The sequence below is a fragment of the Stieleria tagensis genome (genome assembly GCF_024129865.1).
Lineage (GTDB): Bacteria > Planctomycetota > Planctomycetia > Pirellulales > Pirellulaceae > Stieleria > Stieleria tagensis.
In genome coordinates, this window is the sequence record NZ_JAMYFE010000119.1 from 1 (window position 1) to 57,671 (window position 57,671).

The following is a 57,671-nucleotide window of genomic DNA, read 5'->3' on the forward strand; positions in this document are numbered from 1 at the left end:
AGATGTGTATAAAGAGACAGCGTTTTGAGCTAGCACGAGCAGGCCTGTCTCCGCAGCGGCACGCCAGCGGCCACAACCGTAGAACACCGTGTGGCGAAGATCTTGATTCGGGTTGGGGTCTCTTTACGCCAACGGCGTTAGACACACCTAACCTAGGGTCAGGTCTTGCCAGCGCAGCGAGCAAACCGCCACCCTAGGTTGCGAGCACCGGGAACACGCGCTCCCACGGCGGGTAGGGATCGAGCTTGAAAAACTTCTTTTGATAATTGGTGAAACAGTTGCCGGAGACTCCCGCTTAGCGAGGACGAGGCCGCTATTCACCAACCTGGGAGTTTCAACGACGAACCATGTCTGCCAACCAACGACTTTCCTCGCAAGAACGCAATCAGCTAGTCGAACTTCGCAACGCCTACGAAACCCACTACTTGGGCGATCGATGGCCAGGACTTTTGACCCATCGTGGTTTTAACGGCAGCCCTAATATGTTTTCAGCGGCTTGCTGGAATTGGGCGCTCCAGGCCAGTGAAGGAAACATTAATGCTGCGACATCCGCCCCGCAGTTGTACACGCACGTCGGCGACATCATTGTTCAAGGGGCGAAGTTCGGCCAGGAACGCACGGAACTGCGGCGTGCTGACCTGCCCGGAACGTACTACCTTGAATTTCGACGAATCAACCTTGCTTGGAAGGCCGCCAAGAGCGGAACCGACCAGCACGGTCGGGCGGTCAGTGCACAGCGACTTCGCGAGCGACGACAAGCTTTTCTCAACGCAATGATGCGCTACACGCTTCGCAAGAATGGATTCTCGGTTGCAAACCGAGCCGTTCGCGGTGGTGACAAGTACGTGATCGCGATGGTGACCAAAGAAGACACCTGGCAAAGCTGGGATCACTGGGCCCTTAAAATCTTCAACGACGCCGGCCGACACGTCTACATACAGAAAGAACCCAACCTGCCACTCAGCATTGGTTTTGACCGTCTTTGGGAAGCTGACCGAGACGGTCGAATCGTGGGCGAAGTCCCCGTGTCTGGGCTTCACCCCGCTCACGTCGAAGTCCTTCGCTACGAGTTGGCACATCGCGACGACGAATAGCTACGATCTGGTCGCGCCCCTTCATTGAAGCCTTGGCAAACTCCAATCCACCCGAAGAACACCGAGGGTTTTCGAGTTTTTCATATCAATCTCAACCAGGCTCTCGCTTAGTCGAGGACTAGCTGAGTGCTAGACGTCCGCTGCTGTCGCCGATCGATTCGGCGGGGGTGCCCATCAGGTCCAGCATGCTGAGGAACAGATTCGCCATCGGACATTCTTCACCGGCATCGATGTAGCGTCCGGTTTTGACTTGACCGCTTGCTCCACCGGCCAGGACGATCGGCAGGTCTTCGTGACGGTGACGATTTCCGTCGCTGATTCCACTTCCATAGAGAACCATCGACTGGTCCAGTAGCGAACCGCCGGCGTCACTGGTGGATTCCAACTTCTGCAAGAAATAGGCGTATTGCTCGACCAGGTAGTGATCGATCTTGCGCAGGTTCTCGACCAATTCCGGCTTGTCCCGGTGGTGACTCATCCCGTGGTGGCCATCGCTAATTCCCAGATCGGTGTAACGTCGATTGCCGCCAGCCATGTCCAACATCAATGTGGCAATTCGCGTCGTATCGGTTTGAAACGCGACGACCATTAGATCGAACATCAATCGGGCATGTTCGCGGAACCCATCGACGCGTCCGTAGGGAACATCGATATCAGGCAATGCGGCAGCATCCTGTTGCTCGGTGCGTTCGATCCGCTGCTCGATTTCGCGGACACCGGTGAAATACTCGTCCATCTTGCGCAGGTCCGACTTGCCCAGGTCTTTCATCAAGCGGTTGGCATCGGATCGAACCACATCCAGAATGCTGCGCCGGACCCGATTGGTTTCACGGCGTGCGGCCGAGTTGCCTGTACCAAACATTCGCTCGAATGCCAGTCGTGGAATGGTTTCCTTGGGCATCGGCTGGGTCTCATTGCGCCAGGAGATATTGCTGCTGTAGGCGCAGCTATACCCCGAATCACAACTGCCGGCATTACGGCTGCCGGAAAGTCCCAATTCGATCGACGGCAGGCGTGTCTGGCCAGCCAACTGGGATGCGGCAACCTGGTCCACCGAGACGCCCAGGCGGATGCTGCCACTGGTTTTCAGCGGCCGTGCGGCGGTTAAGAACGTGGAACAGCAACGGGCGTGGTCACCGGCACCGTCTTTGTGCGCGCGGCCGTTGTCATGCGCCAAGTTGGAGATAACGTTGATCTTCTGCTTGACAGAGGCCAGGGGCTGCAGTGTTGGCGACAACTCCCAATCGGTATCTTCCCCCGATTCACCTCGCGTCGGTTTCCACTGCGGCATGATGACACCGTTGGGAACAAAGATGCATGCCATCCGTACCGGGCGGGAGACGGCTTCGGCAGACGCGAAAGCGCTCTTGGCCATCGGCGTCATTGCTTCCAACAGCGGTAATCCCAGAACCGCGGCAGAGCCGCGCAATAGGGTTCGGCGTTCAATCAAGGTGCGTGAATAATTCATCATCCATCTCCTCTCCAGTGGTTTCCCTAACGTGACAGCGAATGGGTGTCAGCGGTACGGAATCGAAATTGGCGGCTGGCCACAACGGCGGTGACAACATCAGCCAATCGGTAGTCGTTCGGTTTGGTTTGGGCAGCGATTTCATCGAGCGTGCAACGATCATCCGGGGTCAATTCACGCCCGATGGCGAAGGTCAACAGACGTTCGATGAGGGTCCGTGCCAGAGCATCGGTTTCGGTTTCGCCAAGCATCCGCGTCAGTTCAACTCCGCCGTTGAACGAACGCCCATCCGGCAAGGCACCGCTGGCGTCAATCGGTTTCCCAGCATCTTCGCTGCGAAACTTGCCGACCGCGTCAAAATCATCGAGACCAAATCCCAACTGATCCATCACACGGTGACAGGAGGCACAGGACGGGCTGGCGCGGTGCAGTTCCAATTGCTCTCGAAGCGTGGCGTTGTCCGCGGCAGCTTGCGTGTCTTTCAGCTCGGGCACTCCGGCAGGTGGGTCCGGCGGTCGCGTGCCCAGCATGTTTTCCAAGATCCATTTGCCACGCAGAACAGGACTGGTCCGGTTCGGCGTGCTGGTCAGTGTCAAAATACTGGCATGGGCCAACAAACCACGGCGCGGCGTATCGGCCAGTGAGACTTTGGCAAATCCGTCGCCTTTGAAATCAACGTCGTAGTGTTTGGCCAGGGAAGCGTTGAGGAACGAGTAGTCGGCGGTCAGAAATTCGCTGACCGACAGATTGTTTCGCAGGACATGCAGAAACAGCATTTCGGTTTCTCGGCGCATCGCCGTTTTTAGTGAATCGTTGAACTCCGGAAACCGGTCCCCGTCGGCATCGTGTCCGTCCAAGTTTCGCAGTCCCAACCACTGGGCGGCAAACTCACTGGCCAAGGCATCGGCGCGGTCGTCTTTCAACATCCGCTGGACGTTTTGCTTCAATCGTTTTTCGTCCAATTCATTTCGATTCGCTTGGTCGAGCAATGTCTTGTCCGGCGTGCTGCTCCACAAAAAGTAGGACAAACGCGTGGTCAATTGATGCTGCGACAACGGATAGTCGCCGAATTCGTTGGGCTCGGTACCGTCGACTGGCGTTTCGACACGAAACAGGAATTGAGGGCTGACCAACACGGCCGACAGAGCGATCTGCATCCCTCGGTGAAACGACTTGTCCTCGTCCGTGGCTTGCTTCACCAGCGCCGCGTAGGGAGCGATGTGTTCGTCCGCAACCGGGCGACGAAACACAATCGGCATGAACTCCCGCAGGTTCTTCATCGCCGTCTCCTCGACCTTTTTATAGCGGTCGCGTTCTTTGGGAGCGACGTGACGCACGATCTCGAACTGCTTTGGCGGGAACGCATCGCGGGGGTGTTTGCCCGGGCCATCGATGCTGAACGAACGGAACATGAACGGATAGTCGTCCTCGTCGATTCGCCGTGTCGGTTCGACCGGTTTACCGATCGCGGCAAGGATCTGTTTGACGCGTTCGGGATCCATCGACTCGACCGCGTTCAACTTGGTTTCACCGACGACCAATTCACGATCGTCCAGAACCGGGGCAATCAATAGACGTTGCTTGCCCCGCGGTAGTTTGACCGTCTCGCTCATCGAGTCTGCACTACCACTTCCACCAAAATACTTGAGTTCGTCGTGGGCAATCAAAATCCCGTCGGCATCGTAGATCCCGACTTGAACCGGATCATGCTGTTTGGACGTGGTGCCACCACGCACGCCAATTCGATACTCGCCTTCGAAGGGAACATCCAAGTCGATCCAGGCGAAACTATCGGGGTCGACAAATCGTCCGCCAAAGCTACCGATTTTAGGCTCGCCATAAATCGGAATCTGGTCGCCCGGTATCTCACGATCAATTTCCTCCAATGAATCCGGATCGATCACGACTTGGGTCGACACCGTCTCGGCGGCTTCGATGTACTTCTCGATCAACATCGGGCTAAGCGAAAGCACGTCGCCGTTATTATCAAACCCCGCGCCGACTTCATCTGATGGGAAACGATCGGCCGGACGCAAATCCATGCCGAACAAATCGCGGATGGAATGGTTGTACTCGCTGCGGTTCAAGCGGCGGACGGTGACATTGCCGGCGTACGGGCGCAGGTCACAGGTCGACGAATGCAGGGTCGCTTCCAAAGCCGACACCAACTGTTTGCGTTCCTCAATTTCCGGCACCCCGTAATCTTCTGGTGGCATCGCACCAAAACGCACCATTTCCAATACACGTTCGACTTCCGAAGTGCTCAGATCGGTCAGCGTTTCAAAGGGGCTGAGATCGAGTCCGCCTTCCTGCAAATCTGCGTTGTGACAATCGGTGCAGTAGGACTGCATCAACGGCAATCCCTCGGTGGTCCAAGTTTCCAGTTGCTTGGCCGCAGCGCTGCTTTGGCTTGCGGTTTGGGCGGGGCTGTCGCCTTCGCTGGAATCAGGCTGCGGAGATTCAGCCGACGCGGTGGACAGCGCAGCGGGTTGCGTCAGCAGGCCGACGAGGGCGCAGCAAAAAACGGTCGTTCGAAACGCGATCGACGAAGCACACGAGGTGTGCGAGACGATCTGGCGTATTGCGATCCATTGATCGAACACGGACAAACCATGGAAGTGGGTAGGCGGGACCAGCACGATGCCGGCGAAGGTGGGCGTTTGTCATTGTATGAAATTAGGCAAACGTTTCCAGCCAAATCGGGCAATCAGCGGTGAATAGTCCAGCCAAACCGCTCGATTGAGCGATTTTCCGGGGGGGTACGATTGCTCTCTGCTTGGTCAAACCTTCGATTTCGCGGTCATTGTTTGATCGGCGAAGGCTAAAAACTCGCTGGGCAACCGTTTGGGACGCCCCTCAGGCCCCACGCAGGCGATCACCGATTCGCCCCGTGCGATCAAGGTGTCGTCACGCAGGACGTGATAGAGATGTCGCAGACGGACTTTGCGGACCTCCGTCAACTCGACTTCGACCCGCAACTGGTCGTCAAACTCGGCCGCCACGAAATACTGGACGTTCATTTCGGTGACCACCAGCAAGCGCCCGGAGTCCTCGATCTGCTTGTAGCTGAGTCCGCCGGCACGCAGCATTTCGACGCGGGAGTCCTCAAAGAAATTCAGATAGTTCGAGTGGTGGACGCGCCGTTGGCCGTCTGTTTGGTGGTAGGCGACCCGAAAATGGTACGTGTATCGAAGAAGTGACTCGTCTGGCATCGAATCTAGCTGGTGCTCGCGTCAAAAATCGGTCAATGTTACCATCGACAATTGCCGAGTCACTCTCCGCGCCTGCCTGTGCAGGCCAGCTGGACCGCTCGGATGCGCGAATCGTACACACTCACGCCTGACTGAACAGGCGGGGCCACAAGCACCACGAGGCTGTGATGGAATCCGACGAAGGAAGTGGAGCGGGGACAAAATTTGACACCATGCGCGGCCGGAATTATCCGGCACTTCGCCAATTCACAATCTTTCTCGAAAATCGAGTCGGCCAACTGCTAGAGGTGGTTCGTCGATTCGAGGGAACGGGAATCCGGATCTGTGCGCTATCGATCAACGATGCCGCTGAGTGCGCGTTCGTCCGATTCCTAGTCAACGATGCAGATCGTGGACGAGAAATCTTGGAACGCAGCGGTTTAGCGCTGATTGAGACCGATTTGATCGGTGTTCAATTGCCCGAAGGCCCCCAACCGCTACTGCGTGTCTGTACCGCGTTGTTACAGGCGGAACTGAACATCATTCAGACGTATCCGCTGATCGTTCGGCCACTGGGTAAACCGGCGGTTGCGATCATGGTCGAAAACATCGAAATGGCGATGGAGACATTGAACGAGAAGGGATTTACGATCATCACCGAAGGTGACTTGGACGACAATCCATCCATCGAACAGTGACGTTTCAACGTTGACGTTCAATCACCGAATCTTATTCACTCGGCGGTTTGATGTCTTTCGCTGCCGCGGCACTGGTGCGTGACGAACGGCGGTTTTCACGCTGGATGGCGTCGTAAACTTCTTGACGGTGTACCGGGATCGACTGGGGGGCTTCGATACCCAAGCGGACTTTGTCGCCGCGGATATCGACAATCGTGACAACGACGTCGTCGCCAATCATGATGCTTTCGTCGCGGTGTCGGGATAGGACCAGCATATTGGCCTCGACATCATTGAATTCTAGAAGGAACTGGGAGAGGTGACAGCTACAAATTGATCATCCTCGATAGTGGGATCGGGAAGGATGATCAAAATGCCAGACGTTTCCAGCGAACGAATTCACCAGTCGCCTGACAACCTGTTCATCGGCCTGACACTGCCAGCATTTGATATCGTTCTTTAGAAGTAGGCGCATGCCGGTCGTGCCGATTCATCGCGCACAGCGGATTGGAACGGAAGTCCCAATCTGGAGGTTGATCGAACCCCTCCAAGACATGATACCACCGTAAAAATCGCCACTGCGAGAGCTCATTCTACCCCGCAGTGCAAACGAAAACTGCGAAAATTCAGGCGGCGCGATGAAGTTGCTTGACCAGACTGGCCGAATTTTCGGCGGTCAACTGCGTCGTGGCTGCAGACAGATTTTCGCTGGCCGACAATGCGCCTGCCGAATCAATCGATGGCAATGCATACTGCAAGGGCTGGTCATTGTCGGTAATCACCTGGCATCCCAAACGACGCGACAGATTCAAGACCAACGGCGAACGCAGGTTCGTGGTCAATTTGCCACTGTGCCCCGACAACGTCGTCAGCACGTACAACTCGGCACCCGGTTTTAAATGCAGTCCGCTCAACTCGCGGCGGGACACTTCAACGCGGTAGCCGTCAATGAACGCGCGCGGACTGATCACGGGCAATGCCCGATCCCCACGCGTGGCGCTCTGCAACCATGCCACAGTGGGATTCTCCAAATCCGGCAGCAACGCCCAGTCACGCAGCGTTTCCATTCCGATCAAACCAGCCGGGAACAGAAAAAGCTGATCTTGATCCAAGGCTAGGGTGCCAAATCGTTGAGTATCGATCCGCATCGGTATGGCTCGGTCGCGCTGAGTAATTGAAGTTGCCTACACTATCCCTATCGGCGGTATGACTTCCGAAATCGACAAAATCGGACGAGAACCCCCATATCGATACGACACCACCACCCCAGTTCACGTCCCACAGGCATACCGCGCCGGACCAGCCGGCGAGCGTTTCATGATCTTAATCGGCACGATGAATCTGACTCGGACGCGCGAGCAAGGCCAATACTACTGCCCCACCTGTCACAGCACCCAAGAGTACCGGCTGCGCGCCAGGCGGCCTTTTTTGACGCTGTACTTCATCCCGGTTGTTCCCATCGGTGATGCCGAGCTGTTCGTCCAATGCAGCGGTTGTCGCGACAAATGGGATCCGACGGTGTTGGAAATGAACAAACAGGAACACGAATCGATTCAGGTCGAACAGTTCCGTGACGAAGCCATGCGGTCGGCTCTGCTGATCGTGCTAGAAGACGGCACCACCAGCCGACGAGAAATCAAGACGCTGCAGGCCATCGCCAATCAATTGCTCGATCGCCGGATGGATCGCGAGGAACTCGGTGAACTGTGTTCGATCGCACAGCAAAATGGGATCCGTGCCCACAACTATGTGCTCACGGTTTCCCGACGCTGGACGCAATCGCAGAAGGCTGAAGCGCTGGGCGCGATGTTCTTGGCGGCCACCGCAGAAGGTAAACTACAAAAACCACAGTCCAAAGCACTGGCCGGCATGCGAGACGTGCTGGAGATGACCGAGAAGGAATACGAAACTGCAATCGAAGCGGCATTGCACTGGGAACCCATCGAATGATCCATTCAAAGCAGTCCACTCATACCATCGCGGCCACGGTGATCGTTGTCAGCTTGACGTCGCTGTTTGCCGGGGGTTGCCGCCGCAGCCACCGCAACGACTTGGATTACGACTACCACATCGTGCAAACGATCACCATTGACGAACTGTCCGAGCAACCGCTGTTGCAATTTGAAAGTGTGTTTTGGGAACCCGACGACTCGCTGGCACTACGCAAGCTGATCAGTGAAGACGGCATCGCCGAAGGCCGAAAGGTGTTGGAGATCGGCACCGGAACAGGATTGATCTCGCTGGTGTGTGCGGGCAACGGCGCCGACGCGGTGGTCGCCACAGACATCAATCCGGCAGCGGTGGCCAACGCCCGGTACAATGCAGCGATGCTAGAATTGGATTCGCGATTGGACGTTCGCCAAGTCGACGCTCAATCACCGGATGCGTTTTCCGTGATCCGACCGGATGAGCGATTTGACCTGATCCTTTCCAACCCACCCTGGGAAGACGGCCAAATCGAGAAACCGGCCGACCACGCGTTTTACGATCCTCAATTTGCTCTGATGGACAGCCTGTTGGCCGGGTTGCCAACACACCTCAATCCGGGCGGTCGCTGCTTGCTGGCATACGGACATGTGCCGGCAATCTCGCGTTTATTAAAGGAGGCGGAACGAATGGGTTACCAGACGAAAGTGCTGGACGACCGAAAACTGGATGAACTGGCAACGAATTTCCTGCCAGGCATGCTGGTCGAAATTCGCTTGGGGAAAAATCAGATCCCCAGCGATCCTGTAAGTGCCGAATCTGATCAACCATGAATTGCAGTCTTGAAATCTGCGACAGGGCGGCTCAAAAAATAGACGTCTGAGGTTGCAGATCGCGTTATCATGAACTGCACCCCTGCGATGCACCGGCGACCCCCAGTGGTCCGCCAACAACACCGCAAACAAAAAACTTGCGACCGGCCAACCAATCTCATTAACATGGGGTGAGCGGCGGGTTTGATTTCTTTTTCATTTTCTATTCGATGAATGCTCTTTGAAAAGAGCTGCCGCTTTCTTCGAACGAATCGCGAGTCGGAATCGCCCATGATCCACTACACCTGTGATCGCTGCAAACGCACGATCGATCCGGAAACGGAAGCAAGGTTTGTCGTCGAGATCGACGTTCGCTTGGCAAACACTGTCGAGCCCAAGGATGAAGATATCGAAGACCGAGACCAACTGGCCGAACTGAACGATCAATTGCAACGCGAACTCAATGCCGAACTGGGAGTGCACGGCGATCCAGGATTAGCTCTCGAGATAGACCAGGGTATCGGCAGCGAATCCGACGAAGGCCACGAACAGTACGACCTGTGCGAACAATGCCACGAAGCATTCGCGGTGAATCCCCTGGGCCGTGAAATCGCTGTGGGCTACGGGTTCAGTAATAACTAGCACTGATCACGACGGATCTCTTACACGATCCACTACCGCACCCGCGTTTACAGGGATGGAATCCATCCGGCTTCGTTGAATAACAGGACATAGGCGATCGCACCGGCGACCTGAATCAACATGATCAGTCCGCCGATCTTCAGGAAGGTGCCCCAACCGACGTGCACGCCGACTTCTTTCTTGAGCGCATAGATTGCAATCACACAAGAAATTGATCCGATCGGCGTGCCGTTGCCGCCCAAATTGCAACAGATGATCAGCGTCCACCACAGCGGTTCGATGGCGACGCTACCGTCACCGGCAATGTCCTGAACGATCGGGATCAACGTCGCTGCGACGGGAATGTTGTCGACAATACTGCTAGCGACCGCCGAAAAAACACCTAGCAACGGAACCAGCAACATCAACTCGTTGCCCGAGAGCGCCACGACTTGCTGGGCGACCCAGGCGAGCGCACCGGTTTGCTTGACGCAGCCGATGATCACGAACAGCCCCATGAAGAACAGAATCACCGTCCAATTGACTTTGGCGATCGCGTCCTCCACGCCTTTGCCCGCGAATAGCAACGCCGCCGTGGCACCGACCATGGCGATGAAATCCATGCCCACGCCCAATTGCTGGGCCATCACAAACCCGACCACAGTCATCATTAAAATGCTGCCGCTGCGGATCAGCACCCGCTTGTCTTCGACCATCGCCCAAGGATCAAACGTTTCAATCTGGGCTCGTAATTCGGCCTGTTGCTCGGCGGTCTGTTTCCAGGGCAGATCGTTACGAAAAAAGAATCGCAACAACACGATCGCGACAACCAGACTGACCACCGCGTAGGGCAAACTGACAAACAAGAATTGGCTGTAGGGGATCCCCGCAGCAGTCCCGATCATGATATTGGGCAATCCACTGGCAAACGTGGCAATTGCACCACTATTGGCACAGATCGCGACGCTCAGCAACAACGGCATCGGTTTGTAGTTCAACGAGCGGCAAATCACCAGCACCAACGAGGACAGGATCAACATCGCGGGGACGATCGTCAGCACAGCGACGAACAGAAACGTGACGATGCACAGCGTCAGAAAGAGTTTGGATGCCGATCCACCGGTGAAGCGAACGATGTACATCGACAGAAAATGAAACAGCCCGCTCTTGCCGACCACATCGACCAGTATCCCGGTCCCGATGATCACACCAAAGATGTTCAGGTCTTCTTTGATGAATTCATAGATCGTTGGATATTCGAACAGGTGCAGCACTAAACCGAGCGTGACCAACACGGCGGCACCGCAAAGCGCAGCCACGGTCTTGTGAAAACGCTCGACCGCCACACCCACATAGGTGGCGACCATGACTGCGGCGAACAACAGCATCACGCCAGCAGAGGCCGGTTCGATCGGTGCCTGATCGAGCGAACTGGCGACCAGAAACGGATAGGCAGACCCCGACAGCGACAGATCAACGCAAATCATCAACAAACCTATCCGTGGGAAGGATCAATTCCACAAGCCCTCTTTGCCGGTCAAATGATGCTGCAAAAAACTTGCCCGGCGGGCATGCCGTTCGGCAGTCCCAAGAATCCGGCCTTGCAGTTTTTGCAGGTGCGCCGACTGGGATTGCAGGAACAATTGGTTGATGACTTTGACATCCAACTGGTCGATCAACCCCATGCTGATGCCCAAACGAATTTTGGACAGGTGGTGCATGGTTTCTTCGCTGCTGATCTTCCGCGCGGTACTTAAGATGCCCATCGCCCGACTGACTTCATCATGCAAATCATCGCGATTGTTTTTCAACAGTGCCTCGCGGGCCTTGCGTTCGTATTCGATGATTTTGGGCGCGACTTCGTCACCGACCAACGCCAGCAAGTCCGCTTCGGTGTGCCCCAACGTGACCTGGTTGCTGACCTGGTAAAAATCGCCGGTGTACTGCGACCCTTCGCCATAGAGTCCGCGAACCGTCACGTTGATCCGCTGCATGGAGCGAAACACACGGTCCATTTGTTCGGTGATCACCAGCGCCGGTAAGTGCAGCATCACGCTGACCCGCAGTCCCGTGCCGACATTGGTCGGACAGGCGGTCAAGTAGCCGTAACGTGGGTGGAAGGCATACAGGATGACTTCCTCCAGCATGTTGTCGATGCGATTGACTTGCTCCCACGTGTTCTTCACGTCCAATCCGCTTTTCATCACTTGAATCCGCAAGTGATCCTCTTCGTTGACCATCACGCTGTAACCTTCGGCGGCGTCAAAGGCGACGGCACGCGAGCCGTTGGATTCGGCGATCTCGCGACTGATCAACTGGCGTTCGACCAGCAATTGGCGATCGATTTCCGACAGTGGTTCCAAGTCGACGTACTGGGCCGCTTCCCAGTGCTGGTCGGTCAAGCTTTCCATCCGCGCACGCACGGTCCGCTCGATACTCAGTCGGTCTTCATCACTGCAGCGGCGGATGAAGGGAAAATCGGCTAGGTTGCGAGCCAAGCGAATCCGCGTGCTGATCACGATATCGGATTCAGGCCCCTCGCCACGCATCCATTCACCGGTATAGCGGGCCAGTTCATCAAAATCAGCTTCGCGTTTCACGATGTTTCGTCCGAGTCATTGGCTGGGGGGGCGATCGGATCTTCCATCGCTTTGAGTTCATCACGGATTTCCGAAGCGCGTTCATAGTCCTCGCGCTCGATCGCCTCTTCCATCTCGCGTCGCATTCCGATCATTCGTGCGAGCGAATCGGCGGTCCCGGCCGATCGGGTCGGCTTCTTGCCGATGTGTTCGGTTTTGTCGTGCACGTTGATCAACAACGGCCGCAGGTCGGCTTCGAAATGGGTGTAATCATAAGGACACCCGAGACGCCCACTATTGCGGAATTCAAAAAAACTGATCCCGCAAACCGGACACTCTTTTTGATCAAGTTCCTCTAAATCGTCACTGCCCTGGCTGAGTTGCTTGGCCAAGGCACTGGCGATCGCCGTCATCGGGGGACTGGCTTCTTTGTGCAAAAACCCTTTGGCGTGTTCTTCGCACAGGTGCATGACCTGTGGCCCGGCCGGCTCGGTCAATTCCGTGATGTGGAAGGTGGCCGGTTTTTCACAAAATTGGCACTTCATGGTCAATCCGTTTTGTGAGTGGTTCGGCCGGGTCCGGCAGGAAGAGGTTTCGAGGGCAGTCTGCAAACAAGATTCTATCGCTGGGAGGTGGCAAAACCAACCCGGTCCCCTACACGATCGGCGTTCCGATGACGACACTGGAGGCGAAAGTCCGATTGCCCGTTCCATCTTGTACCTGCCTTGGCGATGCACCACCCGACCCCCGACGAATTCACGTCGCTTGCCATCGAGCATGACTTTGTCCCCGTCTATCGGCGCCTTTTGAGCGATGCGTTGACTCCCGTCACGGCATTTCGCCTGCTGGATCGATCCGCCGACGGAACCGCGCCGGCGCCCGGCGGCGCCTGCCTGTTCGAAAGTGTGATCGGGGGCGAAAAAGTGGGCCGCTACAGCTTTCTGGCCGCCCAACCGACCCTGCGTTTCGCAGCCACCCGCAACGAAGTCACCGTGACCGATCTGACCGGCCAAACGCCGCCGCAGACGTTCACCGATCCCGATCCGCTGAACGCGTTTCGCACCCATTTCCAAAAATCAGTCGCCCAGCTGGATGAACTTCCGCCATTCGTCGGCGGCGCGATTGGCTATGCCGGGTACGACGTGGTCCGCTATGTCGAACACCTGCCCAACGCCCCCGAAGACGATCGCGGGCTGCCGGATCTGGATTTTGCGTTCTACCACACGCTGTGCGTTTTCGATCACGTCGACAAAACCATCGCCGTCGTCTCGCTGGCCGATTGCCGTGACGTGGACAGTCCCGCCGGGGCCGACGAAGCATTGCAACTGGCCACGCAAAATGTCGAGGCCACGATCGCCAAGTTGACCGTCGGCGCCGGCAGCACGGCGATCACCCCCGATGTCTGGGACGAAGCGGTGTGGCGGGCCGACGCGCAGAAACAGCCGCTGGAAGTGAAATCCAACTTCACCCGCAGTGCGTTCTGCCAAGCGGTGCTGGACTGTGTCGAATACATTCGCGCCGGCGATATTTTCCAAGTCGTTCCCAGCCAGCGGCTGACGGTCGAAACCGACGTCGATCCGCTGGAAATCTATCGCTCGCTGCGAGTGGTCAACCCCAGCCCGTTCATGTTCTACCTGCGGACCCCCGACGGTGTGCTGGTCGGTTGTTCGCCCGAGATCATGTGCCGGGTCCAGAATTCGATCGTGACCGTTCGTCCCTTGGCCGGCACCCGCAAACGCGGCCAGAGCGACAAAGAAGACAAGGCCCTGGAACAAGAACTGCTGGCCGACCCCAAAGAGCGCGCCGAACACGTGATGTTGGTCGATCTGGGACGCAACGACATTGGCCGAGTGGCTGAGTTCGGCAGCATCGAACTGACCGAAATCATGGTCGTCGAACGCTACAGCCATGTGATGCACATCAGCAGCGAAGTCCAAGGCAAATTGCGCCCCGGACTGGATGCCTTTGACGCGCTCAAAGCCGCGCTACCGGCCGGAACCGTTTCCGGCGCTCCCAAAGTCCGCGCGATGGAAATTATCGACTCGATCGAACCGCACCGCCGCGGCCCCTATGCCGGCGCCGTCGGCTGGATCGATTACCGCGGCAACATGGATACCTGCATCGCGCTACGAACGATGGTCATTAAAGATGGCTTGGTACACGTGCAAGCCGGTTGTGGCGTGGTCGCCGATAGCGACCCCGACGCGGAGTACGAGGAAACACTCAACAAAGCGAGGGCGTTGATCACCGCGATCGAATTGACGGTGCAACGTCTGTCAAAGTGATTGCGGACGTTTGTACGGCTGGTAGCTGCTTTCGCAGGTGCGACCCGATCCCTGCTGGTACTTCAGATCCCACTTACAAGGAAAGCTGGGGGGCGGAACCACCTCCGGCGGCATCAGACGCCCAAGGATGCAGTGAAACAGGTAGCGAGAGACGATCAAGATCGGAATCAGCATACTGCCCCCGGCATCCATCCAAAATGCTAACAAATACAAACTGAGAGCGCCGGAAATCGCGGTCACATTGTCAGCCCAGTTGCACCACGATTCCGAAATGTTGTCTCGTCTGAATGGATCAAACAGTTTCTCCATGGAACTCCCCACTTTTCGGCCGATACTGCGAAAGCTGAACTCCAAACCGCTCGAATCGAAATGGGTCGTCTGAAATCCGAACACCGATTCGACAGGCGGTCACTAAATCTATTCCAGCTTGTCGTCTAAAGCCAGCACCTAAACCCGTAACCACTCGCCGATCCGCAGGTGGCTCTTCTCACACCGACTCTGACTGGGGGTGGACAGTGCCCAGTGGTGACCAGTTGCTGCCTCTCAATCAGCTATCATGAAGATTCTGCCGACGGCTCGTCCCTCCTCCCTTTCTCGCTCGTCTCTTATCGATGCAGATCCAATGTCCCTACTGTGCCGCCAAACTTCAGTTGGGACATCCCCGGGCGGGACGCTACAAACCCCGCTGCAAGCAGTGTGAGAAGCCGTTCCTGGTCCTGGTCAGTGAAGACGCCCCGCCACGAGTACGGGTTGGCAAACCGCGAACTCAAAACGAAAGCTCGGCGAATCAACCGTCTGCCAACCGGCCGTCGACACGGCCCGGTGGTCCCAATCCGGCCGCCCAGACACGTGTCGACGCCGGACAGAGCGTCGATCAGGTCACCCAGACACTGCCGCCCACCGCGGCGCCGTCGACCGATGGAACGAACGCGCCCGCCGCTGGCATCCTCGATCCAAACCTGGCCGACCGCCAGGATCAAGGCGACCGCGACTTGGCGCCGGCCCCGACGCGATTGGGCGGCTACAAAATCGTGCGGATGCTCGGCCGCGGAGCGATGGGCGCTGTCTATCAAGCCAAACAGATTTCACTCGATCGCGACGTCGCGCTCAAAACCATCCGCGGGCGGTTGGCCGATAACCCGGCATCGCTGGCGCGATTCACTCGCGAAGCCTACGCGGCGGCGCAGCTGTCGCATCACAACGTGGTGCAGATTTATGATTTTGGCGAAGACGAAGGGCAACGTTTCTTCAGCATGGAATGGGTCCGCGGCGGATCGCTGAGCGACTTGGTGCGCGAGAAGGGGTCGATTGATCCCAAACTGGCTGCGACCTATGCGTTGCAAGCCGCGCGTGGATTGCAATTCGCGCACCGCAGCGGGATGGTGCATCGCGACGTCAAACCGAGCAACTTGCTACTAAGCGACGACGGAGTGGTCAAAGTCGCAGACCTGGGACTGGTGAAGGTTCCCGAGCAGGGCGATCCCGATGCATCGGACCAACCGATTCCACACAGCGGACTGCAAAGCGGGACCCAGGTGACGATGCAGGGCACGGCGGTGGGAACGCCCGCCTACATGGCACCGGAACAGAGCGCCGATGCATCCACGGTCGACCACCGCGCGGACATCTATTCGCTAGGCTGCAGTTTGTTTTTCATGCTGGCCGGCCGATCACCCTACGAAGGCAGCGTGGTGTCGGAAGTGATTGACCAACACGCGCATTCGGCACTGCCAGACCTCGCGGCGATCAACCCCCGCGTCCCCGCGCCGCTGGCCAAGATCGTCAATCGAGCGATGGCCAAACGCCCCAGCGATCGCTACGCATCGCTGGCCGAGATGATCGATCAATTGCAATCGTTCTTGGGTGTGACGTCGCTGACCGGATTTTCCCCTAGCAGTGATCAAGCGGATCGCTGGGAAACCCTGGCAGCGGCCTATGCCAAAACACAGTTGCTGAAACGTTGGTCGGAACCCTTGACCGTTGCTCTGGTCGCGACGGCGATTGCAATCACCCTCGCGTCGCCATGGATCTCATTGGCATGGGTGCTGTTCGGCCCCATGATGTTGTTGACCAGTTGTGCCGTTGCCGTCGCACTGGCCGCGATCAGTGGTCCGAGCGCAATCGCGGACCATGTCCGTCGCTGGTTGGGCACGCTGTCTTGGTTTGGCATCGGCGTCGGCGTTTTCTCGGCCTGCGTTCTGATCGTCGCGGTCCTGGCCAGCGGCGGTTGGATCGGTGCCTTGGCCGGAGCCGTTGTGGGAACGCTCATTGCCGTCGCCTACCACTATGCCGTCACCGTCGCCTCAGCCAAACTCGGCCAGGCACCGCTGCAGGAAGCAAAACGCTTCGTGCGTGATCTGCGAATCGGTGGCGCGGAGGAATCTGGGCTCCGCGATTTCCTGGCTCGTTATGCCGGCAAGAACTGGCAAACGATTTACGAATCTCTGTTCGGCTACGACGCACTGATCAAAACACGGCGACGACTTGCCGCCGACAAGTCACTTGATGACGCGACCGAAGGACCATCGCTGCGTGATCGATTGTGCGCGATGTTGGCCGTCAAGACAGAAAAGAACCGGAGACTCAACGACCGCGAAAAACTAGCCCAGGTCGAACAGGCATCGTTGATCAGCCAAGGCGTTAGCGCAGCCGAGGCACGCGAGCAGAGTTGGCAAATGGCGTCGGCGATCATGGAAACGGCCCAGTTGGCGGTCGACCAATCGGCCAACAACGAACAGGTCCTGGCGGAAGCCAAACGGATGCGCATCAAAGCAATGCTGGAGGATGCCCGCAGTGGAAAGTACAAACGACCAAGAGACCGTTACGCCGGTCTGAAGTTTGCCTTCTCGGGATACACACGGATGTTGGCCGGATGTCTGTTGTTGGCCGCGTTTTCATTTGCCGTGCAAACGACCGGGTTGGACGGAGCGGACATCGTGCACAGCATCCGCAGCGGCCAAATTGATCTCGACGCGCTGTCCGCCGATACCCAAACCGACGCGTTTGGCGGATCGACCAGTGTGTGGTCGATCGGGGTTGCCGGTCTGTTGCTGTGTCTGTCGGCATTCGTATCGGGTTGGCGGATGACACCCTTCGCCGTGGTCGCAACACTCGTGATCCTGTTCGGCGCCGCGTTGGGGATTCCAGCGATCGGCCCCGCAGCGGCCTGGATGGTCGCTGCGGTGATCGGATTGCTGATTTATTTGCCCGGCGTGCTGTACGGCGAAGTGAACCCTACGGCGCCTTAACGTCGTGCAGTGTGGCGCCCTTTTCATCACTCAACACCAGGATCGCGTAGCGACTGGCGCCTTTGGCATCGTCCGCGCTGACACTGGTGTAATCGAACCGGCCACGGCCGTCGGTGTATCCGTCTTTAAAGAAGCGGACATCACCATCGGGGTAACGGGCATAGACCTTGACATAAGCCCCCGTCACCGGTTGGTGCGTGGCGGCGTCGGTGGTTTGCAATTGCCCGAAACCTTCGCTGACATAGGTCGTCAGCTCGCCGCCATAGTACAGCGCCGTGTTACGAGACGATCCTACATTGGCCTCAGCCAGCAACGTCTTGGAACGCAATTCAGTTGGGATCGGATAACGCATCGTACCGGTCTTGGTTTGCATGGTTAGCGTTTGTGTCGCGGTCGGGCGGACCATCGCGATCCGTTCCAAATCCTCGCGAGCAAACGGAGCCTTGCTGAACAGCAACTCCAAATCCACGCCATACAGATTCAGTTCGACCTGATCGGTGTTGCGATGATCGACTCGGATCGCATCGCCCTCGATACGAATGATGACTTCCGGGACTGCCGCCGAAGCCTGGCTGTTGGCCTGCTCGCGATCCGCGATTGCCAGATCAGCCGCTTTGGGGGACACGCCGACATCATCAATTGCCTTTTCACCATCAACAGAAACCAGTTGGCGTGAATCCATCAGCTCGAAACGCTGGCGAACCTGCAATGCCATCTCCGCAAATCGAGTCTTCCAGCGGGGCACCGGATGATCTTCGTAGCGGCCCGCGATCTCGGCGGCCGATTGGTAATCACCACGATGCAGTGCCAGGTAACCGGCCAGGTAGTCGTATTGCAGATTGCTGGGCACCGAATCACGATCCAGGCGTGCAAAGAAGCCCATCGCCTGTTCAATTCGATTTTGCAGCAACAGGTAATACGTCAGCGGCATCATTTCGCTGGGTTCGATTTCGGCTGCGAAACCAATCCGTCGAACAAATTGTTGGTACTGCGCCAGGAACGTCGCATTCAGAATCTCGTCGACTTCGCCTAGCCGGTGGATGCGGGCGCGCACCAGCGGGGCATATTCCAAATGCTCGTATTGGCGTCGGTCGATTGCGTCAACCGTCAGCAGCGTCGATTTGAGTGTGGGACCGGCCCGGGCAACCAAATCGTCACGCAACGACAGGAACTGACGCATTGCTTCGCTGTCGTTGTGTTTGAACCCATATGCCAAAACGTCAGGGACTGGCAAGCGAGCTTGCCGAACCACTGCGATCACCGTGTCGCAGATTTCACGATCTGGTAAGCGATGCAAGACATGGCTCCAATCCAATCGATGCAAATTGGCCGTCTGCAGAAACGCTTTGATATCAGCCGCGGATCCGTCGCGTGCGATCGATTGCCAAGTGACGGCATCATCCGGCCAGTGGTCGGCAACGTTAAACGTTTTCTCGCTGGCGCGGGCGAGTAACGTATCGCCGCGTGAAACGGTTGCCGGATAGTGAACGAATTCGCCGGCGGTGGGAAAGTAGAATTGGTAATCAATGGCCGATACCGCAAACGGCGCCAATTGGATCGTCTTGCTGTCGGTGACCTGAGCGCCGCCCAACGCGATGCTGCCGGCCGGAATTTGCCAAAACAATTCCACCAACTGCTCTTGGCCGGTCGGGTTCGAAACGACCACTTGGCCCTGGTAGGGCTGGCCGGTCACAAATTCGTCCGGTTCGGGTGTTTCCGAATCGGAATCGGAGACTTGGCCGAGTGGTTTAAACAGCTGACCGATCAACACACTGGATTGTCCGTCGAGAGGTTCGAGCTCACGCAATTGCTTGGTGACCAATGCCACCGCATGCTCGGGACGGTAAACGGTTTCCGGTCGTTCCGGCAACGAAATTTCGCCAGCGTCCAGTGGCAGTCCGCACATCGCGAGCGCCACCAGCGCCGCATGTCGATTGTCGGTGCAACGCAGCAAGTGCTGCGAAACGGTGGGCCTGGAATCATCGCCGGCGGCCAAGTCGTTCCAGAAAGGATTGATCGAAATCAAATCGATCGGTGTGGGCCCCCCGACGACACGGACTTGATCCCAATGGCTTTCGGCCCATTGTTTGGTGCTGTCGAGTGACTGATAGAAACTGGGTTGAACCCCCAACGCAACACGACCACCAAACATCATGCCCCGTGACGAGGGCTCGGCAGTGCGTCCCATCCGGCGGGCGACCGATTCCCGCTTCAACCGTTTGTCATGAACCGCTCCCCCCATCCCCATTGCTCCATCCATGGACAACCCATCACTATCGCCGTCACTGAAGTCCAGTGTCCGCCCAAGGTTTCCTTTCTTGAATTCAACCTGTTGCTCAGCGAGGCCCAACATTTCAACGAGTTCGGCTTCGGCGACCGACATACCGCTGGAGCGCAAAGCACTTTCGATTTGCATGCGAATCACGCCGTAATCGTCATCCTGCATGGCGACGGTTTCCGCCAGATCGCGTCGGATGTGACCACGCAACTCCGGGACTCGAATGGCCAACAAGGCTCGCTCGACTGCGGAGAGTTGTTGATAGCGCCATAGCGTCGCGTACTGCGACAGGTCATCGCCTAGTAACCAGTGGTCAAGAAACTGTTTTTCTTTCTTGTTGCTCAAGTAGGGTTTGATCACTGATTCAAAGAACGGCTGGTCATGCATCCGCAAGAACAAGTGCAACTCGTGACTAGCCAGTTCGCTGTAGTGCTGCAACTTTTGTGGCGTGGTCAATGTATGCCAGCGCCCCAAAACTTGAAAATCATCCAACCGGTCGTCATCAACCAGGCTGCGATAGAGCGTCAACAGGGCATCGACGTCCCCATAAACTTGGACCTGTGCCGATCCGAGCGATGCCAAATCAAGCGGCTGATCAGGCGAGACGATGGAGACCGATCGTTCGAATGACAGCGATCGGTCCAAAGGCAGCGAGTTCGCTAAACGCAGATCTTCCGTCGCCGCTTTTGGAAGTGCCGATGTCACCGTCCGCCGCAGCACCGTTGCCGGATCGACGGCGATGACCTGCACGATCGGCATGCCATCGACCAGGCTGGCCGGGATGGTCAGTTTGCCGTCGGAATCGGGAAGCAGGTTGACGGCCAAAACGCCGCTGTCGGCCAAAAAGTCGTAATCAGGGGTGGGCACGTTGCCCGCGCTTTGCCGCCGAGATTCCTCCGCCATCCTCGACATACTCTCCGGTCGCGGTGGCGCCGATGCGGTCGGTGCCTGTCCGCCCCGCGCTGCCTGACTGGCGTTGGAAGTGGTTTCGGTTTCCCAGGGATTCAGTAACACGCTGGGTTGCGGCAACATCACACCGGGATACTTGGCAGCATACTGGCGGCGCAACACGTATTCATATTCATCGCCCAGACGCAGATCGCTGACATAGCCGGATCGCCCCAGCGACAGCCCACGACCTTGCAGCGGCGGCATCCCCAAATACAACTCATCCAGTGGCGAGTGGCGATCAAAGTACCGCGACGCGATGACATGGACCCGTGCCAGTTCGCTATTGCCAGCCAACTGAACCGTCAAACTGCCGTCCTGGTTTTGAGTCAACTGGCGAATCGACAAGGGGACCGCCGGGCTGGTTTGACGATGACGAATCTTGCCGACCAGGACATGATCGATCTGTTGTCCCTGGACGACCGACAATTGCGTTGTTGCGCCGGTTCGACGATCAAGCAAATACAGGTCTCCGGCGGGAAGTTTGTCGGCGACCAGAAAACCATTCTCGATTCGCAACTGGTTGGTCAGGTCCAAATGGTTTTGTCCGTCACGCGTTTCCAACAGCCGAAATGCATCCACCGTCGATCCATCGACGATCGGCAATCGCAGTGATTCGGTGGTGGAAAGATTCACGGCCGGAGGCCAGATCTGTTGATCCAGTTTCAAATCAAATTGATGTTGGCTGTGACCGGCGATCCCATACTGCAACTGAGTGACGTGCTCGAGTTTCCCCAATTGGATCCGTCCGTGATCGTCAGACTGCAGCATCTGACTGGGACGAATGTCGCCAATGTCGACGGCAAATTCCAACTGCACCGTCGCGGCGGAAACCAATTCGCCGGTTCGCCCACGGGTTTCGATCACATAGCGATCACCGTCACGAGTCAAGAATGCGTCGACGGTTTGAGCGGTGCGACGAATTCCGGCGATCTCGATCGAGTCGGATGCGGAAAGCTCGCGTTGACGTCGATCGGACAAACCGACGACGTGACCGGACAATTCGAATTCGATGCTTGCGGCTCGTGGCGGGACGCGAAAATTCAAGACCAGCTCTTTCGCCTGATCTAATTTCAGATCATCGAATTGCCGGGTCGTTTGAATCCCATCCAAGTCTGTCGCAATGATTCGCAGCGTGGCTTTTTTCAGCAGCGCGGGATCCACCACCGTGCTGCCGAGTTTCAATTGCGGACGCACGATTAGCGCCGCCGATCGGCCGGACTGCAGCAGCGTTTGATCAACGAAAAATCCGGCGGCCAGCGAGTAGTTTTCTTCCAAGTGTTCAAAGTGAAGTGGTTTCGCAATCATGCCGTCGGCAACAATGGCTCTGCGATCGACGGCCTGGTTGACCATCGGCAGTAGCACGCGACCGTCATCGCCGGCAGTGAATTCCTGATTGCCGACGTAGATTTTGGCCCCTGGGATCGGCTGCCGGTTTTCGTCCAAGACCGTGATTTGCATGCCGTTGGCGTCGGCCGAACGCACCGTTTGTAGATCACCACGCCGGATCAGCGTGCGAGCTCGCAGCCCTTTGCCGACCAAGTCGACCACCCAAACCCCACGGCTGCCGATTTCGGGAAGTGAGATTTTTTCACGATGACGCTCGATCGCCGCTCGATCATAGGAAATCGTCTTCTCATGAGAGGCGATCAACCCATCGAGTTCGACATCGCTATCCAGCGGGCTTTCGTTGGTGCGATAGTAGGCTAGCGAGTTCATCTCGTAGACCCGCACCACCAGCTTGTCGATATTCTTGACATCGACCAACAGTTCCGTCGGCTGGTCGCTTTGGTAATACTTTGGATTGGTCGGCGCAAAACTCAGTTGAACCTTGTCTCGCAGCGCCCGCCGCTCGACAGCCGAGAGCATGTCGTAGTAGGGTTGTGGATTAGCAACACCGGCCATCAGTTTGGTCCGCGCAAACACGCCACGGAGAAAGTCCGGTTGCAAGTAACGATCGTACGGCGCCGTGTCATTGGCGTCGCGCAAAAAGTGCTGCAAATAGGTTTCCACCAACAGATGCTCGTCACCGATCGGCGGCAGAATCGCGACCGAGGTGAAGTCTTCATTCAGATTGGCTTTCAATCCCGTCCGCGCTATCAGCGGGCTAACGATCGGGCTCTCCCGAGGCAACTGCAGATAACGCAGAAACAGTTCGTTGTCCCAGATACCAAAATCCAAATTGGATTCCAGCAAGCGATAGGCCGCGGCAGCCTTCATCGAGTTGTACGAAGCCGGCAGCGTCCGCAGATAGCTTTCGACACGCGCCAAGTACCCGCGCCGCTCACGTGGTTGTTGACTGAGATCGACATCGGCGCCGGGGCGCAGGGCACGTAATTTCGCATAGACGAACGGATTGTCATCCGCCACCGCTGGAACGCTACGGCCGACAGTTTCCAATTCGGTCAGGGTCAGGTATTGATGGGCTGGCAAGTTGCCGAATCGCTGATCACGCACCGGCCGCGACTTCAGTTCCTTGATCACCAACTGATCCAGTCCGGTCAGATAAGAGCCATTAACTCGCTTTAGAAAATCTTCGAGTGACAGATTGTTCTGCACCCCTCCGCCGGCCCGATAGAAATCGGCTGCAAGTTGCATTCCCGCCGGTGACAGCGCGACATTGTCACGCAACGAGTTGCGAACCAATTGATCGAGATTGATGAAACCGCCGGCGAGCTCACTGGGGAATTGACGCGCGCCTTGCTTGACCGGCGGGGCATGGTTGAGCTGGATGCCCAGGCGGCGGACAAAGTAGTCAATCGTTTGCTGGGGTGATTGCTCGTAGGTCAACAAACGCTGACGATCATTCATCGAATGCATCAGCGCCGTCAGCGATCCCTTGCGACTGTCCACCCACTGTTTGAGCGTGGCTTCGGCACGGTCCAGTTGAGAGGTGTTTTGAAAATGCAGGCAGTGATAGAAGAAATAGTCGTCACTGCCTGGGATCAATTCGTCCAGGATCTGCTGGCGATCCTGGGCGAGCGCGAATCGCTCCATCAATCCGATCGGTTCGGCCATAACGTTTGTGGGGATGAGTCCGATCAACACGATCAAGATGGCAGTGCAGGACTTTGGCAGCGCCAGCAGGGATGAGCGGACAAGAATTCGGCTTGGATCTTGCGATAGCATGACAGATCACGGGAGCTGGGTGGACGAGAGAGAAGCAGCGACAAATGGCCTAACGATTTAGCGTAGCCGCTGGTAAAGACACATGCCGTGAAGATTTCTTAGGTGAAACCCAGAAAGAACCGTAGAAATTCCATCAGGTTCAGTTGTTCACCCCCGGCCGGGATTTTCCGAACCCGACGCGTGAGTTTTGAAGTTGCGCTAAACTGGCTGTTCGACTCGAATGGATCGCAAATTGCTACCTCGATCTGTTTACTCTCCCTCCGGGGCGGGCGGGCGAAATCCAATAGCGGAACTTCAAAACTGACGGGTCGGGTTGCGATATTGCTGACCCATTTATTCCGCGTCGGTCCCCAGGGCGTTGCCCAGGCTGTGTCCCAGTTGACCGCCCAGGGCGCCTCCGATACTGCGGAGTGGATGCTGCAGCTTGTCGCGAATCGAATCCGCTTCGCGCTCGATCTCCCTGACGATGGTTTCGGCTTCCGCCTTGACTTGCTGAACTTCTCCTTTGATCCGCTCAGCCTCGTTGCCGATTTTCCAAACCACGGCCACTAAAATGATCAACGCCACTGTCATCACCGATGTGATCCCAAGGATGCAGTACTTGATCACTTCGATCGAGTCGGCCAGTTGCGTGACCTTGGCACGCTGTTGCTGGCGTTGCCGGCGAATGCGTCGACGCCGCCGACGGCGTGCTTTTTCGTCGCGCTCCTGCTCACGTTCCAACAACGTTGTGACGGCAACGGTCAATTCCCTAGTCGACATCGCCTTTGATTCGGATTCCATCGTTGCTTTTTCGTGTCAGTAATAAGGGGGGCACCGGATCTTGGACCGTTCCATCGACGCGTTCATCGGTGCGATCGCTCACTGAAGCGGTGCAAACAACCGACAAATCCGGACGGCCAATCGAAAGGGAAAGGATCGCTTGGTGTACTCCTCGGGCGTCGCTCGCTTGCTGACGGCAAAATCAGCGAGCAGCATTTTCTCCACCTCACCGGCAAATCGCTCTCCATAGATCAACATTGTAATCTCGAAATTCAGCCGCATCGAACGATTGTCCAGATTGGCGGTCCCAATCGACGACAGGTGTTTGTCGATCAGAGCCACCTTTTGATGCAGGAACCCTGGCTGGTAACGATAGATTTTGACACCCGCGTCCTCCGCCTCTTGCAGGTACGAAATACTGGACAGATAGACGTGCAGGGCGTCTGGATTCTGGGGGATTAAAATCCGTACATCCACGCCACGCAAAGCCGCCAATTGCAAGGCCGACATGAGCTGTTCGTCGGGAACAAAGTAGGGGCTGACAATCCAGATCCGGTCTTGGGCGGAGTTGATTCCGTGCAAAAACATCAGCGTCCCGGTCTCCAGCTTGTCCGCCGGCCCCGAAGGCACGCAGGCAGCCGCCAAATCACCATCGGCAGCCGTCTCGATCTCCCAATCCAAATCTGGCAATTCGCGTTTGGCCCAATACCAGTCCTCGACAAACGAGACCTGGACACTCTTTACGACCGGTCCACGAAGCTGGACATGGGTATCACGCCAGGGGCTCAGCTTGGGATCCAGGCCCAAGTAGTCGTCGCCGACGTTGTGACCGCCCACGAACGCAACGCTGCCATCGACAACCACCACCTTGCGATGGTTGCGGAAATTGACTCGAAACCGATTCCCCTTTCCTTGCGTCGTGTTGAACGGCGCGATTTCAACACCGGCTGCCCGCAGTTCTTCGCAATAGGCAGCACTTAAATCCTTACTTCCCAGTTCATCATATAGCGCGTACACCGAAACCCCCTCGGCGACTTTCCGCAGCATCATCTCCTTGAACCGCTGACCCAGGCCATCGTCTCGGAGGATATAGAATTGAAACAAGATGTACCGTTTGGCCTGTTCCATCGCATCCAAGATTGCATCAAAGGTCTGCTCGCCGTCGACCAGTAGTTTGGCGGCATTGCCAGTCGTGATCGGCAGCTGACTCAGGTTTTCAAGCAGCGCGATATGGCTTGCCATCCGTGGCGAATCAGGTGTGACAGCCACCGCTCGCAACGCGGCAGCAGCGCGTCTGGCGACACCACTGTTGGTGACCTGCTCATTTCGCCGAAGCAGGTCATACCCGTCAAACTTCGACTGACCGAACACCCAATACGCTGGCACGGCCAGGTAGGGAAACGTATTCAAACAAACCGCCCAGGCGATCGCTCCCTGCGACGTCCGTGTCGACATCACCGCTCGTATCGATGTGACGACCCCCAACAGATGCATCACAATGATGAACGTCGGCAACATGCTTATCTCTGCAGAAGGATTGAATTGAATTCCAGAGTGGGCCCCGGTCAAAACCCCCGCCATGATCGGTCGACCAGCAGTGATTGCCCCTGATGGCAGATGACATCAACGTCATGAACAAAGTAGAATGGTCCAGGCATTGCTGACGAAACCATTCTAAACGGTCTGGCCCTGGCAAGCGATCCAGATCGATTCTCAAATCCGATCGCTGCGCGCTCTGTGCTGCCTTGCCCCTGTGCTGCCGCCCTGAGTCCTGTTGTGATCCGAAGATGCTTGAAATTTTAAACCAGTACCGTGAACCACTGGTTTGGCTGGCATCGATTTCTGCGATCGGCATGATCCTGGCCATCGTGCTGCTGCCCGTTGTATTTGTCAAAATGCCGGCAGACTACTTCACCCGCCGCACCGACACGCCTGCAGAGCAGGGAAAATCACGCCCCTGGCTAATAGGGTGCCTGTGGTTTTTGCGAAATCTGATCGGTGCTCTACTCGTCCTAGCCGGCGTCTTGATGCTGGTCTTGCCCGGCCAGGGACTGCTCACGATTTTTGCCGGTCTGATGCTGACGACCTTTCCGGGGAAGCGGCGTTTTGAAATCATGATTTTGAAACGACCAATCATTCGCAAATCGATCAATCGAATTCGCAATCGATATGGCAAGCAACCCTTGCAGTTGCCAGCGCCTGGTCAAAGCAATCGCTAGACTGTCTGCGACGACGCAGCTTACACATTGAAGGAACTGGAGCGGCAGAAATGGATGCACCTGATCCGATGGGCGAATTAGACATCGCAGACTTCCAAGGGATTGCCGTTTGTGCGGGCCTGGGTGATCCAGAACTTGCCGAATTGGTTGCCGCATGCAGCCTTCACCAAACCGCGACCGCATGGACCCCCGTGGTGGTTGGAACCGACTTGCGTTTTGCCCTCTGCTTTGTGATCGAGGGGCGAGCCCGACTGGTTCGTCGCAGCGAACCGGTCGCCCCAAACGAGGATGCCATCCTCAGCGAACTTGTCGCCGGTGATGCGTTTGCCTATTCAGCGGAATTGATGCAGCGTTTCGGTCGTCGCGTCGAGCTACAGGCTGATCAGCACGCGCGTCTGGCGATCGTCCAGGACGATGCAGCGATGCAATTATTGGCATCATTGCCAATGCTGCATGAAAACCTATTGAACGCATCGCGACTGCAAATCGAGCGGCGGTACTATCAAGTCGTCGGAGACGATTTTCACTGGCTAGGCCTTCCCTTGCTGCTGAGTGACCCGCATTTGGATTACCCACAATCCGTCTCGCGCGACGTCCCTGCCGACAAACTCGCATCCGATACCAACACCGGTTCAAAAAACCATTCGCTTGGCAGCACAGCAAGCACCAGCCGGTCTGTCGCCGGCGATGGCGTGACCGGCAACCGAAACACCAAACAGCCACTCCGGATTGGCATCGTCTCGACCACCCCGCGCTGCGGCTCAATCGGAACGGCAATGCGGGACGAGTTTCTGCAACGCGGCGAAGCCGTTTGCCTGGTCGACGCGAAAGCACTGCCCGACTCTGCCAGCGATGACCGGTCGGTCACGCCACCGGGACGAGTGCTGGTCGGCATCGACTGGTTTGACACCACGACCGAATCAACGCCCCAACGACTCGACGCGATCGAGCGCTGCGATCACGTGCTCTGGTGCTGTGACAACCAGCACCCCAATCCCACGATGGAGAAACTGCCCGACGAATTGGTCCGCCAAGATCGACGCTGGGCGTCCAAGATAACCTGCGTGCAATTGCTGGATCCAGGCCAACAACTGGGCCGCAAACAATGGTGCAGCCCGACACTTGAGCAACGCGACTTTCTGTGTCGAGTGACACCGCAGGGCAACCTAAACCGCAGCGACGTTCGACGGCTGACCCGTCATTTTCGCGCAACATCAACCGGACTGGCACTCGGCGGTGGCGGCGCAAGAGGGACCGCGCACTTGGGTGCGTTACGACTGTTTGATCGCTTCGAGATCGATTTCGATCGGATCAGTGGAACCAGTGTGGGAGCGATGATCGGAGTCGGGTATGCCGCCGGTCTGACGCCTGATTTTTTGATCGATACATTTTCGACTCGGCTCAAACCCCACGACATGCTCGATGCACTTCCGGGTGGCAGACGCCTGTTCCTGTTCGGAAGATTTCAAATGCGTGCCTGGGAAGCGATGCTGCGTGAATATTACCACGATTGGAGCTTTGAACAGCTGCCGGTTCCGTTCAGCATTGTCACGACCGATCTGGTATCCGGCCGCGCGGTCATTCGCGAGAGCGGGGACTTGGTCACCGCGATTCTGGAAAGCATCAACGTGCCTATTCTGGCGAAACCGATCTTGCGCGCCGGTCAGATGCTGGTCGACGGTGGCGTGGTCAACAATTTGCCAGCGAGCACTCTCAGGGACCGTGGTGCCAAAATTGTGGTCGGTGTTGACGTGACCAAAGAAATCCCAGAGCAATTCAACGGTGCCACTGAAACAACGCCGCTGGAGCAAATGGAGATGCCCAATCGTTTCGAAACGGCGTACCGCGTGATGGACATCGCGCGGTTTGCATCCTCGCAACTACAAATGTTGGCGGCCGATTTTGTGATCGAACCGGACACCCGAGACTATGACTTCGCCGACTTTGCCGAGGCGCGTTCCATTGCCAAGGTCGGCGAACTGGCAGCACAGAAGTTGCTGCCAGAAATACGTTCGACTTGGATCACCCTCTAAGACAACGAGAACACGCCTGCGGCGGCCTGCCCACGAGCTCCTTTCGGAAAGAGAGGGGATCAGCTCGATTCTTTGATTGCTTTACGCACGCGGTCAAAACCGGCAAGCATCTCCCCCGCAGCGAGCTGGAGCGCTGCGGCGACTTGCTCGGCAGAATACTCGGCCGCCTCTTTGACCGGACTCAGCTGCTGCTCCAGTTCAAACACTTTGTCGGAAAGACGCTCGTATTCCTGATTCGCCTCCATCCCGCCGAGATGGATCTTGAGCTTCAGTTCGTCACGTTGTCGCTTGAGTTCATCAACCGCCCCTTCGACAGAGCTTGTTGGATCGACCATTTCGGATTCCTCTTGCTGTAGATGCAGAAAAGCCCCGTCAGCCTGGCGTTTGCTATCGCTACATAATCCAGCCAACGTGTCGTCGGCCAGTGCCCAGGCGGGCGACCGCCGATTGTAGTGGAAAACGGAACCAATCGTTGTCGACCGCGGTTGATCCTAATTGGCGCAAAAGAGCCCAAGCGTCGCGTTCACCGTGCGGTCCCCAGGGGGCCGAGCAAACCAGCCAATAAACGAACCATTTTTTGCTGGATGTCGGCCCAGAACCGCAGGTTTTTCGAAACTTGCCGTTGGCCGAGACGTTAAAGCCTAGGAAACAGATTCCAGTGCGGAGTCTTGTTAGTCGGGATGAATCGCGTTTTCTTCTGTGGGAAATGGCCGGATGGATATGAACGGGAATCACTTGATCAAGACATCAATCTCCTCGCTGCGAGTGCTGGTCGCTTGCGGCGCGGCGCTGCTGGCGTTTTCCTGCACTGTTGGATGGTCCCAAACGGCAAAACTGGTGCCACGCCCACCGGCTGGGTACCTGTTCATTGACAGCGAATACATCGCGCCTCCCTACCAATTCAAATTCAGCGACGAAACGCTGACGATCAACGGTCGCGAATTCACCAAAGACTCGTTTGACCTGTCCCAATACGAAACCTCTGAACGAGACGGTCGAGGCGGCGAGGGTCGTGGATGGGAAGGCCGCGGATGGGACGGTCGTGGCTGGAATGAACGCGGCAGGGACGATCGCGACTGGGACGAACGTGGATCGCGAGGCCGCGGACGCATGACGCAGAGCGAGCGTGACGATTCACGATTCGGACGCAGTGGCGACGAACCGGAATTTCGCCGCGTCGGATACCCCGGGTTTCGCCGCCCGCAACGCACGCCGCTCGCCAGGCTGTGCGATGACATTGAAACCACCAGCTTTGGCACCGTGACGGTGCTCTACACCGGCGGCTCACCACTGTTCGTATCGCTCACACGCGAAGGCTACGACCTGCTGAAGACACTTAGCGGTCATCAAAGCGTCACGTCGATCAGCAACGACACATCATCCCAGATCCCCACTGAACTGCGCAATGACACCGACGTGGAAACCTGGAATCGCCTGGTCCACGAATTTCAACCCACCGAAAGCTTTCTCAGTCGAGCGACGACTGACCTGGAGCGACTGGAAAATGCTGCCGTCGATGGCGACCGCGTGATTTCAGCCGGCTACTGGATGAACAAGATTTCCTATCCGCTGACCGTGTTTGCGATGGTGGTCGTGGTACTGGGATTCGGACACCTGCTGTCGAACCGGCCCAACATCGAGAAAACGGCAGGCGACAACGAGCAAGACGATTGGCTGAAGCAACGCCGGGTGGTGGGCCAGTCACTGCTGATCGTCGGACTGCTGTCGGCAGTGGACCTGATCTGGACCATCGGGACCGCCAATGCGGGACTGATGCGTGAACTGAATCCACTGGGCAGCGGACTGATCGACCAACCCGTCCTGCTGTTCCTGTTCAAAACCGCGGTGACGACCATTTCGATCGCGATTCTGTACAGCCTGCATCGCCGCCCGGTCGCCCAAGTCGCCTCGTGGTGGTGCTGCCTGCTGTTGACACTGCTGACGGCCCGCTGGGTCGTGTTTCAGTCGATGTTCCTGTAGGCCCCTCAATCACTCGTGGCAGCAAACCGCCGCGAGCGAATCTAGCGCAAGAACAGCAAGGTTTTTAGCAAAACTTTTTTTCGGCGGCCGGCGAGGCCCCGCAGCACGCTCGACAGACCGGCGAGACAATACCGCAAGTCGTTACGGATGCTGCACTTGCGACGCCAATCCGGCCAACAGCACAATTCGGGCCAGTTTTTGATGCTTGGGCTTTCCTCCCGCGGCACCTTGTGATACTCTGCCGGATCGAGCCTAGGTCCCAGCCGTCCGTTTTCGTGTCGATGGCAGTCACGCTGTTTTGGCGAACGCGTTTTTCGCAACCGACTGTGTCTGTCCTGACTGTGCCGCCCATCGGCAGAGCCAGGTTTGCGCTATCGGTCTCGATTCATGTGCGTCTTACTTGCGTCGCATCGCAGGGGTGTTCTTGGTGCCCAGTCTCGCCCGTAACCGACCCAGTTCTTTCCCGCGACCGAATGTCCGCACCTCCGATTTGTCACGTCGATCGGAATACCGAACCTATCAGGGCACCGAGTTTGTCGCAGCATCAATGTTTGTAACAGTTCGGTCGATTCCAGCCCGATAGCCGTCCGAGATCACGGATCTCAAGTCCAGCAGGAGCTTTCTTTACCGATGGCAGTCACGTCCCAGCGTCGTCTTCAGCCCACGTCCATCCGTCACTTTGGTACCGATCAAGGGAGCTTCGAGCTGCCCGATCTGACCGCGTTGCAAACGGCTTCTTACAAGGAGTTTTTGCAGGAAGACGCGGCCCCAACGTCACGCGACGACCATGGGCTGGAAAGTGTCCTTCGCGAAATCTTTCCAATCGCCAGCTACGACGGCAACATCACGCTGGAGTACTTGCGCTACGAGCTTGGAAAGCCTCGCTATACCAGCCAAGAATGTCGTCAATTGCGACTGACCTACGGGCTGCCGTTGCGCATTTGGTTGCGACTGAATCGCGAAGAACCGCACGAGGAAGAGGTCTATCTGGGCGACATGCCGATCATGATGGGCGGCGGTGAATTCATCATCAACGGTGCCGAGCGCGTCGTCGTCAGCCAGTTGCACCGTTCACCCGGTGTGGACTTTGTTTGGGACACGGACACCACCACCGACCGCAAGCTGCCCTCCTGTCGGGTGATCCCCGAACGTGGCAGTTGGGTCGAGTTCAATGTCACCAAAAAGGACGCATTGACCGTTCGGATTGACCAGAGCGGTAAATTCGCAGCGACGACATTGCTGCGGGCGATGGACCCCAAGTTCTCGACCGATGCCGACATCCTGCAAGCGTTTTACCCGACCCGCACCGAAAAGCTTTCCAGCATCAAGAGTGCGGCGAAAATCGAAGGCAAAATCGCCGTCGACGATGTCGTGTACCCCAGCGGCAGCGAGCGCGCCGGTGAAATCATCATCGAAGCGGCTCACCGGATCACCAAAGAAATTGCGGAAACGATCTGTGTCGCCGAAGTGACCAGCATTCAGTGCATGGACGCGCCCAAGGTGCCGTTGATTTTCAACACCTTGATGGACGACAACACCGCCAGCCACGAAGAAGCGTTGCTGCGGATCTACCAGCGTCTGCGTCCGGGCAACCCGCCGCAACTGGAAAAAGCACGTGTCCTGTTCGAAGAAAAATTCTACGACGACAACCGCTATCGCCTGGGCAAGGTTGGCCGCTTCCGTCTGAACCGAAAACTCGGCTTGGGCGTCAGCGAATCGGTGATGACCCTGCGTCCAGACGACATCATCGAATCGATCCGCTACCTGATCGAACTGTTCGATCCCGATAGCACTGCCGAAATCGACGACATCGACCATCTCGGCAATCGTCGCCTGCGGACCATTGATGAATTGGCCTGCGAAGAACTTCGCAAGGGATTCTTGAAACTGCGTCGAACCGTGCAAGAGCGGATGAGCGTCAAAGATGCTCAAGACATGACGCCGCGATCGCTGATCAACCCGAAAAGCGTTTCCGCTGCGATCGATTACTTCTTCGGTCGCGGTGAACTGTCCCAGGTCGTTGACCAGACAAACCCGCTCAGCCAACTGACACACGAGCGACGCTTGTCCGCGCTCGGCCCAGGCGGTTTGAACCGAAAACGCGCCGGATTCGAAGTCCGTGACGTGCACATTTCGCACTACGGTCGGATCTGCCCGATTGAGACACCGGAAGGGACCAACATTGGTCTGATCAGCTCGCTGGCGATTTACGCCGGCGTCGATGATTACGGTTTCCTGATCACTCCCTATCGCTGTGTCAAAGAGGGCAAGGTCACCGAGGAAGTCGTTTGGTTGCGTGCCGACGAAGAAAACGAAGCCTATGTGGCGCCGGCTGACACCGCGGTCAAAGACGGCGAATTGGTACCCGGTCCCAACTTGATCGCTCGCGTCCGCAGTGACTTTAAAATTGTCCAACCCGGACAGGTCAACTACATGGACGTCGCGCCCAGCCAGATGGTCGGCGTCTCTGCCGGGCTGATTCCGTTCCTAGAGCATGACGATGCAAACCGCGCCTTGATGGGTTCGAACATGCAGCGTCAAGCGGTACCACTGTTGGTGGCCGAACCACCGATCGTCGGCACCGGGATGGAACGCGAAGTCGCCCGCAACAGCGCCATGGTCGTACGGGCACGCCGCGCCGGAAAAGTCACCTATGTGGACTCGTCGCGGATCGAAATCGGTAGCGATCATTACGAGCTGAAAAAATATCAGGGGCTGAACGAACGCACCTGCCAAAACCAAAAACCGCTGGTCCGACTCGGAGACGAAGTCAAGGAAAGTCAGATCATCGCTGACGGCGCCGCGACCCGAAACGGCGAACTGGCACTCGGCCGGAATGTGTTGGTCGGGTTCATGTCGTTCGACGGATTCAACTACGAAGACGCGATCATCATCAGCGAAGAATTGGTGCGGAACGACACCTACACGTCGATTCACATCGAAGACTTTGATGTTGAAATTCGCGAGACCAAACTGGGCCGCGAAGAATTCACCCGTGACATCCCCAATGTCAGCGAAAAAGCACTTCGCAACCTGGACGAAAGCGGCATTGTTCAAGTCGGTACCTATGTCAAACCGGGCGACATCCTGGTCGGCAAGGTCAGCCCGAAAAGCAAGACCGAACTGACGCCGGAAGAAAAACTGCTGCACGCGATTTTCGGCCGTGCCGGTGAAGACGTCAAAAATGACTCGCTAGAAGTTCCTTCGGGAATCGAAGGCATCGTCATCGACACCCACAAGTTCTCACGCCGGATGAGCTTGACCGAAGACGAGCGAAAGGAATTCGAGCGTGAATTGAAAGATGTCGAGGCATCTGGAAACGCGGAAATCGCCAGCACGTTTGAATCACTCGTCCGTGATTTGGAAGAGGCTGCGGGGACCAAGGTCAAAGATTCCACCGGCACCCCACTGGCCGACGGCCAAGACCCTAAATTCGTCGCCGAACGCGCCATCGCATTCCGACTGGACCACATTCTGGACCAAGTCAAAGGCGATGACAAAAAGGCAGCGGTCGAAAAGGTCTACAAGGCCCAGTGGTCCAACGTCGAACGAGCCATCGATCTGCGTGATCGCAAACTCAACAGCATGAAACGCGGTGATGAACTGCGTAGCGGCGTGTTGCAGATGGCTAAGATTTACATCGCCACCAAGCGTGTGATCAGCGTCGGTGACAAGATGGCCGGTCGTCACGGTAACAAAGGTGTGATCGCCAAGATCCTGCCGGTGGCTGACATGCCGTTCCTGCCCGATGGGACTCCCTTGCAAATCCTGCTCAACCCGCTGGGCGTTCCCAGTCGGATGAACGTGGGTCAGATTTTGGAAACTCACCTCGGGTGGGCCGGTGCCAAACTCGGGTTCCAATCGATCACGCCGGTCTTCAACGGTGCCAACGAGGAAGACATCAATGACGCTTTGGAAGAAGCCGATTTGCCACGTCACGGCAAGGTTCGTCTAAGTGACGGCCGAACCGGTGAACCGATGGAGCAAGAGACAACGGTCGGCTACATCTACATGCTGAAACTGCACCACTTGGTCGACGACAAGGTCCACGCTCGAAGCACCGGACCGTACTCGTTGATCACCCAGCAACCGCTGGGCGGTAAAGCCCGCTTCGGCGGCCAACGTTTCGGCGAGATGGAAGTCTGGGCTCTGGAGGCCTATGGCGCCGCTTATATCTTGCAAGAGTTGTTGACGGTCAAAAGCGACGATGTCGAAGGCCGTACCAAGATCTACGAATCAATGGTCAAGGGCGAGAACACCCTGGAAGCCGGCACGCCTGCCAGCTTCGACGTTCTGACCAACGAGATTCGTGGCTTGGCACTGAACATGCAACTCGAAAAAAGACCTATCTAGTTCTAGGGCCCTCTCTAGAAACCAGGGCATCGCCCGCTTGCATTAACAAGGACGGGGACGGTTAAACCCAGCACGGTTTTTCGTCCCCGATTTGCACCAAACGATTCGCGACGAACCTCTTGCATCACCGTCTGAATCGTTTCACTTTCGAACAACACCGCTCAGAGCGCTACGCTAACTGCTAAAGGCTTCCACATGTCGATTGGCGAAACCAGCAACTACGATCGCATTAACGATTATGCGTCGGTCCGAATTTCTTTGGCGCGACCGCAGGACATCAAGAGTTGGTCGTTTGGTGAAGTCAAAAAACCGGAAACGATCAATTACCGCACCTACCGTCCCGAAAAAGACGGTTTGTTCTGCGAACGCATTTTTGGACCTGAAAAGGACTGGGAATGCGCCTGTGGCAAGTACCGGGGGATGAAATACAAAGGCATGATCTGTGACCGCTGTGGCGTGAAAGTCACGCACAGTCGCGTTCGTCGAAAACGAATGGGTCACATCGATCTGGCCGCGCCGGTCGTTCACATCTGGTTCTTCAAAGCCATGCCCTCGCGTCTGGGCAACCTGTTGAGCATGAAGACCAGCTCGCTTGAAAAAGTGATCTACTTCCAGGACTACGTGGTCGTTGATCCCGGCCAAACCGATCTGGAACATCAGCAATTGCTGACCGAAGAAGAATTCCGTGCGGCCCGTCAACAGTACGGCCCGGGAACCTTCGAAGCCGACATGGGTGCCGAAGCGGTTCGCAAACTGTTGAACCAGTTGGACCTGGTCGAACTGTCCGATCGACTGCGGATCGAACTCGAGGAAACCGGCAGCAAGCAAAAGAAGAAAGACCTGACCAACCGGTTGAAGATCGTCGAATCGATCCGTGACAGCGACAACCGTCCCGAGTGGATGGTGCTGGACGTGATCCCGGTGATTCCTCCGGACCTGCGCCCGTTGGTCCTGCTGGACAGCGGCAACTTTGCCACCAGCGATTTGAATGACCTGTATCGCCGGATCATCAACCGCAACAACCGCTTGCGCAAGCTGGTCGACCTGAACGCGCCGGAAGTCATCATCCGCAACGAAAAACGGATGTTGCAACAATCCGTTGACGCGTTGTTTGACAACAATCGCTGCAAACGCCCGGTGCTCGGTTCGTCCAACCGACCCCTGAAATCTTTGACCGACATGATCAAAGGGAAACAGGGTCGTTTCCGTGAAAACCTTCTCGGCAAACGAGTCGATTATTCGGCGCGTTCGGTGATCGTGGTTGGACCGCGTTTGAAACTGCACCAGTGCGGTCTGCCAAAGAAGATCGCGTTGGAACTGTATCAACCGTTCATCATTCGCCGCTTGAAAGAACTCGGTCACGCCGACACGATCAAGTCCGCCAAGAAGATGCTCGAGCGCAAGGACGAAGAGGTTTGGGATATCCTGGAACAGGTCATCACCAACCACCCCGTGCTGCTCAACCGGGCACCCACGTTGCACCGGATGGGGATCCAGGCGTTTGAACCGACTTTGGTCGAAGGCAACGCGATCAACCTGCACCCGCTGGTTTGTAAAGGATTCAACGCTGACTTTGACGGCGACCAGATGGCCGTTCACTTGCCGCTTTCGATTGAAGCCCAAGTCGAAGCGCATACGTTGATGATGAGTACCAACAACGTGTTTGCCCCGTCCAACGGGAAACCGATCATGAGCCCTTCACAGGACATCGTGATGGGTTGTTACTACATGACTTGCGAGTTGCCCGATCGCAAGGGCGAAGGCATGACGTTTGCCGGCTATGACGAAGTCGAATTCGCCTATGCCCAAGGCATCGTTGACCTGCACGCACGAATCAAGATGCGTCTGCCGCGCCACCAACGTCTGAAGAACGAAGACGAAAATTCCAAGTACGGCGCGATCATCGAAACCACACCTGGTCGCGTTCGCTTCAACGAAATGCTGCCCGACGGGATGGATTTCTACAACCGCGCGATGCGCAGTGGTGATTTGGCCCTCGCGATCAGTGACTGTTACCAACGCCTCGGTCGTCGTCCGACGATTCACTTGTTGGATGACATGATGCAGATGGGCTTCCGCGAATCGACCCGTAGCGGCCTGTCGTTCGCCACCGACGACTTGGTGACTCCCGATTCGAAAGTCGGCTTCATCAAAGAAGCTGAAAAGGAAGTCATGCGTCTGAAGAAAGCCTATGACCGTGGTCAGATGGCCGACGACGAACGATACAACATGGTATTGGACGAATGGACCAAGGCCCGCGAGTTGATCACCACCGACATGATGTCGGCCATGGAAAGCGACGTGCGAAAAGGCGGCTGGTACATTAACCCCGTCTTCTTGATGAGCCACTCCGGTGCACGGGGCGGTATCGCCCAGATTCGTCAGTTGGCCGGGATGCGTGGATTGATGGCCAAGCCGACCGGCGAGATCATCGAAACCCCGATTAAAGCCAACTTCCGCGAAGGCCTGTCGGTACTGGAATACTTCAGTTCCACCCACGGTGCTCGGAAAGGTCTGGCGGACACTGCTCTCAAGACCGCCGACAGTGGTTACCTGACACGTAAACTGGCCGACGTCGCACAGAACGTTGTGATCACGATGGACGATTGCCACACCACCCAGGGCATCACCAAGGGTGTTGTCTACCGTGGTGAAAAGGTCGAAGTCCGTTTGGCCGATTCGATCAACGGTCGCGTCAGTCGGAAATCGATCGTCAACCCGGTCACCGACGAAGTCGTGGTCGGTGAAAGCGAGATGATCACTCCCGAAATCGCTCGCAAGATCGAGCAGATGGGTCTGGAAAAACTGCAAGTCCGTTCGCCGATGACCTGCGACGCACCGTTGGGTGTTTGCCGCCGCTGCTACGGCATGGACATGTCCACCGGGGCCATGGTCGAAGAGGGCATGGCCGTCGGTATCATCGCCGCCCAGTCGATCGGTGAACCCGGTACTCAGCTGACCATGCGTACCTTCCACATCGGTGGTTCGGTTAGCAAGGCGATGCAAGAATCGGACATCAAGAGCAAGAAGGCCGGTGAAGTCCGGCTGACCCGAATCCGTGCGGTGGAAAACGCCGAGGGACGCAAGGTCGTTCTGACACGTAACGGTGAAATCGCACTGGTTGATGATCGTGGACGTGAATTCGAAAGCTATCCGATCCCAACCGGATCGATGCTGATGGTCGAAGACGGCCAGAAAGTGAAGCCGGGCGAAACGCTATGCGAATGGAACCCCTACTCGGTGCCGATTCTGTCGGAAGTCTCCGGTAAAGTTCGCTTCGAGGACATCGTCGAAGGCGAAACCGTCCGTAGCGAAAAAGAGGCCAGCGGCAAAATGCGAATGGTCGTTGTCGATCACAAGGGCGACCTGCACCCGCAGATCGTCGTCGAAGACAACACCGGCAAAGCATTGAACGTTCAGTTCCTGCCGGAAAAAGCGACCATCTCGGTGGTCGACGGTCAAGACATCGTGCCCGGGAACGTGCTCGCGGAAATGCCGCGTGACAGCGGTGGTGTTTCGGACATCACCGGTGGTCTGCCACGGGTCACCGAGATCTTCGAAGCTCGTAAGCCCAAGGATCCGGCGATCATTGCCGAGGTCGATGGCGAAGTCGAAATCATGCCCGAAAAGAAACGTGGCAAGACGACCGTTGTTGTCCGCAGCGAATCGGGTATCGAACGCGAACACATGATCCCAACCGGCAAGCACTTCTTGGTGCACACCGGCGACATGGTCAAAGCGGGTCAGTCGATCGTCGACGGCCCCTTGGTTCCCCACGACATCCTGCGTGTCTCCGGCGAAGAAGCGGTTCAGCAGTATCTGTTGCATGAAATTCAACAGGTCTATCAATCGCAGAAGGTGGAGATCAATGACAAGCACTGTGAAATCATCATCGCTCGCATGCTGCGAAAGGTGAAAGTCGAATCGCCTGGTGACACCAGCCTGTTGCCCGGATTGGTGATCGACCGATTCCAGTTCCGTCATGCCAACCAGGAACTGGCCAAGTGCATCAAAGTCGCCGGTGCCGGTGACGGCGATTACACCGAAGGCACGATCATCCCCAAAGAGTTGTTCGAAGAGACCAACGCCAAAATCGAAGCCGAAGGCGGCACCCCGATGAAAGGCAAACGGCCAAAGAAGGCGACCGCCAGCACCCAGTTGCTGGGGATCACCAAAGCGGCCGTCCAGTCCAACTCGTTCATCTCGGCGGCATCGTTCCAAGAAACCACCAAAGTACTGACCGAAGCCGCGTTGGCGGGCAAGGTCGACAAACTGGTCGGACTGAAAGAGAACGTGATTCTGGGGCACCTGATCCCAGCTGGTACCGGTTTCCGCCTGTTCCAAGAGTCCGAGGTGAATTATCGCCGTGAAGCGCTGGAGGAATTGGCCACCCAACCGGTCCAGAGCCTCGAAGAGAGCTTCCCGCTGTTGGATGCCGGTGATGAAGTGATGGGTGACGATGGCCCCATCAGCACCGATCAGCCCGAATCCGCATCAACTGCGGAAACCGAGCCGCCCGTTGTCGACGGCGATAGCGAAGCAGTGATCGGCGAATAAGAATCAAGCATCGTTTCGGTGGCGGTGTCGCAGCTTGCAACCGCCACCAAACGATGACCTGTGCCACGCGCCGATGAAGTTCAATCGCCAGCTACTGATCACACTTTGCAAGATTGCGATCCCGCTGGGGATCATCGTCTTTCTGCTCTATCGTATCGAGCCGGCACAGTGGGACGAACTGGCCCAGCATCCCAAGAACTATCCGTTGTTGGTTGCCGCCATGCTGGTCGCGATCACTTCGATCAGTCTGTCGTTTGCGCGATGGTGGTTGCTGGTCCGCTGCCAGGGCATCGAACTGTCATTGCTGGAAGCGTTTCGATTGGGTTCGATCTGCTATCTACTGAACTTCGTTTCCGCCGGTAGCGTCGGCGGCGATCTGTTCAAAGCCATCTTTCTGGCCAAACGCCGCCCGGGACGCCGCGTTCAAGCCGTAGCGTCGGTCTTGGTCGATCGCGGCGTCGGACTCTACGGCTTACTGCTCATCGTCTCCGCAGCCTTCCTGTTCCATCGCAGCGATGATCCGTTCAGCTTGGCCGGCGAGGACATGCGGCAACTCAAGATTGGTACAGCGGTTCTGGTCGGCCTGGGCACCACGGTGTTGGCCGTGTTGATCTTCGGTGGAAACTTTGTCGATCGATTGGTGCAGCGATTGGGCAAGCTGCCGGTGATTGGCAATCTCGTCCTGCGAATTGGTCCCCCGCTGCGGATGTTCCACAATCACCCGATCGCCTTCGGAGTTGCAGTCCTGATGAGCATCGCGGTGCATGGGCTGCTGACGATCAGTTTGTATCTGATTGCGCGCAGCCTCTATCCGTCGGTGCCAACGCTTGCCGAACACGTGATCATCGTGCCGATCGGAATGTTGGCGTCGGCACTGCCACTGACGCCGGCCGGCATCGGTGTGTTCGAAGCCGCCATCGACTGGCTGTACAAGATCATCCCCGCCCAATCGACCAACGCATCGGGCACACTGGTCGCACTCGTGTTCGAGATGGTCAAAGTCTTGATCGCAATCCTCGGCACCGTGTTCTACTGGACCGCCAGTGCCGAAGTCAAAGAAAGCCTGCAAGAAGCCGAGCAAAGCGAGCCGCCCCAGCACGCTGACGCATAAACGGAGGTGGCGCTGGTGTGGAGGATTTATCCGACCCGGTCACTACTTCAGCACCTACAAAAAGCAGTCGGATAAATCCTCCACACCAACCTCCAAACCGTTGGAATTCAACCTTTAGGTTGTTCCACATCCGCTCTGACCAACACCGACACGCTAAAGCGTGAACTCCAACGGATGCTCGACCAAGGGGCGCTGGTGTGGACGATTTATCCGACCCGGTCACTACTTCAGCACCTACAAAAAGCAGTCGGATAAATCCTCCACACCAACCTCCAAACCGTTGGAGTTCAACCTTTAGGTTGTTCCACATCCGCTCTGACCAACACCGACACGCTAAAGCGTGAACTCCAACGGATGCTCAACCAAGTGGCGCTGGTGTGGAGGATTTATCCGACCCCGTCAATACTTCAGCACCCGCAAAAAGCAATCGGATAAATCCTCCACACCAACATCCAAACCGTTGGAGTTCAACCTTTAGGTTGTTCTGAAAATCCCGTCACGGTCATTTGCCGATGGAGTCGGCGAGTTGTTCGGCGCCGTAGATCGTTCGCAGCGCGTGCAGGATGCCAACGCCTGACACACAGACCGCACGTGCCTGTTGATCGGTGTACAGGTAGTCGCTGGTCAGGCTTTGAATATTGCCGTCAAAGATCAATCCGACCAATTCGCCGTCGCGATTGACGACTGGTGAACCGCTGTTGCCGCCGATGATGTCGGCGGTGCAGACAAAATTCAATTGCGTCTGCAAATCCAATTGGTCCTTGGCCTGGTTCCACGACGCTGGCAAATCAAAATCGGTTTGCCCGGCATGCTGCGACTCGTGCTGGAACGCGCCGGCAAAGTTGGTGGTGGGTTCGATTTCTTGAGCATCTTGTGTGTAGCCGATGACAGTCCCAAACGCCAATCGCAGGGTGAACGTGGCATCTGGGTAACCGGAATCACCTTGCAGCTGGCTGACCGCTTCGGTGATCAACGAATACGCTTGTCGTTCACGTTCGTCGAGTTCTTCGTTGATCTTTCGCAGCCGGCGGTACTCAGGCTCCAATTCACGCACCAGCCCAATCAGCGAGTCGGTGGACTGGTCAATCGCTTGACGATCACCGTCCAGATAGGCTTGTCGCACAGAAATTTGTTCCAGTTCGGTACCCTCGATCAACTCGGCGGCACGTTCTCGGGGCCCTTTGCCGGCCAACACCATTTGCACCAACGGGTCATCGCCCCCGCGTTGTTCGACCAGACGACCGATTTCGTCGGCCAGTTTGACGCGTTCCAAATCCGGGTAGATCGGCGCCTCGCTCAGCAGATCTTGAAGCAGTGATTCACGTCCTGATTCGGTGAACTCGCGCAGTCGTTGGCCGTTGGGTTTTTCATCCTCAGCGGCGCGCAGCACCAACGTCATCGCGATCTCGAACAATCGCGAACGCAAACTGACGGTGTCCCCAAGCATTTGCTTCTTTTCCAACTGTACCGCAGCGATCTCGGTGAATGCATTGGCCACTTCGCTTAGTTCCGGGTCGGCGTTGATCGCTGCCAACAGGTTTGATTCACGCTGTTGTTTGGTGGCAATCGTTTTCGGATCTTGCAATCCGGCCAACATCCCGGTGTAGGCTTTGCGTCCGTTTTGCACGCCGAACAGTTCGTCGCGTGCGCGGCGGGTGTCTTCGGCGCCGCCGAGCCCAAACTGCTGCAACATCACTTCTTTGCGACGCAGAAAATCCAACACATAGGGCAGGCGACTGTCTCGCAGAAACTTCAGCGCGTCGACGGTGAAAATTCGCTGCGTGCGCCCCGGATTCCCACTGACGAAAACCAGTTCGCCATCATGGACGCCTTGCGTGTCCCAGCGCAGAAAGTTTTTCAACTGGGCGGGCTTGCCGTCTTCGTAAACACGCATGATGGTGGCATCGAGACAATACCGCGGGTATTCAAAATTGTCGGCATCGCCGCCGAAGAATGCGGCCGCGGTCTCGGGCGCCCAAACCAGCCGGACATCGGTGTATTTTTTGTATTGATACAGGTGATACTGTGAACCACCAAACAGCGTGACCACATCGCTGCGAAGACCTGTTTCGTCCGTCGACTCTTTTTCTATCTCGGCGATCACCGCGCGGCGTTGACTGGCGGCATCAGCGACCGATGCGTCGGCATCCACCGCTGCGACCACGCGCTGCGTCACATCATCGATAGCAACCAGTTGGTTCAGTTCCAAATCGGGCGTCTTGAGTTCTTGATCGATCGATTTGGCTAAGAAACCATCGTCGATCAAGTTGCGTTCTTCCGAGCTGAGCTTATGCAGCGTGTCGCTGGCGACATGATGATTGGTCAGCACCAAACCGTCACTGGAGATAAACGACCCCGATCCGCCACTATTGAACCGAACCGATGACAACCGCAACGCATCTGCCCAGGCCTGGGAGGGCTGGAAATCGTGCCGGGACTGCAACAGTTCAGTCGGCAGTTCATTGAACAGATACATGCCCTCGTCACCGGAGGTTTCCGAGACGCCGGCAAACGGGGCAGTCAACAGTGTCATAACAATCAGAGCAACAGAGTATCGTTTTCGCATGGCTTGGCCGCCGATCGGGGAGTGGTGAGTCAGCGGGACGGCAGCGCCATCAGGCGGTGACTTCCCAACCAGCACGATACTGTTTTTGAATCAGCGCGTCAGCTTCGGGGCAATTGGTCGCACGTAGATTTTCGGCGTCCCACTGCAACGTCTGGCCGGTTCGAAATGCCACGTTGCCCAACAGCACCGATTCGGTCAACGCCCCGGAATAATCAAAGTTACAAGTCGTCGGCTGGCCGGTCTTACAGGCTTCGATCCATTCACGGTGGTGGCCGATCGAATCTGGAATCGTCGGCTGGGGTGGTTTGAAATCGGCGAACTCCGATTCAGGGTACAGTTTGTAGCTGCCGTAGTTGGCGAACAGGTTCCCCTCGCTGCCGATGAACATCACGCCGCTGCCGGGCACCTTTTGGCCGGCCACTTCCTTGGGCACATGATCACCGTCATACCAAGTCATTTTGACGGGCACCATGTTGTCACGTGCGGGGAACTGGTAATTCACCATCAAACCCAATGGACAGGTTTCCGGGTTCACGTCCGGACCCGACGCGGAGATCGATGTCGGGTGACGCAGTTGTAGCGCCCAGAACGGTAGGTCCATGTAGTGGCAGCCCATGTCACCCAAGGTGCCTTGGCCGAAATCCCACCAACGTCGCCAGTTGGCCGGATGGTAGCGACCCGCTTTGTAAGGCCGCTCCGGTGCAGGTCCCAGCCACAGGTCCCAATCCAGATTGGCGGGGACCGGATCACCGGATTCCGGACGATCACCACCGCCCCATCCTTTGCCCACCCAGACATGGACTTCGGCGATATCGCCAATCGTTCCGGCTTGAACGATTTCGACAACACGACGGTAGTTGTCACCGGCGTGGATCTGAGTTCCCATTTGCGTCGCGACACCTTGTTCAGCGGCGGCTTGGGCGATCAGACGCGCCTCCTGTACGGTATGGGTCAGTGGTTTTTCACAATAGCAATGCAGCCCGGCGCGAATGGCTCGGATCGCAGCCGGTGCATGGTTGTGATCTGCGGTGGCGATCACGATTGCGTCCGCCTGCGGGGCTTCCTGGGCAATCATCTCGCGATAGTCGCGATAGGTTTTCGCGCTGGGGAAATCTGTCTTGGCTTTGTCCAAGAACTTGCTGTCGACATCGCACAAGCCGACGATGTTCTCTTGTTTGACACCTTGAATGTTGGCCGAGGCGCGATTCGCCGTACCGACACACAAAATCTTGAGTTGCTCATTGGCCGACAACGATTGAGCAGGGGCAAGTTGGCTGAACACACCGCCGGAAAGTGATGCGGTCGAAAGAGCGGCGGACGTTTTTAAGAACTGGCGTCTTGTCATGATCTCACGGATGGGTTGGAAAGGTGGGCGATTGAAAGCGAGGCGGGGGATGGATTTCGAAGTTGCGTTCTAGCGTCAGGCAATGGTTATTGGTAACCCGATGCGTGAGTTTTGAAGCCAGCGCGTTTGCGTGGGCATTGGTTTTTGGTAACCCGAAGCGTCAGCGAGGGATCCCGTTAACACCCTCAATCCCTCGCTCACGCGTCGGGTTGTGATGAAACGCGCGACTTCAAAAAACTCACGCGTTGCGTTTGGGATCAAATCACTGGCTTCAAAAAAGGTGGGAAGTGGGACAGACCGACAGAGAGAGTTTAAATGCTAGTGAAGTAGCGCTGTGGAGCAGGCATAAAAAAACGACACGCAAGAAGAACTTGCGCGCCGTTAAAGCGATTATCTGATCACAAGTCAAAGACTGAATCAGATCATTTCTTTCAGACCTTTGAGCGGACGAATGACAACTTTCTTGCTGGCCGGTTTTGGCTTCAACCAGATTTCGCTGCCGTCCGAAGGATTGCGTCCCTTGCGTTTTGGTTTTGCTTCCACATCCTTGCGCTGGATCTTACACAGACCCGGGATAGTGAATTGACCGGAGCCGCTGCGGCCCATTTCACGTGCGATCTCGTCGGTTAGTGCGTCGAAGACGGCCGCTACGTCCTTTTTGGACAATTCGGTCGACTCAGCGATGTTGGCGATGATCTGAGTTTTAGTAGGTGCTTTAGGCGGAACTTTAGCCATTTGCGAGAACCTTTTCTGATTGCTTATGCAGGAAGGGTTAGATGGGGAATTCCCCCATGCGAATCTGACGGGCCAAGTGTTATTCGTCGCCGAACATTGGTGCAACCCGGCATTGGTCAAAAAACCTAGTGTTTTGCGGGGTTTGCGGCGATTCTTGGTCACCCGAAAGGTAGCTTGTTTCGCCATGGGCGGCTGCTAAAAAGGGCCAAAAAGCAGCAAAACACCCGTGTTTCATGGTGTTTCCGCTGTTTTTGGCGGCAAATTGACAGCGTCACAGTGACCGGGGCTGGGCGAGCGATTCAGCGAATGACCGCGGAAAACGCGGTCTTTTTTTCTGTCCTGAATCTTTAAAAAACCCGTTTTCAACGGCCTCGACTGAAGAATCGGTCCACACGACTGGGGGACAACCCGCTCGATTCCGAGTCATCCGAGGCGTCCGAGGAAGACGATTCGTTAGCGGTTTGGCCGTCACCGGTCGTCCCCGTATCGGTCGAACTCGACGCCGCTGTGGAGGACAGGAATCGGCTGAACAACTGCTGCGGGCTGATCGGATCCGCATTGGTTTCCGCAACCGTCTCTTCCACTGGATCTTGATCTGATGCGTCCGAGGGAGTGTTTGCCAGCACCGCGCTGGACAACAACGGGGCGGCGACATCACTGACGGACGTGGCCGCCGCAACCGCCTCGCCTTCGCCGCTGCCGGCCGCCGACAATCCCGAAACCGCATCTTCCGCCTCAACCGACTCGCCTTCGGCGGCGGTGGAAGCCGAACTCGATGAATCGGCGGTGTAGTTGATCGCGGTGTCCGAGACATCTACACGATAGAGTTGCAGGTCGCCGAATTTCCCACGCGGCAACACGACATCGCCTCGCGAGGTCAATATCGAACCGCTGATCCCGGCATCGGCGTCGTCTTTGCCGGCGATCGTCAGTTGAGTTCCAGCGGCGTTGAGCGAAACCACTGGATCGACGATCGAGGCCGAAGCTTGCGACGAAGATTCGGTTAACAACGCAGATTGTCCAGGCTCAATGGCGACCAACACGGATTGCTGGGGCGTCGAACCCAACCAGTCTTGAATCGACAGGTACTCTGGTTTCAACCGGCCCATCGTCGCTTCGATCGTCACGTCGCCGTCACCGGGCGCACTGTTGACGGTGTATTGTTGGGCGGCTTCACCGCCGGTGAAAAATGGCAGCGCGGGGATTTCAATGACGTAGTTGCCCGGCAACACGTTGGCAACAAACCCATTGGTGCTGTCATCGACAACGAGGTTAAGCGAGACGTCATTTCCCAGCACATCGGTACCCGTCAATTTCAGCTCTGCCGCGATCGAACGGTTTTGATTGCCGCTAAAGTTCACCGTGATGTTTCGCTCGGTGTACTCGTTGATTTGAATCGTGATCGTCCCGGTACTGTTGGTTCCTGATCCATCGGCGACGGTGTAAGAAACGGTGTCGGTTCCCACGAACGAGGAACTCGGTGGCGTGTACCGCAGGTTTCCGTTGGCATCGACCGTCGTCGCGCCACCGGCCGCAGAGTTTCCGTTGACGGAGATCGTTAGCGTCTCGCCGTCACCATCGACGTTGTCGGGCAGGTCGTCCAAATTCAGAATCACGGTTTGGCCGGAACCACGCGATAGTTGCACGGTCGAATTGGAAACCGGCGGTGGATCATTGATCGCGGTCACGGTGAACGTCACGGTCCCGAACGACAACCCGCCGCCGGTATCACGAATCGTGTAGGTCACCGTTTCGGTGCCAAAGAAATCTTCGGCTGGTTCGTAAAAGAACGTTTCTCCATCGCTGCTCAGTCGTACGTTTCCACCGTTGCTGGGGCCTCCCACACCGTCGATCACAAACGATTGATTGTCCGTGTCGCGGGTATCGTTTTGCAGGATGTCGTAAGAGGCTTCGGCGGTGTCCTCGTTGACGGTGAACGCGTCATCGACGGCGGTCGGTGGCGCATCGGACGGCGTGACGGTGACCGTGACCGACGCGGTGGTCGTGGACTGGCCATCGCTTAGCGTGTAGGTAAACGTGTCGATGCCGGTGAAGCCCGGTACCGGGGTGTAGTTAACCGCAGAACCGTCGGTTGTAATCGTGATCGATGCGCCATTGGCCGAATTGCCGACCGCTGTGACCTTCAGGGTCTCGCCCGTATCGGGGCTGGTCGAATCATTGGCCAACACGTCCAATCGATTGCCCGTCGAATTTTCTGCGACGTTCAACGTGTCCGCGACACCGGTCGGTGGATCATTGACCGGGGTCACCGTGACCGTGACCGTCGCGGTTTCCTGTGCTCCGGTGCCATCACCGGCCCGATAGGTGAACGTGGTCGTACCGTTAAAATCGGCTTCGGGGGTAAACGAAACCACGCCCGAACTGACACTGACCGTGCCACCGCTAGCGGGCTGGGTGACAGAGACCACCGACAGCGACGAGGCGCTGTTGGTGGTGTCGTTGGCCAACACGTCGATCGTTGTCGCGCCGGAATCTTCGGCAACGCTCACCGAGTCATTGGTGAGAGTGAAATCGGCGCCGACGGTCAAATTCACGCTGCCGAAGAAAACGGATTCGGCAGACACTTGGTCATCGTCACCGAACAGCAGCACCTCGCTACTCGCTTCGTCGGCTTCTTCACTGCGGATATTGACGCTGCCAGACCCGATCGCCGTCATCTGCACGCGAGCGATCACCGATTGGCTTTGGTTGGACGCGGTGGTACGGCTGGATGCCGCGCCGATTTCGTCGATCAATCCGGTCGTGAAACTGCCTTTGGGTGCCAGTGTGAAATCACCGACATACTCGATGGTCGTGCCGGTTTTGGGCCGCACGATCGTCGAATCAAACAGGATGTCGGTGTAGATCGCATAGACGCCGTCACGATCGAAACTGCCCCGACTGTCGACACCGACCAATTCCAGAATGAAATCATCGCCGGTGTTCAGGTTGGTGACCACATTCCCATCGGTGTCTTTAATCACCAGTTGGATTTCCGCCTTGGGGGCTTCGGCAACATTGACATTGAACGTCTCGGTGCGAACGTTGCCGGCCAAGTCGGTCGTGGTGACGGTGAACGAGTTGTCGCCCAAATCGCCGGAGTCCGGCGTCCACTGAATCAAACCCGATCCACTATTGATCGTTGCACCGACCGGGAAATTGGTCAGGGCGTACTTGATCGATCCCTCTTCGCTGTTGATCAGATCGGATTGATACAAACGACCGACGTTGGCGCGTGTGTTGGCACTGCTTGCCACGGAAGTCGGCGTGGTTTTGTCATAGGTCACCGCGATCGAAGGCGACTGGGCGCTGGTTTGCGAGTTGACAATTTGTCGCGCCGAAATGTTGTACACGCCATCGCCCAACGCGGCGATGTTGTTTGTTGTCACGGTGACACTGCTGCCCGATGCCACCGCTTCGCCCAAGACCGCATTGGTTTGCACGTTGATCAGTTGCACCGTTGCACCAGCGGTCACGCCATCGACGGTGAACGCGAGTGTCCCCGCGTTGGTGATGTTGTCGGTACCGCTGGATCCGGTGTCACTGCTGGTTCGCAGGTCAACCGAAGTCGGAGCCGATGCCGTTTGCTCGGCCTCGAAATTAAACCGTAGCCGCTGGGAATCACTATCGCTTGATCCGTTGCCGGTCACGCCGGTCCCGGGGCGCACAGTGACCGTGACGTCAACCGGACCGGTGTAGCCGGCCGCTGGTGTGACCGTCAGCAATCCAGATTGGTTGATCGTGGCCGTCGCACCGGTGCTGCTGGAAACGACTTGCGCCGAATAGGTGACCGCGTCGCCTTCGATATCTGTGCTGGCGAGTTGTAGTGTCGCCGCTGCACCAGGGGTGAATCGATCGGGGACATCAACGGCATTCAAATACGGTTGGCTGTTGGCGGTGTCATTGTTGACATCGACTTGAAAGGTCTCGCTGTGCGAGTTGCCATCGCTATCGGTGACGGTGATCGTGACATCGGTTGATCCGACACCGTTGCCGGTGGGCTTCAACATCACCAACGAATTTTCGTTGTCGGTGAAGACATCGATGGTTTTGATTTTGATGTCTGTGGTCGGCCGATCCGAACTGTTGACGGCGTGTTCGCTGATCGCTTCGAGCACGTCATCGCCTTCGATCAATTGACCGAACACGCTGTGGTTGTAATCCAGAAACCGCGTCGGAACTTCGGTGACGAAGAACTGGGAATCGTTGGTGTCATCACTGGATTTTGCGAACGACAACACACCGCGACGGTTGTGCTGCAGTTCGGGATGAAAATCATCGTCAAAATCACCCAGCGTCGATCCACCGGTACCGGTGCCCGTCGGGTCACCGCCTTGGATGACAAAATCGTCGATCACGCGGTGAAAGATGATGTCATTGTAAAAGTCGTCTTCGGCCAGCGCGATCACTCGGCCGGTCGCATTGGGAGCACGCTGTTCAAACAATTCGAACACCATGTCACCATAGGTTTCCATGTCGATTCGGATCGACCGGTTGCCCATCACCACGCTGGCATCCAACAGGTTCGAATCCGACACCGAAACGGTCACGGTCAACGGACCGCCGTTGGCATCGTAGGCGTCAACGGGAATGTGCAGGGGTGAACCGATCAGAACCGTTTGGTCACCGATCTCGACAAAGGTCGGGTCTTCACTTTGCGGAATCGCGACGCCGCTACGGTCGCTCAATTGCTGCAGCGTCATCACGCCGGTTTGCCGGGTATCATCCGGGAACACCCAGGTCGGGTAGGCGGTGATATTGTTGTCGATACCGAGCTGTGACAGAGAACGGTCGGGGTTGGTGACTTCGACAAACGGCAGGTAGTGGGCGCCGTCTTGGAAAATCTGTTTCTGTTCGGTGCAGGCCGGGCACCAGCCGGCACCAAAAAAGGTCACGCCGGCCGCTGTCAGGTCTTTGGCGAACTGAACCAAATCCGCCGCCGGTTCACCTTCGGCCGCCGTTTCGGTGGTCAAACTCGATCGCGCATTCGACGCGATAAACGACGTCAATTCGACGCGGCTATCGACCGGTCCCAGCGTGTCGGCAGAGACCATCGAAACGTCGGCGGCCATCAACTGCCGCGACTCCAGGTTTTCCAGTTTCAGCCGCTCGCCACCACGTGCGGGACGCGAGTCGGCGCCGCGGCCGGTGCCGGCAACGGGCGACAACTGACGAAGAAATCGGCTCAGGCGACTTCGACCCGAGCGATTCTGGCTCGGCTGGCTCTCGTGGGCTCGAATTTCGCGACCTTGGGACATCTATTTATCCGGCTATTCTGTGGGGCAATGGGCGACGCGACGCGGAGAACAAACAGAGCTCGCACGCGCACGTGTCCCAGAACAATCACGGCGCGAGCGTTTGCAACCACTCATCACCGTCCATTGGGGCATTCGGCATTGGATCCTAGGCGGACTGAGAAAATCCCGCACAACCGCTACCTTTTTACAATCTGCAGTAAGACGCGGAAAAAAAGAGTTTTGTTCCCGTCAATCTGTGCACAAGGCCAGCGAGTCGGATCGATTGAAGCCAGCGCTTTTGTGTGAGACCATGGTTTTTGGTAACCCGAGGCGTCAGCGAGGGATCCCAGCAACCGGCTAAACCCCTCGCTGACGCGTCGGGTTGCGATAAAAACGCAACTTCAAACGGTGGATTGGTAGGGGGGCGACCGATTGGCCAGAATTCTGGCCGACTGAACCCTGGCGGGCCCAGCTACGACAACACTGACTTGTTCCAGGGATTGTTTAAGAGGGCGGAGGGTCATGTCCGCCGGGATGCCATGGATGGCATTTGGCGATCCGCAGTGTCGTCAAAAAGAGCCCCACCAATGGGCCGCGATTGCGAATTGCATCAACGGCATACTGGCTGCAGGTCGGCGTGAACCGACAGGTCGGTGGGAATAGCGGACTGATCCGAGTCTGGTAGACCCGGATCAATCCGACGAGCAGTTTTGCAGCAATTCCAGGCGTTTTAGGCTTGGAAGGAGCTGCCGCAGCCACAGGTTTTGACTGCATTGGGGTTTTCAAACGTGAATCCCTGTTTTTCCAAACTTTCGTACCAATCGACGGTGGTGCCGTCCAGATACAGCGCACTTTTCTTGTCGACAACGACTTCGACGCCGTGGCACTCGAATTTCGAGTCTGCTTTGACGTCAAAGCTGTCGTCAAAATTCAGGGTGTAATTGAATCCGCTGCAACCGCCACCGGCGACACCGATCCGCAGGACCATGTCATCGCCAAAATTGTGTTCGGTACGGAATCTTTGGACCTCTTGGGCCGCTCGCTCGCTCAACTTGACTGCCATCGGGGCGTCACCTTCGTTTTAGGGACGAATGAATTGGTGGGTGAAGTGCAACAGAAAATCAGGTCGCATTGGGGCCTGTCACACTAGTTCAGTCTACTCGGGCCGCATAGCGGCGTGACTGACTAACCGTCATAGTATTCAACAGACCGCCGCCGCGGCAAGTGTCGCCGGCAAACGATGGTCTGATGAATTCGATCGCCATTGAGTCGGCGATCCAATGACACATCGTCATTTTGCAGCCCAGATTCTTACAAAACGAACCAATTGTATGCGCCGAATCGGCACTTTACCCGATCCCGACGAAGCCAGACGGTTTTCGGACTACTTGTACACTCAGTCAATCGAGTGCTCGGTCGACCCCCGCACGTCCAGTGACGCCCCGCCGCCAGACGGGGCGTCGCCGTCGCCCGCGGTCTGCGATTTGTGGATCCGAGACGAAACCCATGTCGAACGGGCCAAACAAGAATTAGAGACGTTTCGCGAAGATCCGGACAACGAGCGTTACCGCGTCGGCGGCGCTGCCGAGCGAAGGCGCAAGCAGCAACAGGCCGAAGAAAAACGCAAAAAACAACTGCAACAAAAAGTCCATCCGAAATCGCCCGTCGGCGGTGGCCCGCTGATGGGGGCACCGCTGCGTCAGCAAGCGATCCCAATTGTGATCGCCGTGATCGTGCTGTCGGTGATCGCCAGTTTCGCCACCAATTTCGGCCAACCGCACCCCTCACCGGTACCGGGCGAACTTTCGCTCGAAGAAACCGTCTTTTATGGATTGTCCTTTGTCGATTGGCGCGACTACGTGTTCACCGAAGACGCGTTTGCATCGATCAAGAAAGGACAGGTTTGGCGACTGGTCACTCCGATCTTTCTGCACGGCGATGCCTTTCATTTAGCGTTCAACATGCTGGCACTGTATTTTCTCGGTTCGGTGATCGAACGCCTGGAGGGGTCCTGGTTCATGCTGGGATTGCTGCTGGCCAGCGGGATCTTTGGCGGGTTGGTGCAGGTCTGGTTGCCTGAGAAAGACAGTTTGCCACCGCTGCTGGCGGGACTGGCCGGATCGCCGTTTTCGATCGGGGCTTCCGGCGCCGTCTACGGTCTGTTTGGTTATCTGTGGATTCGGCCCGCGCTGTCACCGATGTATCCGGTGCGGATGGTGCCGGCCAACGTTGCCATCATGTTGGGTTGGTTGGTGTTCTGTGTGTTCTTTGTCGACCGCATCGCCAACGGCGCCCACATCGGCGGACTGATCGCGGGCGTTGTGATCGCAGCGGTGGTATCACGCCTGGGTTCCAATCGATTTTCGTGACCGCAATGTCGCCCGGCGATTCCCCCGAATTCCCCTCTCCCGAATTCCCCGTCCCCACCGGATTGATCAGCGCTGCGGCGGAAGTGTTCCGCGTGGCAATGCCACTGATGGTCAGTGCCGGAATGATGTCGATCGTGCTGTTTGCCGATCGCACGTTGCTGATGTTTTATGACGGCGTTTCGATGAGCGCCTCGATGGCCGGCGGGAACCTGTTCTGGGTGATCGTCTGTGTTCCGATCGGCACCGCGGCGATGTCCGGTGCGATGATCGGCCAATTGATCGGCAACAACGAACCGAACAAAATCGGTCGACTGCTGTGGCAGACGATGTGGTTGTCATTGATGACCGTCCCCTGGTTTATCATCGCCGCGATCGCTGCCGAACCGCTGTTCCGCTGGACCGGACAACCGGCCGAACTGATCGCTGCCGAAACGACTTACATGCGGTGGTTGATGCTAGGCGGATTGGGGCTGGTGATCGAATCGGCGCTCAGCGGATTCTTTAGCGGCACCGAACGCACCGCGGTGATCATGTGGGTCTCGATCGTCAGTGGACTATTGAACGTGATCTTAGATGTGTTACTGATCTTTGGCTGGGGCGGACTGCCTGAATTGGGCATCGCCGGAGCCGCGATCGGCAGCGTGATCGCGTTTTGGTTCAAAGTGGTGTGCTATGGATGGATTTTATCCAGACCTCATTTGGAACAGCGTTACCAGATGCGCGGCGGGTTTTGCATCGATGGTCCGATGATGCGCAACTTCCTGTTTTTTAGTCTACCCAGTGGGCTGATGTACCTGACCGAAGCCGGCGCGTTCACCATCATCGTGCTGAAGATCGGACAGTTGGGCGACGTGCCGCTGCGGGCCACAACGATGGCGATCAATTTCAACATGGTCGCGTTCATCCCGTTGGTTGGAATTGCGATCGCCGCATCGGTATTGGTCGGCCGGCACCTGCTGCAAAACGGCCCGGCATTCGCCGTCCGCACGACTCTGGCGGCGCTGCTGATGGCACTGGTTTATTCGGGCGCCTGGGCGCTGGCCTATCTACTGGCCGGCGATTGGATGCTGTCACTGTATCGTCTGGGCGCCGACGACGACCATTCGGTTCAAGCGGTCGAACTGGCAAGCGGTTTGCTGGGATTTGTTGCGTTGTACGTCTTGGTCGATGCGGCCCAGCTGATCTTTGGCGCAGCGTTGAAGGGTGCCGGCGACACCTGGTATGTACTTGGGGCCGGTGCGACAACCAGTGCCGTGGCGATCACGATTGGAATCTTGTTTGACCCTGGACAACAGTCCTTGAATTGGTGGTGGTGGATCATCACCTTCTGGATTTGGGCACTGGCAATCTTGATGACGGCTCGCTTTGTCGGCGGTCGTTGGAAATCTATGCGGATGGTTTGATGAAATCGATTTCTGTGGCCTTACTCCCTGGCACACTGTCGGCCGGATTGGACCGCTCGAAAACCTGCGCCGTGGTCATCGACGTGTTACGCGCAACCAGCGTGATGACGACTGCGGGAGCGGCCGGCGCCGCCACGATCCGGACCTGTGAACAGACCGAACGGGCGCGTCAGATCGCGACCGAATCCACACCGACCGCGCTGCTATGCGGTGAACGCGAGTGCAAGCCGATCGCTGGATTTGATCTCGGCAATTCGCCAGCCGAATACGGGCCCGATCGACTCGCCGGGCGCGACCTGGTGCTGACGACAACCAATGGCACACGGGCGATCCGAGCCGTGCAGGACTGTCGACGGTTGCTGGTCAGTTCGTTCCTGAATCTGCAAGCGACGATCGATGCGATCGAGTCGGAAACTCAACTGCAATTCGTTTGCGCCGGGACCAACGGTGAAATCAGTTACGAAGACGTGCTATTGGCCGGTGCGATCGTGCAACGTTTGAACCCGTCATCGCAACACGACTTGATTGACGATTCGGCGCGGATCGCTATGGCGGCATGGCAACAATCCGGCGCTGCGGGGGACCGCGGGCACCAGGCACTTCGGACAGCGCTAGGTCAGTCTCTAGGAGGGCGCAATTTGGCCTCCGTCGGGTTTGCCGCCGACATCGATCGCTGTGCCCGCATCGATACCATCAGCGGCATCGTCACACGAGCCGAGCGATCCAGTTCGGCGGACTCCGACGTGACGACGTTCCGCTACGCCAATCCGTCGGGCAGTGTTCCCGCCGCGACTTCTTCGTCCCATTGATCCATCAATGGCCATGACTCTGCCAAGGTGCCAAAGTCGGCCATCTTCAAATAGCCGCGGACACGGTCGATCGTGCGGTTCATAAAATCCTTGTCATTGCGGAACATCGGCCCGTGGCTGGGCGCGAGCCATTTCACGTCGCTGTCGCGGATTCGTTCCAAAGAACCGATGAAGGCTTTGATGTCGCTGCCGTGATGGGCGTCGATAGCGCCGATGCAACCATCACGATAGATGTTGTCGCCACTCATCAGCACGTCGCCGAGTCGAAAGGCGAGCTGGCTGTTGGTGTGCCCCGGCGTGTGCCAAACCTCGACCTTTAACTTGCCGACTTCGATGATGTCGCCGTCGTTGACTTGAATTTCAACGTCGACTTTCGGCATCTCCATTTTCAGGTTTTGCGCTTCGATTTCTGCCAGCGTCCACAACGTGTCGCCTTCGGTCAGCGGTCGGACCGCGTTGGGATGGGCGGTGACCGTGGTTTTCAGAATTGACTTGAGTTTTGCCAATCCCTGAATGTGATCCACGTCGGCGTGTGTCGCGATCAGCGTCTTGCAGCGAGAAAGGGGGAAATCGAGATTGCGGATGATGTCCACAAAATCGTCGACCGTTTCCTCGTACCCGATATCGACCAGCGCCCATTCGTCGTCGTCATAGATCAGATAGACATTGCATCCCAGCACTTCTCGGGCCTGGAAATTCAGTTCAATGATGCCGGGGAAAAGAGGGTTGCGTTGGATCATTCGTTCAAGAGGGTTATCGAAAAGCTTGGGGCAGTCATTCTACGTTGGCATGCAAGACATCCGCCAGCCCGTGGCGATAGTCAGGGTAGCGCAGGGAAGGCAACAATTCGCGGCGCAGTTTTCGATTCCAGATGCGTTTATTGCTGTTGCTGCGCATCCGAACCGGGGCATCTGCCGGCGGATCGACAAAGCTTGGGGGCGACACACCGCATTGTCGAGCGATCTCGCGGTAGAAATCCCCCCTGACGACCGGAGCATCGTCACTGACCAGATACAACCGAGACTGTGTGCCGACCGGTTGCGGCTGGCCAACGACGGCCGGATCCATTTGCCGCCACGCTGCCAGGGTGGCCCGCGCCGCATCGTGCACATGAATCAAATTTAAAAAACCAGATTCCGGCGAGGCGATTTCTCGGCCGGCAATCACATCTGCGGCACGTGGCACTCGCCCCGGGCCGTAAATCCCAGCCAATCGCAGGATTCTCCACGGCGTTTGGGGACGCATCGCGTGCAACAGTTGCTCGGCCTGTAGATGCACTTTGCCGCCCAACCGGTCCGGGTGCGTGGGGGAGGTTTCATCGACCCAGCGGCCATCGGTTTGATGATAAACCCCGGTCGTGCTGATGTAGCAAATTCGGGCATCGGCGGGCAAAAACGACAGCAAATTCCGCAGCCCACCGACCTGTGACTCGTAGCGTCCGAGCCGGCTTTCGCGGTCGTAACTGACCGCCACCAGCACGCGCGCCGCGGCCGAGAGTTGCCGCAGCGGTAAATTATTGATGCTGCGACGGTCCGTCCAATCGAATCGAATCGGATGAAATCCGGACTTTGCCATCGCCAAACAGCGGTTTTGATGGCGGGTTGTCGCGTAAACCGTTGCGCCCTGTGTGCGTGCCAAATGAGCCACTTTTTGACCTAAATAGCCTGCGCCGACCACTAAAACGTCCGTATTGTCATTCATTCGGGCTTTTTCCGGGACTTTTCAATTTTGCGAGTGTTGAGGCTACAATGGGGCGACCGTTCGACAATTCAGCCTTCCGCACCAGGGACTCTGCTTTGATCCAGTGTGACTGCCTTCCATCGATTCACCGCAGCGGCCGAACCGTCGGCGTTGTTGTATCGTCAATTGTGTTCCTGTTCACGCTAGGAATTCCCGCAATCGGACCGCCGCTGCTAGCCGATGACGCACCCTCGGC

Annotated in this window: 37 protein-coding genes and 1 pseudogene (1 of these 38 running past the window's edge); 17 read left to right on the plus strand and 21 right to left on the minus strand. The window is 57.0% G+C overall.

From position 1 onward, the window contains the following. The first annotated feature begins 347 nt into the window (after window positions 1–347). Window positions 348–1,094, plus strand: a complete 747-nt coding sequence (locus tag NHH03_RS24600; RefSeq protein ID WP_253160769.1) for a hypothetical protein — start codon at window positions 348–350, stop codon at window positions 1,092–1,094. 118 nt (window positions 1,095–1,212) lie between these two features. Here NHH03_RS24600 and NHH03_RS24605 read toward each other — a convergent pair whose 3' ends face one another. From NHH03_RS24605 to NHH03_RS24615, 3 genes are all read right to left on the minus strand, one after another. Further along, window positions 1,213–2,562, minus strand: coding sequence for a DUF1552 domain-containing protein (locus tag NHH03_RS24605; RefSeq protein WP_315861488.1), 1,350 nt, complete (start codon window positions 2,560–2,562; stop codon window positions 1,213–1,215). A 26-nt stretch (window positions 2,563–2,588) separates the two neighbouring features. Continuing rightward, on the minus strand, window positions 2,589–5,165 hold the full coding sequence (locus NHH03_RS24610) for a DUF1592 domain-containing protein (RefSeq protein WP_253160773.1): 2,577 nt from the start codon (window positions 5,163–5,165) through the stop codon (window positions 2,589–2,591). Window positions 5,166–5,342: 177 nt separating this feature from the next. Further along, on the minus strand, window positions 5,343–5,774 hold the full coding sequence (locus NHH03_RS24615; protein WP_253160775.1) for an acyl-CoA thioesterase: 432 nt from the start codon (window positions 5,772–5,774) through the stop codon (window positions 5,343–5,345). 167 nt (window positions 5,775–5,941) lie between these two features. On the opposite strand from NHH03_RS24615, the gene NHH03_RS24620 reads away from it, so the two are divergent. After that, window positions 5,942–6,451 (plus strand): acetolactate synthase, encoded by a 510-nt coding sequence (locus NHH03_RS24620; RefSeq protein WP_253160777.1) that lies wholly within the window; start codon window positions 5,942–5,944, stop codon window positions 6,449–6,451. Between the two features lie 31 nt (window positions 6,452–6,482). On the opposite strand, the gene csrA is transcribed toward NHH03_RS24620, so the two are convergent. Together csrA and fliW are read right to left on the minus strand one after the other, a co-directional pair. Next, complete coding sequence (csrA, locus tag NHH03_RS24625) at window positions 6,483–6,707, minus strand: carbon storage regulator CsrA (RefSeq protein WP_253160779.1); 225 nt, start codon at window positions 6,705–6,707, stop codon at window positions 6,483–6,485. 427 nt (window positions 6,708–7,134) lie between these two features. Continuing rightward, a pseudogene (gene fliW, locus NHH03_RS24630) lies at window positions 7,135–7,578 on the minus strand (flagellar assembly protein FliW); the annotation flags it as partial. 58 nt (window positions 7,579–7,636) lie between these two features. Here fliW and NHH03_RS24635 point away from each other — a divergent pair. The 3 genes from NHH03_RS24635 to NHH03_RS24645 all read left to right on the plus strand — a co-directional run bounded on the left by NHH03_RS24635 (window position 7,637) and on the right by NHH03_RS24645 (window position 9,810). Continuing rightward, window positions 7,637–8,380 carry a zinc-ribbon domain-containing protein gene (locus tag NHH03_RS24635; protein ID WP_253160780.1) on the plus strand — a complete coding sequence of 248 codons (744 nt, stop codon included), beginning with the start codon at window positions 7,637–7,639 and terminating at the stop codon, window positions 8,378–8,380. Beyond that, complete coding sequence (locus tag NHH03_RS24640; RefSeq protein ID WP_253160782.1) at window positions 8,377–9,189, plus strand: methyltransferase; 813 nt, start codon at window positions 8,377–8,379, stop codon at window positions 9,187–9,189. The genes NHH03_RS24635 and NHH03_RS24640 overlap by 4 nt, the downstream gene beginning before the upstream one ends. 270 nt (window positions 9,190–9,459) lie before the next feature. Then, a complete protein-coding gene (locus NHH03_RS24645; protein ID WP_253160784.1) occupies window positions 9,460–9,810 on the plus strand; it encodes a hypothetical protein in 351 nt (116 codons plus the stop codon). A gap of 47 nt (window positions 9,811–9,857) precedes the next feature. Here NHH03_RS24645 and NHH03_RS24650 read toward each other — a convergent pair whose 3' ends face one another. The 3 genes from NHH03_RS24650 to NHH03_RS24660 are packed head-to-tail and all read right to left on the minus strand — an operon-like array spanning window position 9,858 to window position 12,913. Next, entirely contained in the window at window positions 9,858–11,276 is a 1,419-nt protein-coding gene (locus NHH03_RS24650; protein WP_253160786.1) for an ArsB/NhaD family transporter, read from the minus strand. 24 nt (window positions 11,277–11,300) lie between these two features. Continuing rightward, window positions 11,301–12,338 carry a protein arginine kinase gene (locus NHH03_RS24655; protein ID WP_261364447.1) on the minus strand — a complete coding sequence of 346 codons (1,038 nt, stop codon included), beginning with the start codon at window positions 12,336–12,338 and terminating at the stop codon, window positions 11,301–11,303. A 47-nt stretch (window positions 12,339–12,385) separates the two neighbouring features. Further along, window positions 12,386–12,913 (minus strand): UvrB/UvrC motif-containing protein, encoded by a 528-nt coding sequence (locus NHH03_RS24660; RefSeq protein ID WP_253160789.1) that lies wholly within the window; start codon window positions 12,911–12,913, stop codon window positions 12,386–12,388. 186 nt (window positions 12,914–13,099) lie between these two features. Between NHH03_RS24660 and trpE the strand changes: the two genes are divergently transcribed. Further along, window positions 13,100–14,653, plus strand: coding sequence for an anthranilate synthase component I (trpE, locus tag NHH03_RS24665; RefSeq protein ID WP_253160791.1), 1,554 nt, complete (start codon window positions 13,100–13,102; stop codon window positions 14,651–14,653). On the opposite strand, the gene NHH03_RS24670 is transcribed toward trpE, so the two are convergent. After that, window positions 14,645–14,962 carry a hypothetical protein gene (locus NHH03_RS24670; RefSeq protein WP_253160793.1) on the minus strand — a complete coding sequence of 106 codons (318 nt, stop codon included), beginning with the start codon at window positions 14,960–14,962 and terminating at the stop codon, window positions 14,645–14,647. The two genes, trpE and NHH03_RS24670, sit on opposite strands and share 9 nt — an antisense overlap. 302 nt (window positions 14,963–15,264) lie before the next feature. Here NHH03_RS24670 and NHH03_RS24675 point away from each other — a divergent pair, with 302 nt between their 5' ends. Continuing rightward, entirely contained in the window at window positions 15,265–17,901 is a 2,637-nt protein-coding gene (locus NHH03_RS24675; protein ID WP_253160796.1) for a serine/threonine-protein kinase, read from the plus strand. Here NHH03_RS24675 and NHH03_RS24680 read toward each other — a convergent pair. The 3 genes from NHH03_RS24680 to cls form a co-directional block, all read right to left on the minus strand. Continuing rightward, a complete protein-coding gene (locus NHH03_RS24680; RefSeq protein WP_253160798.1) occupies window positions 17,888–24,256 on the minus strand; it encodes a hypothetical protein in 6,369 nt (2,122 codons plus the stop codon). The genes NHH03_RS24675 and NHH03_RS24680 overlap by 14 nt on opposite strands. A 333-nt stretch (window positions 24,257–24,589) precedes the next feature. Beyond that, complete coding sequence (locus NHH03_RS24685; RefSeq protein ID WP_253160800.1) at window positions 24,590–25,039, minus strand: hypothetical protein; 450 nt, start codon at window positions 25,037–25,039, stop codon at window positions 24,590–24,592. A gap of 78 nt (window positions 25,040–25,117) precedes the next feature. After that, entirely contained in the window at window positions 25,118–26,536 is a 1,419-nt protein-coding gene (cls, locus tag NHH03_RS24690) for a cardiolipin synthase (protein ID WP_253160802.1), read from the minus strand. Window positions 26,537–26,805: 269 nt separating this feature from the next. Here cls and NHH03_RS24695 point away from each other — a divergent pair, with 269 nt between their 5' ends. After that, on the plus strand, window positions 26,806–27,237 hold the full coding sequence (locus NHH03_RS24695) for a PGPGW domain-containing protein (RefSeq protein ID WP_253160804.1): 432 nt from the start codon (window positions 26,806–26,808) through the stop codon (window positions 27,235–27,237). 50 nt (window positions 27,238–27,287) lie between these two features. Further along, on the plus strand, window positions 27,288–29,270 hold the full coding sequence (locus tag NHH03_RS24700) for a patatin-like phospholipase family protein (RefSeq protein WP_253160806.1): 1,983 nt from the start codon (window positions 27,288–27,290) through the stop codon (window positions 29,268–29,270). Window positions 29,271–29,329: 59 nt separating this feature from the next. Here NHH03_RS24700 and NHH03_RS24705 read toward each other — a convergent pair whose 3' ends face one another. After that, a complete protein-coding gene (locus NHH03_RS24705) occupies window positions 29,330–29,605 on the minus strand; it encodes a hypothetical protein (protein ID WP_253160808.1) in 276 nt (91 codons plus the stop codon). Between the two features lie 385 nt (window positions 29,606–29,990). Here NHH03_RS24705 and NHH03_RS24710 point away from each other — a divergent pair, with 385 nt between their 5' ends. From NHH03_RS24710 to NHH03_RS24725, 4 genes are all read left to right on the plus strand, one after another. Further along, on the plus strand, window positions 29,991–31,250 hold the full coding sequence (locus NHH03_RS24710; protein ID WP_253160810.1) for a DUF5658 family protein: 1,260 nt from the start codon (window positions 29,991–29,993) through the stop codon (window positions 31,248–31,250). Window positions 31,251–31,880: 630 nt separating this feature from the next. Further along, a complete protein-coding gene (gene rpoB / locus NHH03_RS24715; RefSeq protein ID WP_253160812.1) occupies window positions 31,881–35,603 on the plus strand; it encodes a DNA-directed RNA polymerase subunit beta in 3,723 nt (1,240 codons plus the stop codon). 195 nt (window positions 35,604–35,798) lie between these two features. Continuing rightward, the gene (gene rpoC / locus NHH03_RS24720) at window positions 35,799–40,160 is read left to right on the plus strand and encodes a DNA-directed RNA polymerase subunit beta' (RefSeq protein ID WP_253160814.1); all 4,362 of its coding nucleotides are present in this window, start codon (window positions 35,799–35,801) and stop codon (window positions 40,158–40,160) included. A gap of 73 nt (window positions 40,161–40,233) precedes the next feature. Then, window positions 40,234–41,271 carry a lysylphosphatidylglycerol synthase transmembrane domain-containing protein gene (locus NHH03_RS24725; protein WP_253160816.1) on the plus strand — a complete coding sequence of 346 codons (1,038 nt, stop codon included), beginning with the start codon at window positions 40,234–40,236 and terminating at the stop codon, window positions 41,269–41,271. A gap of 502 nt (window positions 41,272–41,773) precedes the next feature. Here NHH03_RS24725 and NHH03_RS24730 read toward each other — a convergent pair. From NHH03_RS24730 to NHH03_RS24755, 6 genes are all read right to left on the minus strand, one after another. Next, entirely contained in the window at window positions 41,774–43,804 is a 2,031-nt protein-coding gene (locus NHH03_RS24730) for a S46 family peptidase (RefSeq protein ID WP_390895627.1), read from the minus strand. 82 nt (window positions 43,805–43,886) lie between these two features. Then, a complete protein-coding gene (locus NHH03_RS24735) occupies window positions 43,887–45,182 on the minus strand; it encodes a Gfo/Idh/MocA family oxidoreductase (protein ID WP_253160820.1) in 1,296 nt (431 codons plus the stop codon). Window positions 45,183–45,599: 417 nt separating this feature from the next. Beyond that, entirely contained in the window at window positions 45,600–45,917 is a 318-nt protein-coding gene (locus NHH03_RS24740) for an HU family DNA-binding protein (RefSeq protein WP_253160822.1), read from the minus strand. Window positions 45,918–46,279: 362 nt separating this feature from the next. Beyond that, window positions 46,280–51,175 carry an Ig-like domain-containing protein gene (locus NHH03_RS24745; RefSeq protein WP_253160824.1) on the minus strand — a complete coding sequence of 1,632 codons (4,896 nt, stop codon included), beginning with the start codon at window positions 51,173–51,175 and terminating at the stop codon, window positions 46,280–46,282. Between the two features lie 483 nt (window positions 51,176–51,658). Beyond that, window positions 51,659–51,928, minus strand: a complete 270-nt coding sequence (yidD, locus tag NHH03_RS24750; protein WP_253160826.1) for a membrane protein insertion efficiency factor YidD — start codon at window positions 51,926–51,928, stop codon at window positions 51,659–51,661. Beyond that, complete coding sequence (locus NHH03_RS24755; RefSeq protein WP_253160828.1) at window positions 51,885–52,217, minus strand: HesB/IscA family protein; 333 nt, start codon at window positions 52,215–52,217, stop codon at window positions 51,885–51,887. The genes yidD and NHH03_RS24755 overlap by 44 nt, the downstream gene beginning before the upstream one ends. Window positions 52,218–52,485: 268 nt before the next feature. On the opposite strand from NHH03_RS24755, the gene NHH03_RS24760 reads away from it, so the two are divergent. From NHH03_RS24760 to NHH03_RS24770, 3 genes are read left to right on the plus strand one after another with little or no spacing between them, the layout of a single operon-like run. Continuing rightward, entirely contained in the window at window positions 52,486–53,523 is a 1,038-nt protein-coding gene (locus tag NHH03_RS24760; protein ID WP_253160830.1) for a rhomboid family intramembrane serine protease, read from the plus strand. Between the two features lie 5 nt (window positions 53,524–53,528). Further along, window positions 53,529–54,926 (plus strand): MATE family efflux transporter, encoded by a 1,398-nt coding sequence (locus NHH03_RS24765; protein WP_253160842.1) that lies wholly within the window; start codon window positions 53,529–53,531, stop codon window positions 54,924–54,926. Then, entirely contained in the window at window positions 54,926–55,735 is an 810-nt protein-coding gene (locus NHH03_RS24770) for a 2-phosphosulfolactate phosphatase (protein ID WP_253160832.1), read from the plus strand. Before NHH03_RS24765 ends, NHH03_RS24770 begins: the two co-directional genes overlap by 1 nt. On the opposite strand, the gene NHH03_RS24775 is transcribed toward NHH03_RS24770, so the two are convergent. Then, complete coding sequence (locus NHH03_RS24775) at window positions 55,684–56,475, minus strand: MBL fold metallo-hydrolase (RefSeq protein ID WP_253160834.1); 792 nt, start codon at window positions 56,473–56,475, stop codon at window positions 55,684–55,686. The genes NHH03_RS24770 and NHH03_RS24775 overlap by 52 nt on opposite strands. A 34-nt stretch (window positions 56,476–56,509) precedes the next feature. Next, a complete protein-coding gene (locus tag NHH03_RS24780) occupies window positions 56,510–57,436 on the minus strand; it encodes an SDR family oxidoreductase (protein ID WP_253160836.1) in 927 nt (308 codons plus the stop codon). A gap of 95 nt (window positions 57,437–57,531) precedes the next feature. Between NHH03_RS24780 and NHH03_RS24785 the strand changes: the two genes are divergently transcribed. Then, window positions 57,532–57,671, plus strand: the start of a protein-coding gene (locus NHH03_RS24785; RefSeq protein ID WP_253160838.1) for a S1C family serine protease. The gene runs 1,024 nt beyond the window's last position; 140 of the gene's 1,164 nt are visible here — the first part of the coding sequence; its start codon is at window positions 57,532–57,534; its stop codon lies beyond the right edge, outside the window.

Excerpts from the sequence above, each read along its gene's own strand:
- NHH03_RS24740 (WP_253160822.1), bottom strand. The coding sequence starts at position 45,917 with ATGGCTAAAGTTCCGCCTAAAGCACCTACTAAAACTCAGATCATCGCC.
- NHH03_RS24645 (WP_253160784.1), top strand. The coding sequence starts at position 9,460 with ATGATCCACTACACCTGTGATCGCTGCAAACGCACGATCGATCCGGAA.
- NHH03_RS24775 (WP_253160834.1), bottom strand. The coding sequence starts at position 56,475 with ATGATCCAACGCAACCCTCTTTTCCCCGGCATCATTGAACTGAATTTC.
- rpoC (WP_253160814.1), top strand. The coding sequence starts at position 35,799 with ATGTCGATTGGCGAAACCAGCAACTACGATCGCATTAACGATTATGCG.
- NHH03_RS24640 (WP_253160782.1), top strand. The coding sequence starts at position 8,377 with ATGATCCATTCAAAGCAGTCCACTCATACCATCGCGGCCACGGTGATC.
- NHH03_RS24700 (WP_253160806.1), top strand. The coding sequence starts at position 27,288 with ATGGATGCACCTGATCCGATGGGCGAATTAGACATCGCAGACTTCCAA.
- NHH03_RS24660 (WP_253160789.1), bottom strand. The coding sequence starts at position 12,913 with ATGAAGTGCCAATTTTGTGAAAAACCGGCCACCTTCCACATCACGGAA.
- NHH03_RS24760 (WP_253160830.1), top strand. The coding sequence starts at position 52,486 with ATGCGCCGAATCGGCACTTTACCCGATCCCGACGAAGCCAGACGGTTT.
- NHH03_RS24675 (WP_253160796.1), top strand. The coding sequence starts at position 15,265 with ATGCAGATCCAATGTCCCTACTGTGCCGCCAAACTTCAGTTGGGACAT.
- NHH03_RS24650 (WP_253160786.1), bottom strand. The coding sequence starts at position 11,276 with ATGATTTGCGTTGATCTGTCGCTGTCGGGGTCTGCCTATCCGTTTCTG.
- NHH03_RS24600 (WP_253160769.1), top strand. The coding sequence starts at position 348 with ATGTCTGCCAACCAACGACTTTCCTCGCAAGAACGCAATCAGCTAGTC.
- NHH03_RS24615 (WP_253160775.1), bottom strand. The coding sequence starts at position 5,774 with ATGCCAGACGAGTCACTTCTTCGATACACGTACCATTTTCGGGTCGCC.
- NHH03_RS24710 (WP_253160810.1), top strand. The coding sequence starts at position 29,991 with ATGAACGGGAATCACTTGATCAAGACATCAATCTCCTCGCTGCGAGTG.
- rpoB (WP_253160812.1), top strand. The coding sequence starts at position 31,881 with ATGGCAGTCACGTCCCAGCGTCGTCTTCAGCCCACGTCCATCCGTCAC.
- NHH03_RS24605 (WP_315861488.1), bottom strand. The coding sequence starts at position 2,562 with ATGAATTATTCACGCACCTTGATTGAACGCCGAACCCTATTGCGCGGC.
- NHH03_RS24655 (WP_261364447.1), bottom strand. The coding sequence starts at position 12,338 with ATGCGTGGCGAGGGGCCTGAATCCGATATCGTGATCAGCACGCGGATT.
- NHH03_RS24685 (WP_253160800.1), bottom strand. The coding sequence starts at position 25,039 with ATGGAATCCGAATCAAAGGCGATGTCGACTAGGGAATTGACCGTTGCC.
- NHH03_RS24695 (WP_253160804.1), top strand. The coding sequence starts at position 26,806 with ATGCTTGAAATTTTAAACCAGTACCGTGAACCACTGGTTTGGCTGGCA.
- csrA (WP_253160779.1), bottom strand. The coding sequence starts at position 6,707 with ATGCTGGTCCTATCCCGACACCGCGACGAAAGCATCATGATTGGCGAC.
- NHH03_RS24755 (WP_253160828.1), bottom strand. The coding sequence starts at position 52,217 with ATGGCAGTCAAGTTGAGCGAGCGAGCGGCCCAAGAGGTCCAAAGATTC.
- NHH03_RS24680 (WP_253160798.1), bottom strand. The coding sequence starts at position 24,256 with ATGCTATCGCAAGATCCAAGCCGAATTCTTGTCCGCTCATCCCTGCTG.
- NHH03_RS24670 (WP_253160793.1), bottom strand. The coding sequence starts at position 14,962 with ATGGAGAAACTGTTTGATCCATTCAGACGAGACAACATTTCGGAATCG.
- cls (WP_253160802.1), bottom strand. The coding sequence starts at position 26,536 with ATGTTGCCGACGTTCATCATTGTGATGCATCTGTTGGGGGTCGTCACA.
- NHH03_RS24735 (WP_253160820.1), bottom strand. The coding sequence starts at position 45,182 with ATGACAAGACGCCAGTTCTTAAAAACGTCCGCCGCTCTTTCGACCGCA.
- NHH03_RS24770 (WP_253160832.1), top strand. The coding sequence starts at position 54,926 with ATGAAATCGATTTCTGTGGCCTTACTCCCTGGCACACTGTCGGCCGGA.
- NHH03_RS24620 (WP_253160777.1), top strand. The coding sequence starts at position 5,942 with ATGGAATCCGACGAAGGAAGTGGAGCGGGGACAAAATTTGACACCATG.
- NHH03_RS24745 (WP_253160824.1), bottom strand. The coding sequence starts at position 51,175 with ATGTCCCAAGGTCGCGAAATTCGAGCCCACGAGAGCCAGCCGAGCCAG.
- NHH03_RS24765 (WP_253160842.1), top strand. The coding sequence starts at position 53,529 with ATGTCGCCCGGCGATTCCCCCGAATTCCCCTCTCCCGAATTCCCCGTC.
- NHH03_RS24635 (WP_253160780.1), top strand. The coding sequence starts at position 7,637 with ATGACTTCCGAAATCGACAAAATCGGACGAGAACCCCCATATCGATAC.
- NHH03_RS24705 (WP_253160808.1), bottom strand. The coding sequence starts at position 29,605 with ATGGTCGATCCAACAAGCTCTGTCGAAGGGGCGGTTGATGAACTCAAG.
- NHH03_RS24730 (WP_390895627.1), bottom strand. The coding sequence starts at position 43,804 with ATGACACTGTTGACTGCCCCGTTTGCCGGCGTCTCGGAAACCTCCGGT.
- NHH03_RS24725 (WP_253160816.1), top strand. The coding sequence starts at position 40,234 with ATGAAGTTCAATCGCCAGCTACTGATCACACTTTGCAAGATTGCGATC.
- trpE (WP_253160791.1), top strand. The coding sequence starts at position 13,100 with ATGCACCACCCGACCCCCGACGAATTCACGTCGCTTGCCATCGAGCAT.
- yidD (WP_253160826.1), bottom strand. The coding sequence starts at position 51,928 with ATGCAGTCAAAACCTGTGGCTGCGGCAGCTCCTTCCAAGCCTAAAACG.
- NHH03_RS24780 (WP_253160836.1), bottom strand. The coding sequence starts at position 57,436 with ATGAATGACAATACGGACGTTTTAGTGGTCGGCGCAGGCTATTTAGGT.